This is a genomic window from Bradyrhizobium sp. CIR48, assembly GCF_014198315.1.
Classification (GTDB): Bacteria; Pseudomonadota; Alphaproteobacteria; order Rhizobiales; family Xanthobacteraceae; genus Bradyrhizobium.
Genome location: NZ_JACIHG010000002.1, coordinates 114,717 through 171,431, shown reverse-complemented (window position 1 = coordinate 171,431; position 56,715 = coordinate 114,717). Strand labels below are relative to the sequence as shown.

The 56,715-nt window shown below is 65.5% G+C and carries 50 protein-coding genes (2 of these 50 running past the window's edge); 34 read left to right on the top strand and 16 right to left on the bottom strand.

What is annotated here, in order from left to right:
* The 3 genes in view from GGD66_RS07210 to GGD66_RS07200 are tightly spaced (at most 2 nt apart) and all read left to right on the top strand, a layout consistent with a single transcriptional unit that may run on beyond the window.
* Positions 1-1,265: the 3' portion of an SDR family NAD(P)-dependent oxidoreductase gene (locus GGD66_RS07210; RefSeq protein WP_183257226.1), read on the top strand. It extends 649 nt beyond the left edge of the window; 1,265 of the gene's 1,914 nt are visible here — the last part of the coding sequence; its start codon lies off the left edge, out of view; its stop codon occupies positions 1,263-1,265.
* A 2-nt stretch (positions 1,266-1,267) separates the two neighbouring features.
* Positions 1,268-2,488 (top strand): glycosyltransferase family 4 protein, encoded by a 1,221-nt coding sequence (locus tag GGD66_RS07205; RefSeq protein WP_183257225.1) that lies wholly within the window; start codon positions 1,268-1,270, stop codon positions 2,486-2,488.
* On the top strand, positions 2,485-3,432 hold the full coding sequence (locus GGD66_RS07200) for an NAD-dependent epimerase/dehydratase family protein (RefSeq protein ID WP_183257224.1): 948 nt from the start codon (positions 2,485-2,487) through the stop codon (positions 3,430-3,432). Before GGD66_RS07205 ends, GGD66_RS07200 begins: the two co-directional genes overlap by 4 nt.
* Here GGD66_RS07200 and GGD66_RS07195 read toward each other — a convergent pair.
* Together GGD66_RS07195 and GGD66_RS07190 are read right to left on the bottom strand one after the other, a co-directional pair.
* A complete protein-coding gene (locus GGD66_RS07195) occupies positions 3,420-4,454 on the bottom strand; it encodes an MraY family glycosyltransferase (protein ID WP_409362355.1) in 1,035 nt (344 codons plus the stop codon). The two genes, GGD66_RS07200 and GGD66_RS07195, sit on opposite strands and share 13 nt — an antisense overlap.
* The gene (locus GGD66_RS07190; protein ID WP_018317383.1) at positions 4,451-5,410 is read right to left on the bottom strand and encodes a lysylphosphatidylglycerol synthase transmembrane domain-containing protein; all 960 of its coding nucleotides are present in this window, start codon (positions 5,408-5,410) and stop codon (positions 4,451-4,453) included. Before GGD66_RS07190 ends, GGD66_RS07195 begins: the two co-directional genes overlap by 4 nt.
* A gap of 221 nt (positions 5,411-5,631) precedes the next feature.
* Here GGD66_RS07190 and GGD66_RS07185 point away from each other — a divergent pair, with 221 nt between their 5' ends.
* The 6 genes from GGD66_RS07185 (at position 5,632) to GGD66_RS07160 (ending at position 12,871) form a co-directional block, all read left to right on the top strand.
* Positions 5,632-6,621 carry an NAD-dependent epimerase gene (locus GGD66_RS07185; RefSeq protein ID WP_092261096.1) on the top strand — a complete coding sequence of 330 codons (990 nt, stop codon included), beginning with the start codon at positions 5,632-5,634 and terminating at the stop codon, positions 6,619-6,621.
* Between the two features lie 7 nt (positions 6,622-6,628).
* Positions 6,629-8,041, top strand: coding sequence for a mannose-1-phosphate guanylyltransferase/mannose-6-phosphate isomerase (locus GGD66_RS07180; RefSeq protein ID WP_183230207.1), 1,413 nt, complete (start codon positions 6,629-6,631; stop codon positions 8,039-8,041).
* Positions 8,042-8,222: 181 nt separating this feature from the next.
* A complete protein-coding gene (locus tag GGD66_RS07175; RefSeq protein WP_183230205.1) occupies positions 8,223-9,227 on the top strand; it encodes a Gfo/Idh/MocA family protein in 1,005 nt (334 codons plus the stop codon).
* A gap of 12 nt (positions 9,228-9,239) precedes the next feature.
* Entirely contained in the window at positions 9,240-10,427 is a 1,188-nt protein-coding gene (locus GGD66_RS07170; protein WP_283806128.1) for a DegT/DnrJ/EryC1/StrS aminotransferase family protein, read from the top strand.
* Between the two features lie 241 nt (positions 10,428-10,668).
* The gene (gene murJ, locus GGD66_RS07165) at positions 10,669-12,195 is read left to right on the top strand and encodes a murein biosynthesis integral membrane protein MurJ (RefSeq protein ID WP_183230203.1); all 1,527 of its coding nucleotides are present in this window, start codon (positions 10,669-10,671) and stop codon (positions 12,193-12,195) included.
* A gap of 220 nt (positions 12,196-12,415) precedes the next feature.
* A complete protein-coding gene (locus tag GGD66_RS07160) occupies positions 12,416-12,871 on the top strand; it encodes a DoxX family protein (protein ID WP_092261218.1) in 456 nt (151 codons plus the stop codon).
* 202 nt (positions 12,872-13,073) lie between these two features.
* Here the strand turns inward: GGD66_RS07160 and GGD66_RS07155 are convergent, their stop codons facing one another.
* The gene (locus GGD66_RS07155) at positions 13,074-13,223 is read right to left on the bottom strand and encodes a hypothetical protein (protein ID WP_177237325.1); all 150 of its coding nucleotides are present in this window, start codon (positions 13,221-13,223) and stop codon (positions 13,074-13,076) included.
* 692 nt (positions 13,224-13,915) lie between these two features.
* On the opposite strand from GGD66_RS07155, the gene GGD66_RS07150 reads away from it, so the two are divergent.
* From GGD66_RS07150 to GGD66_RS07130, 5 genes are all read left to right on the top strand, one after another.
* Positions 13,916-14,191, top strand: a complete 276-nt coding sequence (locus GGD66_RS07150) for a DUF1127 domain-containing protein (protein ID WP_183230202.1) — start codon at positions 13,916-13,918, stop codon at positions 14,189-14,191.
* Positions 14,192-14,226: 35 nt separating this feature from the next.
* Entirely contained in the window at positions 14,227-14,751 is a 525-nt protein-coding gene (locus tag GGD66_RS07145) for a GNAT family N-acetyltransferase (RefSeq protein WP_183230200.1), read from the top strand.
* A 161-nt stretch (positions 14,752-14,912) separates the two neighbouring features.
* Positions 14,913-17,222 (top strand): xanthine dehydrogenase family protein molybdopterin-binding subunit, encoded by a 2,310-nt coding sequence (locus GGD66_RS07140; protein ID WP_183230198.1) that lies wholly within the window; start codon positions 14,913-14,915, stop codon positions 17,220-17,222.
* Positions 17,223-17,316: 94 nt separating this feature from the next.
* Entirely contained in the window at positions 17,317-17,766 is a 450-nt protein-coding gene (locus GGD66_RS07135) for a cytochrome c (RefSeq protein ID WP_092261107.1), read from the top strand.
* A gap of 307 nt (positions 17,767-18,073) precedes the next feature.
* Positions 18,074-19,357: a cystathionine gamma-synthase family protein gene (locus GGD66_RS07130; RefSeq protein ID WP_092261109.1), complete on the top strand. Its 1,284-nt coding sequence runs from the start codon at positions 18,074-18,076 to the stop codon at positions 19,355-19,357.
* A 73-nt stretch (positions 19,358-19,430) separates the two neighbouring features.
* On the opposite strand, the gene GGD66_RS07125 is transcribed toward GGD66_RS07130, so the two are convergent.
* Positions 19,431-19,847, bottom strand: coding sequence for a CHRD domain-containing protein (locus GGD66_RS07125; protein WP_018317371.1), 417 nt, complete (start codon positions 19,845-19,847; stop codon positions 19,431-19,433).
* A 155-nt stretch (positions 19,848-20,002) separates the two neighbouring features.
* On the opposite strand from GGD66_RS07125, the gene GGD66_RS07120 reads away from it, so the two are divergent.
* Positions 20,003-20,929: a c-type cytochrome gene (locus GGD66_RS07120; RefSeq protein WP_183257223.1), complete on the top strand. Its 927-nt coding sequence runs from the start codon at positions 20,003-20,005 to the stop codon at positions 20,927-20,929.
* A 1-nt stretch (position 20,930) separates the two neighbouring features.
* Here the strand turns inward: GGD66_RS07120 and GGD66_RS07115 are convergent, their stop codons facing one another.
* Together GGD66_RS07115 and GGD66_RS07110 are read right to left on the bottom strand one after the other, a co-directional pair.
* Positions 20,931-21,176, bottom strand: a complete 246-nt coding sequence (locus GGD66_RS07115) for an Lrp/AsnC family transcriptional regulator (protein ID WP_018317369.1) — start codon at positions 21,174-21,176, stop codon at positions 20,931-20,933.
* A gap of 95 nt (positions 21,177-21,271) precedes the next feature.
* A complete protein-coding gene (locus GGD66_RS07110; protein WP_246788783.1) occupies positions 21,272-23,215 on the bottom strand; it encodes a PAS domain S-box protein in 1,944 nt (647 codons plus the stop codon).
* A 353-nt stretch (positions 23,216-23,568) separates the two neighbouring features.
* On the opposite strand from GGD66_RS07110, the gene thiD reads away from it, so the two are divergent.
* From thiD to GGD66_RS07090, 4 genes are all read left to right on the top strand, one after another.
* Positions 23,569-24,369 carry a bifunctional hydroxymethylpyrimidine kinase/phosphomethylpyrimidine kinase gene (thiD, locus tag GGD66_RS07105; RefSeq protein WP_183230188.1) on the top strand — a complete coding sequence of 267 codons (801 nt, stop codon included), beginning with the start codon at positions 23,569-23,571 and terminating at the stop codon, positions 24,367-24,369.
* Between the two features lie 243 nt (positions 24,370-24,612).
* Entirely contained in the window at positions 24,613-25,425 is an 813-nt protein-coding gene (locus GGD66_RS07100; RefSeq protein WP_018317366.1) for a UDP-2,3-diacylglucosamine diphosphatase, read from the top strand.
* A 13-nt stretch (positions 25,426-25,438) separates the two neighbouring features.
* Entirely contained in the window at positions 25,439-26,482 is a 1,044-nt protein-coding gene (locus tag GGD66_RS07095) for a glycosyltransferase family 1 protein (protein ID WP_018317365.1), read from the top strand.
* A gap of 64 nt (positions 26,483-26,546) precedes the next feature.
* A complete protein-coding gene (locus tag GGD66_RS07090) occupies positions 26,547-27,530 on the top strand; it encodes a threonine/serine dehydratase (protein ID WP_183257221.1) in 984 nt (327 codons plus the stop codon).
* A gap of 284 nt (positions 27,531-27,814) precedes the next feature.
* Here the strand turns inward: GGD66_RS07090 and GGD66_RS07085 are convergent, their stop codons facing one another.
* On the bottom strand, positions 27,815-29,611 hold the full coding sequence (locus tag GGD66_RS07085; protein ID WP_183257220.1) for a caspase family protein: 1,797 nt from the start codon (positions 29,609-29,611) through the stop codon (positions 27,815-27,817).
* A gap of 165 nt (positions 29,612-29,776) precedes the next feature.
* Here GGD66_RS07085 and GGD66_RS07080 point away from each other — a divergent pair, with 165 nt between their 5' ends.
* Positions 29,777-30,220, top strand: a complete 444-nt coding sequence (locus GGD66_RS07080; protein ID WP_183257219.1) for an RbsD/FucU family protein — start codon at positions 29,777-29,779, stop codon at positions 30,218-30,220.
* On the opposite strand, the gene GGD66_RS07075 is transcribed toward GGD66_RS07080, so the two are convergent.
* Positions 30,217-30,600: a glyoxalase gene (locus tag GGD66_RS07075; RefSeq protein WP_183257218.1), complete on the bottom strand. Its 384-nt coding sequence runs from the start codon at positions 30,598-30,600 to the stop codon at positions 30,217-30,219. The two genes, GGD66_RS07080 and GGD66_RS07075, sit on opposite strands and share 4 nt — an antisense overlap.
* 118 nt (positions 30,601-30,718) lie before the next feature.
* On the opposite strand from GGD66_RS07075, the gene GGD66_RS07070 reads away from it, so the two are divergent.
* Positions 30,719-31,114, top strand: a complete 396-nt coding sequence (locus GGD66_RS07070) for a hypothetical protein (protein WP_246788782.1) — start codon at positions 30,719-30,721, stop codon at positions 31,112-31,114.
* A gap of 15 nt (positions 31,115-31,129) precedes the next feature.
* Here the strand turns inward: GGD66_RS07070 and GGD66_RS07065 are convergent, their stop codons facing one another.
* Both GGD66_RS07065 and GGD66_RS07060 read right to left on the bottom strand, forming a co-directional pair.
* On the bottom strand, positions 31,130-31,483 hold the full coding sequence (locus GGD66_RS07065) for an ADP-ribosylation/crystallin J1 (RefSeq protein ID WP_183230180.1): 354 nt from the start codon (positions 31,481-31,483) through the stop codon (positions 31,130-31,132).
* 294 nt (positions 31,484-31,777) lie between these two features.
* The gene (locus GGD66_RS07060) at positions 31,778-33,187 is read right to left on the bottom strand and encodes a hypothetical protein (protein ID WP_183257217.1); all 1,410 of its coding nucleotides are present in this window, start codon (positions 33,185-33,187) and stop codon (positions 31,778-31,780) included.
* 75 nt (positions 33,188-33,262) lie between these two features.
* On the opposite strand from GGD66_RS07060, the gene GGD66_RS07055 reads away from it, so the two are divergent.
* Positions 33,263-34,459: a major facilitator superfamily domain-containing protein 6 gene (locus tag GGD66_RS07055; RefSeq protein WP_183257216.1), complete on the top strand. Its 1,197-nt coding sequence runs from the start codon at positions 33,263-33,265 to the stop codon at positions 34,457-34,459.
* Here GGD66_RS07055 and dgcA read toward each other — a convergent pair.
* Positions 34,429-35,424, bottom strand: coding sequence for an N-acetyl-D-Glu racemase DgcA (gene dgcA / locus GGD66_RS07050; protein ID WP_183257215.1), 996 nt, complete (start codon positions 35,422-35,424; stop codon positions 34,429-34,431). The genes GGD66_RS07055 and dgcA overlap by 31 nt on opposite strands.
* 134 nt (positions 35,425-35,558) lie before the next feature.
* On the opposite strand from dgcA, the gene GGD66_RS07045 reads away from it, so the two are divergent.
* The 7 genes from GGD66_RS07045 to GGD66_RS07015 all read left to right on the top strand — a co-directional run bounded on the left by GGD66_RS07045 (position 35,559) and on the right by GGD66_RS07015 (position 44,646).
* Positions 35,559-36,692: an ABC transporter permease gene (locus GGD66_RS07045; RefSeq protein ID WP_183230176.1), complete on the top strand. Its 1,134-nt coding sequence runs from the start codon at positions 35,559-35,561 to the stop codon at positions 36,690-36,692.
* Positions 36,693-36,694: 2 nt separating this feature from the next.
* A complete protein-coding gene (locus GGD66_RS07040; RefSeq protein ID WP_179737741.1) occupies positions 36,695-37,477 on the top strand; it encodes an ABC transporter ATP-binding protein in 783 nt (260 codons plus the stop codon).
* 42 nt (positions 37,478-37,519) lie between these two features.
* Positions 37,520-38,392 carry an MlaD family protein gene (locus tag GGD66_RS07035; RefSeq protein WP_018317354.1) on the top strand — a complete coding sequence of 291 codons (873 nt, stop codon included), beginning with the start codon at positions 37,520-37,522 and terminating at the stop codon, positions 38,390-38,392.
* 252 nt (positions 38,393-38,644) lie between these two features.
* Positions 38,645-38,821 carry a DUF3311 domain-containing protein gene (locus tag GGD66_RS07030; protein WP_018317353.1) on the top strand — a complete coding sequence of 59 codons (177 nt, stop codon included), beginning with the start codon at positions 38,645-38,647 and terminating at the stop codon, positions 38,819-38,821.
* A complete protein-coding gene (mctP, locus tag GGD66_RS07025) occupies positions 38,811-40,301 on the top strand; it encodes a monocarboxylate uptake permease MctP (protein WP_018317352.1) in 1,491 nt (496 codons plus the stop codon). The genes GGD66_RS07030 and mctP overlap by 11 nt, the downstream gene beginning before the upstream one ends.
* A gap of 149 nt (positions 40,302-40,450) precedes the next feature.
* Entirely contained in the window at positions 40,451-43,996 is a 3,546-nt protein-coding gene (locus GGD66_RS07020) for a NahK/ErcS family hybrid sensor histidine kinase/response regulator (RefSeq protein WP_183257214.1), read from the top strand.
* Positions 43,993-44,646: a response regulator transcription factor gene (locus GGD66_RS07015; protein ID WP_183257605.1), complete on the top strand. Its 654-nt coding sequence runs from the start codon at positions 43,993-43,995 to the stop codon at positions 44,644-44,646. The genes GGD66_RS07020 and GGD66_RS07015 overlap by 4 nt, the downstream gene beginning before the upstream one ends.
* Positions 44,647-44,722: 76 nt before the next feature.
* On the opposite strand, the gene GGD66_RS07010 is transcribed toward GGD66_RS07015, so the two are convergent.
* Positions 44,723-50,497, bottom strand: coding sequence for a negative regulator of septation ring formation (locus tag GGD66_RS07010; protein WP_183257213.1), 5,775 nt, complete (start codon positions 50,495-50,497; stop codon positions 44,723-44,725).
* 398 nt (positions 50,498-50,895) lie between these two features.
* Here GGD66_RS07010 and GGD66_RS07005 point away from each other — a divergent pair, with 398 nt between their 5' ends.
* On the top strand, positions 50,896-51,270 hold the full coding sequence (locus GGD66_RS07005; RefSeq protein WP_183257212.1) for an Hpt domain-containing protein: 375 nt from the start codon (positions 50,896-50,898) through the stop codon (positions 51,268-51,270).
* A 164-nt stretch (positions 51,271-51,434) separates the two neighbouring features.
* Positions 51,435-51,755, top strand: coding sequence for a 2Fe-2S iron-sulfur cluster-binding protein (locus tag GGD66_RS07000; RefSeq protein WP_018317347.1), 321 nt, complete (start codon positions 51,435-51,437; stop codon positions 51,753-51,755).
* A gap of 59 nt (positions 51,756-51,814) precedes the next feature.
* Here GGD66_RS07000 and GGD66_RS06995 read toward each other — a convergent pair whose 3' ends face one another.
* The gene (locus GGD66_RS06995; protein WP_018317346.1) at positions 51,815-52,282 is read right to left on the bottom strand and encodes a thioesterase family protein; all 468 of its coding nucleotides are present in this window, start codon (positions 52,280-52,282) and stop codon (positions 51,815-51,817) included.
* Positions 52,283-52,462: 180 nt separating this feature from the next.
* Between GGD66_RS06995 and GGD66_RS06990 the strand changes: the two genes are divergently transcribed.
* The 3 genes from GGD66_RS06990 to GGD66_RS06980 all read left to right on the top strand — a co-directional run bounded on the left by GGD66_RS06990 (position 52,463) and on the right by GGD66_RS06980 (position 54,818).
* Entirely contained in the window at positions 52,463-53,491 is a 1,029-nt protein-coding gene (locus GGD66_RS06990; protein WP_183257211.1) for an NAD(P)/FAD-dependent oxidoreductase, read from the top strand.
* A 105-nt stretch (positions 53,492-53,596) separates the two neighbouring features.
* Entirely contained in the window at positions 53,597-54,190 is a 594-nt protein-coding gene (locus tag GGD66_RS06985) for a DUF2147 domain-containing protein (RefSeq protein WP_183257210.1), read from the top strand.
* Positions 54,191-54,461: 271 nt separating this feature from the next.
* Complete coding sequence (locus GGD66_RS06980) at positions 54,462-54,818, top strand: hypothetical protein (protein ID WP_091958944.1); 357 nt, start codon at positions 54,462-54,464, stop codon at positions 54,816-54,818.
* Between the two features lie 53 nt (positions 54,819-54,871).
* On the opposite strand, the gene GGD66_RS06975 is transcribed toward GGD66_RS06980, so the two are convergent.
* The 3 genes from GGD66_RS06975 to GGD66_RS06965 form a co-directional block, all read right to left on the bottom strand.
* Positions 54,872-55,141 carry a hypothetical protein gene (locus GGD66_RS06975; protein WP_246788781.1) on the bottom strand — a complete coding sequence of 90 codons (270 nt, stop codon included), beginning with the start codon at positions 55,139-55,141 and terminating at the stop codon, positions 54,872-54,874.
* A 194-nt stretch (positions 55,142-55,335) separates the two neighbouring features.
* Positions 55,336-56,700: a cell wall metabolism sensor histidine kinase WalK gene (locus GGD66_RS06970; protein ID WP_183257208.1), complete on the bottom strand. Its 1,365-nt coding sequence runs from the start codon at positions 56,698-56,700 to the stop codon at positions 55,336-55,338.
* Positions 56,697-56,715 carry the end of a response regulator transcription factor gene (locus tag GGD66_RS06965; RefSeq protein WP_183257207.1) on the bottom strand. The gene runs 662 nt beyond the window's last position, so 19 of the gene's 681 nt are visible here — the last part of the coding sequence; the start codon falls outside the window, past its right edge — the gene reads right to left on this strand; it ends in the stop codon at positions 56,697-56,699. Before GGD66_RS06965 ends, GGD66_RS06970 begins: the two co-directional genes overlap by 4 nt.

The window sequence follows — 56,715 nt, the reverse complement described above, 5'->3', positions numbered from 1 at the left end:
AGCGCAACAAGCCGATCGCGCGCCTCGTCATGACGCCCTCGGCATTCGAGCCGGAAGCGCGTCCGGAATCGATCCTGATGCGGGCGCGCAAGCTGGGTGTGATCGTCAACCGGATGCCCTCGCTCGAGAGCGGCGATACGCCGCGGCTCACGGCCGTCGCGGTCGAGGACCTCCTGCTGCGGCCGAGCGAGACGATCGACTATGCGCGCCTGGAAGCGCTGATCAACGGCAAGGCGGTGATCGTCACTGGCGGCGGCGGCTCGATCGGGTCGGAGATCTGCGAGCGTGTCGTCGCCTTCGGCGCCGCGCGGCTCCTGATCGTGGAAAACTCCGAGCCCGCGCTCTACGCCATCACCGAAGCGCTCGCCGCGCGAGGGGCGGCTGCCGAAGTCGAAGGGCGGATCGCCGACATCCGCGACCGCGAGCGCATCATGCGCCTGATGGCCGGGTTCAAGCCGGACATCGTGTTCCACGCCGCCGCGCTCAAGCACGTGCCGATCCTCGAACGCGACTGGAGCGAGGGCGTCAAGACCAACATCTTCGGCTCGATCAACGTTGCGGATGCCGCCGTTGCCGCCGGCGCCGAAGCCATGGTGATGATTTCGACCGACAAGGCGATCGAGCCGGTGTCGATGCTCGGCCTGACCAAGCGCTTTGCGGAGATGTACTGCCAGGCGCTGGATCACGACCTCGCAGCCGGGGCGCACGGCGCCAAGCCGCCGATGCGGCTGATCTCCGTCCGGTTCGGCAACGTGCTGGCTTCGAACGGCTCGGTGGTTCCGAAATTCAAGGCCCAGATCGAGGCCGGCGGCCCGGTGACGGTGACGCATCCCGACATGGTCCGCTACTTCATGACCATCCGCGAGGCCTGCGATCTCGTCATCACCGCGGCCACGCATGCGCTCGGAACGCACCGTCCTGACGTCTCCGTCTACGTGCTCAACATGGGCCAGCCGGTGAAGATCGTCGATCTCGCCGAGCGTATGATCCGCCTTTCCGGGCTGCAGCCCGGCTACGACATCGAGATCGTGTTCACGGGCATGCGGCCGGGCGAACGCCTGCACGAGATCCTGTTCGCCACCGAGGAGCCGACCCGCGAGATCGGCGTCGCCGGGATCATGGCCGCGCAGCCGAACGAGCCGCCGATGCAGACGTTGCGCAAATGGATCGCGGCGCTGGAGCAGGCGATCGCACGCGACGATCGCGCCACCATCAGGACCATCCTGAAGGATGCGGTGCCCGAATTCGGGTCGACCGCGGCCTGACCATGCAGCCTCGGGGCAAGATCGTCGTCGCGAGCCAGCATTATCCGCCGGATACGAGCACGACGGCGGCGATCATGGCCGAAATCGCCTGCCGTCTCGCCGCCGAGCGCGAGGTCGTCGTGCTCTCGGGCTGGCCGGGCGCATTGCCGGCCTTGCAGACCGGCCCGGGCAAGCCGCGCGTCGTCGCAATCAAGAACCGCATGGCGGGCAAGGCGGCGCTGGTGCGGCGCGGGGTCTCGGAGCTGCGGTTCGCGGCGCGCACGTTCTTTGCCTTGCTGCGCGAGCTTAAGGCAGGCGACGTTGTGCTCACGGTCACCGCCCCGTTCATGCTGCCTTACGCGGTGGCGGCGGCAGCCAGGTTCAAGGGCGCGCGCTCGGCGCTGATCATGCACGACCTCTTTCCCGACGTGCTGGTGATGGCGGGCCTGCTGAAACCGGGCTCGTTCGTGACGCGGACGATGCGCGCCGCCAACAGCCTGATGTTCCGCGCCCTCAATGCCGTCATCACCATCGGCCGCGACGCTGAGCGGCCGCTGCTGAGCTATGCCGGGATGACGCGGAACAAGATCCGCTTCATCCCGAACTGGGCGACGCTCGTGCCCGCGTCGCGGCCGGTCGATTCGGACAACCCGTTCCGCAAGGCAGTTTCCGCGCGCTTCATCGTCGGCCTGTCGGGCAATCTCGGTTTCACCCATGATCCGGAGATCGTGTTCGAGGCGGCGCGGCTTCTGAAGGACGAGCCCGACATTCACTTCCTGCTGTCCGGCTGGGGCATCGGCTTCGAACGGCTGAAGCAGTTGCAGGCTGCGGCGAACCTGCCCAATGTCTCCTTTGTCGGGCGGGTCGAGGATGCCGAGCTCGAGGCGTTCCTGGCGTCCGCCGATCTCTGGATCATTCCGTACCGGAAGGACGTGGCGGGGGTGTCGGTGCCGAGCCGGTTCTACAATCTGCTGGCGGTCGGCCGTCCCGTGGTGCTGGTGTCCGAGCCGGAGGCCGAGGCCGCCTTGACGGTGGTGGAGAACGGGCTCGGCTGGGTCGTGACACCGGGCCGCCCGGACCAGCTCGCCGCTGCGATCCGCGCGGCGTCCCGTTCCACCGACGATGCGATGACGGAGCGCGCGGTGAGGACGGCATTGCGATTCGACCGGACGACGGCGATGAACGCCTATGCCGGTGTGATCGACGAATTGTTGCACACCCCGAACCTTTCGGAGCAACGATGAGCGAGAAGAAACCGGTGGTGCTGGTGACGGGAGCGAGCGGCTTCGTCGGCCGTCATGTCGTGCCGGCGCTCCAGCGCGAGGGATGGTCGGTCCGCCGCGCGGTTCGCCGCGCGGAAGGTGCCGACGACGATGTCGTGATCGAAACGATCGGTCCCGAGACCGATTGGCAGGCCGCGCTGGAAGGCGTCAACGCCGTCGTTCATCTCGCCGCGCGCGTGCACCACAAGCACGAGGAGCATGCGGTCCAGCTCTACCGCAACGTCAACATCGCCGGCACGCTGCATCTGGCGCGCTGTGCGGCGACGGCCGGCGTGCGCCAGTTCGTCTTCATCAGCACCGTGCTCGTGCACGGCCGCAGCAACGAGGGCCGCGCCCCGTTCAGCGAGAGCGACATCCTGACGCCGCGCGGCCTCTACGGCATGTCCAAGGCTGCGGCCGAAGCGGGCTTGAGGACGCTGGCGCGCGACAACGACATGAAGATCTCGGTGATCCGGCCGCCGCTGGTCTATGGCGCCGGCGCCAAGGGCAATTTTGCGCTGCTGACGCGCGCGGTCCAGCTCGGGCTGCCGCTGCCCGTTGCCGCGATCCGCAATCACCGCGCCTTCCTTGCCGTGCAGAACCTGTCCTCGTTTATCCTGCGCCGGCTCGGCCATCCCGATCCCACCAGCAATTTCGAGATCTTCCTCGTCGCCGACAGGGAGCAGGTCTCGACGCCCGAATTCATCACCCGTCTGGCCGAAGCGTCCGGCAAGAACCTGCGGCTGTTCGGTGTGCCGCCGGGCCTGCTCAGCACGCTGCTCAATGTCATGGGCCGGCAGGATACGCATGACAGCCTGATCGGCTCGCTCGAGCTCAACATCTCGAAGGCGCTCGCGACCGGTTGGCAGCCGCAGGTCTCCCTCGACGAGGGGTTGCGGCTGGCGCTGTCGGCTCAGGATGCCTGAGGGCGGGAAAAGCGCCGCAGCACGAAGGCGACCGCGAACGCGCCTGCGATCACGGAGACGATCGTGACCGTCGTCGAGCCGGCGCGAACGCTGACGATGGCAAGCAATGCCAGCACGAGATTGAGTGCGAACACCTCGCCGATCACCTGCTTGACCGTGAAGCCATTGTCGGTGGCGCGCTGATAGAAGTGCGTGCGGTGTGCCGACCAGAATGGTTCGCGCCGCGCGATGCGCCGAAACAGCGTGATGGTGGAATCCGCAAGATAATAGGCCGGCAGCAGCAGCGCCGCGGCGGGCTGTCCGTGCCAGGCGAGCTCCAGCAGGCACCAGCCGAGCAAGAGGCCGATCGGCAGGCTGCCGACATCGCCCAGGAAGACCTTTGCGGCGGGACGGTTGAACGGCGCAAAGCCGAGCATGGCTCCGCACAGCGCGGTGGCGAGCAGCGCCGCGGACGGCGAGAGGTCGCCATACCATCCGAGCAATCCCAGCGCGGCCGTGACAGGCACCACCTCCGCCACGGTCATCAGGTCGAGCCCGTCCATGAAATTGACGAGGTTCACGAACCAGATGCCGGCGAGCAGGATGAGGCCGCGCTCGAGCGCGAGCGGCAGCGCCGGCACGATGCGCGCGGTCTCCGGTGTCGTGAAGACGACGGCGGCCACGGCTCCCGCCTGCAGCACGAGGCGGAGCAGCACGGGCAGGGGCCTGATGTCGTCGACGAGCCCGACCATCGCGATCACGACGGCGGAGCCGATCAGAGGCAAGGGAATCGCGCCGTAGGTCCAGGCGGCCCAGGAGGCAGCCACCAGCAGCGTGGCCGCGACAACCGCGATGCCCGCACCCTGCGGGGTTGGTATCTTGTGCGACGAGCGTGCGTTCGGACGCGCCAGTGCATAACGCTGCAGCAGCGGCATGCTCTGCCAGGTGACGCAGGCCGAGATCAGTGCAGCCAGCACGGCCGGCGCAAGCGCGAACAGCACCAGCCCGGCCGCAAGGTCCGGACCCGCGACGAGGGTCGTCACTCCGGTACTCCGATCGGCTTCGACCCCTGCGCCGCTTTCTCCGCGCTGAGGATCCAGACCAGGCCGCCGAACGCACCGACGATGAAGGACACGGCGCCGAACAGCAGCGAGACGTTGACGCCCTCGTTGGCGGCAAGTCCGGCGAAGCCGAACGCCAGGCCCATCGTGGCTTCACGCACGCCCCAGCCGGCAATCGAGATCGGCATCATCGTGATCAGCATCACGGGCGGGACCAGCAGAAACACGTCGCTGAAGCGAACCGGGGCCGCAATCGACTGCACGACGCACCAGGCGATGACGACGGCGAGCACGTGAACGAGCACCGACAGGATTGCGATGATCGGTCCGCGGCTGCGGCTGAAGATCACGCGGTTCGCGATCACGGCACAGGCGTGAATGTGATGCGTGGCCCACCAGGTCTTCAGCCAGCGCCATTTCAGAGCGCCGAAAACCAGGAAGCCGAGGCCGCCGGCGAGCGCCAGGAAATCGATGAGCAGCAGCGCCGAGCGCCCGTGCGGATCGGTGATGAGGGTGTAGCTCCAGGGCAGGCTCGCGACGATGAGAATCGCGAGCGCGATCAAGCCGATCGCGCGGTCGACGAAGATCGAATAGGTTGCCGCACGCCAGCCGGCGCCGGCGCGCGCCACCAGCCAGAGCCGGACCGCGTCGCCGCCGATCGCCGATGGCAGGGTCTGGTTGAAGAAGGAGCCGATCACGTTGTAGCGCATGGCGCGGCCGAGCTCGAGCGGCGCGCCGCAGACGGCGCTGATCTCGCGCCAGCGCAGCACGCCGACGAAGATCTGCAGGAAGGTGACCGCGATCGCGGCGCCGATCCAGAACAGGCTGGTCACGGTGAAGCGCGAAAACAATTCGGACAGATCGACCTTGCGCAGCGCCAGATAGAGCAGCGCCGCGGAAATCACGATTTTGGCCGTCGACAGCAGGATTCGGCGCATCTCGCCCGCATGAACAGGGTTTGCGAAGATTTGAGGCAACCCGACGCGAGCGCCGAATTCGGCCGCTTTGGTATGGTTTTGGCGCCGATCTTGCAATAGCCCTCGTGAGGCTCTCGTGAGCCCTCGTTGGGGGGCATTATGGAGCGCATACAGCGGGCCTATTGCGATCACCTTGAGGTGACGGCTAAACAGGATCGGGCTAGGGATCCCCAGGGAACAGGATGACGGATCAGGCGATTTTGGTCACCGGGGCCGCAGGCTTCATCGGCTTTCACGTCGCCCGGCACCTCTTGGGCGAAGGCCGCACCGTCGTCGGGCTCGACAACCTCAACAGCTATTACGATCCGGCACTGAAGCGGGCGCGCCTGGCACTGTTGCAGAGCGAGCCCCGCTTCTCCTTCGTCGAGGCCGATCTTGCCGACCGCGAGACGATGGCGGCGCTGTTTGCGCAACATCGTTTTACGGAGGTCGTGCATATGGCGGCGCAGGCCGGCGTGCGCTACTCGATCGAGCAGCCGCACGCTTATGCCGATTCCAATCTGTTGGGCTTTCTCAACGTGCTCGAAGGCTGCCGCAACAGCGGCTGTCGTCATCTCGTTTACGCCTCGTCATCCTCCGTTTATGGCGCCAACACAAAATTGCCATTTGCGGTTGCGGACCGGACCGACCATCCCGTGAGCTTCTACGCTGCGACCAAGAAGGCGAACGAGGTGATGGCGCAGTCCTACAGCCATCTCTATCGCTTGCCGGTCACGGGCCTGCGCTTCTTTACCATTTACGGGCCATGGGGACGGCCCGACATGGCCATGTTTCTGTTCGTAAACGCCATCATGGCGGGCAAGCCGATCCGGCTGTTTAACCATGGCCGAATGCGTCGCGACTTCACCTATGTTGATGATGTCACACGTGTAGTATCCAAGCTGCTCGATCTTGTGCCTGCGGACGATCCGGCTGCCGCAAATGCGCCGTTTAAGCTCTACAATGTCGGCAATCACCATCCGGAGGAACTGATGCACGTCGTCGGTCTTCTGGAGCGGGAGCTGGGCCGGACGGCGATCAAAGAATTGCTGCCGATGCAGCCGGGAGATGTGCTGGAAACGTTCGCGGATGTCGAGGATCTGATGCGCGACACCGGCTTTGCACCGTCAACGCCGATCGAGCATGGGGTCCATAATTTTGTCACCTGGTATCGGGACTACTTCAAGGTTTGAGATGACGATGGACAAACGCATTATCCCCCTGATCATGTGCGGCGGTGCCGGCACGCGGCTGTGGCCGGCTTCGCGCGAGGTGCGGCCAAAACAGTTCCTGCCGCTGTTCGGCACGCGCTCGACTTTCCAGGACACGCTGCTGCGCGTCTCCGATCCTTCCCTGTTCGACCGGCCGATCGTCATCACCAATGCGTCCTATCGCTTCATGGTGCTGGAGCAGCTCGCCGAGATCGGCATCGAGGCCGACGTGATCCTCGAGCCGATGCGGCGCGATTCAGGACCTGCGATCGCGGCCGGCGCCGTGTTCGCGCAGAACCGCGCCAGTGAAGCCATCGTGCTCGCGCTCGCCGCCGACCACGTCGTGCAGGACAATGCCGCTTTCGTTGCCGCATGCCGCGAGGGCCGTAACGCCGCGAGCACCGGCCGTATCGTCACCTTCGGCGTCAAGCCGGAGCGGCCCGCGACCGAATACGGCTATATCAACCCGGGCGAGGTGATCTCCGGCGAGGTGCATGCGGTCGCGCGCTTCGTCGAGAAGCCGGACGCGGTGAAGGCCTCCGACTACGTCAATTCGGGCTATCTCTGGAACAGCGGCAACTTCATGTTCCCGGCCAGCGTGCTGCTCGATGAGTATCGCAGGGTCGATGCAGGAAGCGTCGAAACCGTCACCAACGCGGTCAACAATGCCGGGCGCGATCTCGGCTTCGTCACGCTGGAGCCCGAGGCGTTCGGCGCGGCCAAGGCGATCTCGATCGACTATGCCGTGATGGAGAAGACCTCGCGCGCCGCGGTCGTGCCGGTGTCGTGCGGCTGGTCCGATGTCGGCTCCTGGCACGCGGTGTGGGAGCTCTCCGACAAGGATGCGCAGGGCAATGCCTCGCACGGCGCCGCGGTGTTCGAAGACTCCCGCAACTGCAACGTCACCACCGACCAGGCGCTGGTCGCGCTCGAGGGCGTCGACGATCTCGTCGTGGTCGCGACCGCGGATGCGGTGCTGGTCTCGCGCCAGAAGGATGCCAATGGCCTGAAGCGTCTCGTCACCAAGTTGAAGGCGGTCGCGCCGAAGGTCACCGAGGAGCATCTCAAGGTGCATCGGCCCTGGGGCAGCTATCAGTCCGTCGACAATGGTGAGCGCCACCAGGTCAAGCGCATCGTGGTGAAGCCGGGCGGGCGGCTGTCGCTGCAGAAGCACCATCATCGCGCAGAGCACTGGATCGTGGTCCGCGGCGCCGCCCGCGTCACCGTCAACGAGGCCGTGAAGACCGTGCACGAGAACGAGTCGATCTACATCCCGATGGGCGCCGTGCATCGGATGGAGAACCCCGGTAAAATCATGCTGGAACTGATCGAGGTCCAGACTGGAAGCTATCTCGGGGAAGACGACATCATCCGGATTGAAGACGACTATCAAAGGTCGTAACCAGCAAACTCCGAATCACGTGACCCGGGCCAAAGACGCGATATTTTTCGGCTTAAGGCCCGGGGAACGTGTAACTTTTTGAATCAAATCGTGTCCGGGCCGCCAAGGCGGCATTCGCCACAAATGTGGCGTCCGTGCTAGAAGCGCGCCGGGGATTTGCGTTGAATCGGGGTTTACTCAGATGAGTTCCAAAGGGTCTGCACCGGCAAAGGCCGGCTTGCGCGTCGGCGTCATTGGCGCTGGCGTGATGGGGAGCAACCACGCGCGCGTGCTTGCGGGTCTTCCCGGCGTCAGCCTCGTCGGCGTCGTCGATCCTTCGCCGGCACATCGCACACGCGCGACGGAACTTGCCAGTTGCGCAAGCTTCGAGACGCTCGACCAGCTCTTCGCCGAAGGCGTCGACGCCGTCACCATCGCAGCTCCCACCCATCTGCATCACGAGGTCGCGCTCGCCTGCATCGCCAGGAACATTCATGTTCTGGTCGAGAAGCCGATCGCATCCACGGTGGAGGAGGGCCGCGAGATCGTCGCTGCCGCGCAAAAGGCCGGCGTCACGCTGATGGTCGGCCATGTCGAGCGCTTCAATCCGGCGGTCGCCGCCGTCAAGCAGGCGATCGCGGGCGAAGACATTCTTTCCATCGCGATCACGCGCGTCGGCCCGTTCCCGCCGCGCATGTCCAATGTCGGTGTCGTCATCGACCTCGCCGTGCACGACATCGACCTGATCCGCTGGTTCACCGAATCCGACATCGTCGAGGTGCAGCCGCAATTGTCGAGCGCGGTCGCCGAGCGCGAGGACATCGCGCTGCTGCAGTTCCGCACCGAGAGCGGCGTGCTCGCCCACATCAACACCAACTGGCTGACGCCGTTCAAGGCGCGCAGCGTCACGGTCGCGACGCGCGGCAAATACGTGATGGGCGATCTGCTCACGCGCCAGGTCACCGAGTGCTTCGGCTTCAAGCCGGACGGCAGCTACTCGATGCGGCATCTGCCGGTCGGACATGACGAGCCGCTCCGTGCCGAGCTGATCGCGTTCCTCAAGGCGGTGCGCAACGGCGAGACGCCGGCGGTCACCGGCGACGAAGGCGTCGCCAGCCTCGAGATCGCGACGCAGTGCCTGGAGACGCCGTCGCGGCCCGCGGCCAAATCGCCCGCCCTCAAGGGCCCGCGCCGCGTCGCCGGCTGAACCCCTTCATCCATGTCGACCATTCAAGAAGGCGCCAAGAGCCAGGTCATGAACCAGCATCTGCGTTCCGAACCCATTCCCTTCATCGACGTCGCCTCGCAGCGCCGCCGGCTCGGCGCTTCGCTGGATGCCGCGGTCAAGCGCGTTCTCGACCACTGCCAGTTCGTCAATGGCCCTGAAGTCGCCGAGCTCGAGAAGCAGCTCGCGACTTATAGCGGTGCCAAGCACGTGATCGGCTGCGCCAGCGGCACCGACGCACTTCTCATGGTGCTGATGGCAAAGAACGTCGGTCCCGGCGATGCCGTGCTGTGTCCGTCCTTCACCTTCATCGCGACCGCGTCGCCGGCGGCCCGGATGGGCGCGACCCCTGTCTACGTCGATGTCGACGAGACGACCTTCAACATGAGCCCGGAGTCGCTCAAGCGCGGCATCGCAACCGCCCGCAAGGCCGGCCTGAAGCCGGTTGCGGTCATTCCGGTCGATCTGTTCGGCCAGCCCGCCGACCACGATGCCATCGCCGAGATCGCCAGGGCCGAAGGCCTGTTCGTGATCGACGACGCCGCGCAAGGGTTCGGTGCGAGCTACAGGGGCCGCAAGCTCGGCACCTTCGGGCTCGCCACCACGACCAGCTTCTTCCCCGCAAAGCCGCTCGGCTGCTTCGGCGACGGCGGCGCGATCTTCACCGATGACGACGATCTCGCGGCCACCTTGCGCAGCATCCGCGTGCACGGGCAGGGCGTCGACAAATACGACAACGTCCGCCTCGGCCTGACCGGCCGGCTCGACACCATGCAGGCCGCGATCCTGATCGAGAAGCTGAAGATCTTCGACGACGAGATCGCCGCCCGCAACAAGGTCGCCGAGCGCTACGCGCGGGGCCTGAGCAACGTCGTCACCGTGCCGCGCCTGGCACCCGGCAACACCTCGGTCTGGGCGCAGTACACGATCCGTCTCCCTGAGGGCACCGACCGCGACGGCTTCGCTGCCGCGCTGAAAGCCCAGGGCGTGCCGACCGCGATCTATTACGGCAAGTCGATGCATCAGCAGACCGCCTACAAGCAATATCCGGTCGCCGAGGGCGGCCTGCCCGGTTGCGAGAGCCTGTCGCAGGACGTCATCAGCCTGCCGATGCACGCCTATCTGACCGAAGCCGATCAGGAGCGAATCATCGCCGCCGTCCGCGGCGCGATTGCGGGCTGATCGCTTACCCTCTCCCCCTGTGGGAGAGGGTGGCTCGCCGCATAGCGGCGAGACGGGTGAGGGGTCTCTCTCCACACGGTATGCGCTGAGAGATACCCCTCACCCGATTGAGTTTGCATCTACCAGCGTCGCTGCCCTCGAGGGCACGGCAATGCGCATCGCAGGCCGAGCGCCCGTCTTTTTTGATCACGTCAAACTTCAAAGCCTTATCGTTAGGCTGATTAGTCTCTAAAACAGACGCATGCTCGGACGCATCTTCACGGTCGGTGGTTACACGCTGCTCTCGCGGCTGACGGGGTTTGCCCGCGACATCATGCTCGCGGCGATCCTCGGCGCCGGCCCCGTGGCCGACGCCTTTTTCGTCGCCCTCCGGCTGCCCAATCATTTTCGCGCGATCTTCGCCGAGGGCGCCTTCAACGCCGCCTGGGTGCCGGCCTATGCGCATGTCCATGGCGAAAAGGGCGCGGCGGCGGCGCGCCTGTTCGCCGACCGCATCTTCACGCTGCTGCTGGCCTCGCAGGTGGCGCTGTTGATCGTCGCCTGGCTGTTCATGCCGCAGGCCATGAGTATCCTCGCGCCGGGCTTCGGTGAGGATGCCGAGCAGCGCAAGCTCGCGATCGAGCTGACCCGGATCACCTTTCCCTATCTCCTGCTGATCACGCTGGTGACCCTCTATGGCGGCATGCTCAACGTGATGCAGCGCTTTGCCAGCGCCGCGGCCGCCTCGATCTTCCTGAACGTTTCGATGATGATGACGCTGGCGGTCGCCGTCTGGTTTCCGAGCGCGGGCCACGCCGCGGCCTGGGGCGTCCTGATCTCCGGTTTCCTGCAATATTTCCTGCTCGCCGGCGATCTCGCCCGCCATGGCGGTCTGCCGCGGTTTGCGCCGCTCAAGCTCGACGAAGACGTCCGCGGCTTCTTCAAGGCACTCGGCCCCGCGACGCTGGGCTCGATGGGCACGCAGGTGGCGCTGTTCGCCGACACCATCATCGCGACCTTCCTGCCGGCCGGCGCGCTGTCGGCGCTCTATTACGCCGACCGGCTCAACCAACTCCCCATTGGCGTGATCGGCATCGCCATCGGCACCGTGCTGCTGCCGGAGATGTCGCGGCGGATCACCGCCAACGACCATGACGGTGCGATGAAGGCGCAACGCCGCGCTTTCGATTTCACGCTGCTGTTCTCGATCCCGTTCGTGGCCGCGTTCCTCACCGTGCCCGACGAGATCATGCGCGCGCTATTCGCGCGCGGCGCGTTCTCCAAGGCCGACGCGGTCGCCGCCGGCGGCACGCTCGCAGCCTACGCCATCGGCCTGATCCCGTTCGTGCTGATCCGCAGCGCGGTTGCGACCTTCTATGCGCGCAAGGATACGGCGACGCCGGTGCGGGCGTCGCTGACCGGCATCGCCGTCAACGTCGCGCTGAAGTTTGCCTTGATGGGGACGCTCGCGCAGATCGGACTTGCGCTCGCGACCGCCATCGGCGTCTGGACCAATCTGCTGCTGGTGCTGTTCTTCGCCGTGCGGCGCGGCTTTCTCGTGCTCGACCGCGCCTGGCTGATGTCGCTGGCCAAATTCCTGCTGACAGGGATCATTCTCGCCGCCGCCTTCTGGCTGATCGCGCACTTCAGCGCTTCAGCTCTCGCCTCGATGCGCTTCCACGACGAGTTGACACTGGTCCTACTGGCCGTCGGTGGCACGATCGTCTACGCGCTTGCGATCCTCATCCTGTTCGGCCGCAGCTGGCTGGTCTCGCTGGTGCGCGGCTAGGCGTGTGCCGAAAGCCAACACGCCTAGCCCGCCGTCACCGCGCCGAAGAATCGCTTTGAACGCGGCCAACGCCGTGAGCGGATGGACCGTTTGTTGGGCCTCGGATGCACCAGGGGTCTACAGTGCGTCATGCCTCGCGGGGCGGCCTTCATGCGGTTCGCCAATCGTGATACGATATTCAGGTACCGTCCTCAGGTAGCAACGCGATGAGGCAGTGACCATGTCATTTCGCTCTCCCTGGTCCACATCTCGGATCGACCAGTTCGCCACCAGCAATGCCGACCTGCTGATCCTGATCGGCCGCATCCTGCTTGCATGGGTGTTTGTTGGAAGCGTGTATGGAGCACTTTCCAACTTCAGTGGCTCAGTGGGCTATTTTCGGTCGCTCAACCTTCCAGTGCCGCAGCTGTTCACGACGACCACCGTCATCCTGGAAATACTGATATCGGTTGGTTTGATACTCGGCATTGGTACGCGCTACTGCGCAATTTTGATCTTTCTGTTTGTATTGTCGGCGACTGCAATCGCACATCGTTACTGGGAATATCCCGCCGGTCCGCAACAGATCGGGCAGTACAATAATTTCCTGAAGAACATCTCGATATCAGGAGGCGCTCTGTTGATCCTGGTCACCGGAGGAGGCCGGTTCTCCCTCGATCGGAGGCTGGCAGGCTAAGCAGCGTTGTTCGTTTCAGCCGTTTCCTCAGCCTGATAGCCAATAACTTGCTTCGAGTGAGCATCGTCGGCCCCAGTAGGGTTGCGAGAGGTTGCAGCCGCACGATGTGCCGCTTGGTCCGTTCGTCTTGACGCCATCAACGCGAGGCGCAGCTGTGCCAGCTCGGCAGCTGCCAAGCCGTGCCTTTGCGGCCGTTACTACGTCACTTCGCCTTGTGCCTGAAAGCAACTTCGAGCAGATGGCTGACGAGATTTGAGAGCGGCTTCAGGCGCTCGCTTATTATCCTGAAGGAAAGCATCAGCCACGTCGCGAGCGCGGCACACCACAACAGGATTTCCAATGTTTCGGGCATGAGGACACCCATCAAAGCAATTACTGGAAATCCAAGCAGTGTTGCCGATCTGAACCCACCCGACAAGTCCTCTTAAAAGTGGCAAGATGCTGAAACACTCGGAAGAACCGTTAGCTCGCCATGACATCGCCTAAGCACGGCGTCTGAGTGTACGCCGGAAAGCTGGACCATTCTGCTGCTGGTGCTCTTCTTTGCCGCGCGGCGCGGCTTTCTCGTGCTTGACCGTGCCTAGCTGATGTCGCTCGCCAAATTACTGCTGACCGGGATCATCCTCGCCGCATCGTTCTGGCTAATTGCGGTTCAGCTTTCGCCTCGATGCATTTCCATGACGAGTTGACACTCGTCCTGCTCGCCGTTGGCGGCACGATTGTCCATGCTCTCGCGATCTCATCCTGTTGGCCGCAGCTGGCTTGTCTCGCTCGAGCGCGGCTAGGCAAGCAGGTGCTCGCCCCCAGGGTGCAACGGACATCGGCACATCTCTTGATTTTGCGCGATCGGCGTGCTATACGCGCTGCATGATTAAATGCTCGCGCACCGTCAACCGCAACCACATGACCCGCTTCGGCTGGGCCGTGGAAGGAGTCGTGCGCTAGCAATTCGACGACGACATCTTTTCCACCAGGCCCCGCCGGCATCGGACGGGGCCTTTTGTTTGGCCACGCTCCCTGCCGGCTCAACAGCAGGAGCATCCGATGCCACCACAACAGACCAACATCACAGCCGCGACGGAGGTCGACGCCGCAAGGCGTGGCCTCGACCTCTCCATCGTCCAGAGCCTGCTCAGGCGATACTGGCGGGCGTTTCAGGATTGGCGGCCGCGCGCAGGGGTCGCCTTGCAGGATCTCAGCGACAGGGAGCTGATCGATATCGGTCTGACGCGCGGCGATATCGATTGCATCGCGCCTGAACGCGCCATCGAGAGATTAAGAGACAGCACGAGGACTCTGTGGGGCCGTGGCGGGATGTGACGGATTCTTCACTGCGACAAGGAGAGGAGGCGATCATGATATCGCATGCTGCCGGTGCTCAGGCGGACGTGGAAATCCGACGATTGAATGTCGATGATCTCGATCTTTTTCGCGACATTCGCGCGCAGGCACTTCAGATGCACCCTCAAACGTTTGGTTCTGCTGAAGAGGATGCGGGCGGGGAGCCGATGATGGCGGCTTATCGCCGTTGGCTGGATGGAATGATCCTCGGCGCATTTCGATGCGGGAGCTTGATGGGCGTCGCGGGCTTCTACGTATCGTCAGATCGGCGATCGCAGCACAGGGGCAACATCTTCACGGTTTACGTGAGGGAGGAGAGCCGAGGTAAAGGGGTCGGAGATCGGCTCATCAAGGAGCTTCTTGCCCATGCCGAGACACGCGTCGAGCAGGTGCATCTCGCCGTCCTGCTCGAATCGACCGCTGCAATCAACACCTACAAGCGTAACGGCTTTGAAATCTACGGTACCGATCCCGCTGCCGTCCGCATAGGAGAGGCCACCTACGACAAGTACTTTATGGTCAGGAAATTCAGCCGTTAACGCCGTTTCCCACGGCTGTCCGACCTGGCCGCGCCAGAACTGTCGGGGGTGGCTTCGAATCATCGGCCCCAATGGGAAACGGCCCGCCTAAAGCCGTTTGCCTTGCCGGTTTTTCCACGGCAATATGCCCGGCAAAACAACCATGAGAACGGGAAGATAAAATGGCGGCTCCCATCAAGTTCGGCGTTGGCCAAAGCGTGCTGCGCAAGGAGGATGACGCGCTCATCCGCGGCAAGGGCCGCTATACCGACGATTACGCGCCGCAGGCTGCGCTCCGCTGCCTGATGCTGCGCTCGCCGCACGCGCATGCCAAATACACCATCGATGTGAGCCGCGCCCGCGGCTTGCCCGGGGTAGCGCTGATCCTGACCGCCGATGACGTCAAGGATCTCGGCAATCTGCCCTGCCTGTTCAACCTCGAGACCGATCCGTTCACCGGCCCGCCATACCCGATCCTGGCCAAGGACGAGGTGCGCCACGTCGGCGATGCCGTCGCCTTCGTCGTCGCCGAGACCATCGACCAGGCGCGCGATGCGATCGAGGCGATCGAGGTCAAATGGAGCCAGCTCCCGGCTGTGACCGGCGTCGTCAATGCCGTGAAGAAAGGCGCGCCGCAGGTCTGGCCGGACAAGGCCGGCAACGTGCTGTTCGACGTCTCGATCGGCGACAAGGCGGCGACGGAAGCTGCTTTCGCCAAGGCGCATGCGGTCGCCGAGATTGCCATCGTCAATCCGCGCGTGGTTGCCAGCTTCCTGGAAACGCGCGCAGCGGTCTGCGAATATGACGCCAAGCGCGACCATCTGACACTGACGATCGGCAGCCAGGGCAGCCATCGCCTGCGCGACATCCTCTGTCAGAACGTGCTCAACATCCCCACCGACAAGATGCGGGTGATCTGCCCCGATGTCGGCGGCGGCTTCGGCACGAAGCTGTTTCCGTATCGGGAATACGCCCTGATGGCGGTCGCCGCGCGAAAACTGAAGAAGGCGGTGAAGTGGGCGGCAGATCGCTCCGAGCATTTCCTGGGCGATGCGCAGGGCCGCGACAACGTCACCACTGCGAAGATGGCGCTGGCCGAGGACGGCAAGTTCCTCGCCATGGACTGCGACCTGATGGGCGACATGGGCGCGTATCTGTCGACTTTCGGCCCCTACATCCCGCATGGCGGCGCGGGCATGCTGCCGGGCCTCTACGACATCCAGGCCTTCCACTGCCGGGTGCGCACCATCTTCACGCACAGCGTGCCGGTCGATGCCTATCGCGGCGCCGGGCGGCCGGAGGCGGCCTACGTCATCGAACGTCTCGTCGACGCCTGCGCGCGAAAGCTCGACATGACGCCCGATGCCATCCGTCGCAAGAATTTCATTCCGCCGAAGGCGCTGCCTTACAAGACCGCGACGGGCAAGGTCTATGATTCCGGCGATTTCGCCGCGCATCTCAAGCGCGCGATGGAGATCGCCGAGTGGAAGGAATTTGGCAAGCGCGCCAAGGCGGCCAAGAAGAACGGGCTGATCCGCGGCATCGGTCTTGCGAGCTACGTCGAGATCTGCGGCGTGATGGGTGAGGAGACGGCCAACGTCCGTCTCGATCCCAGTGGCGACGTCACCGTGCTGATCGGCACGCAATCGAGCGGGCAGGGCCACCAGACCGCCTATGCGCAGATCGTCGCAGAGCAGTTCGGCCTGCCGCCGGAGCGCGTGCATATCCGTCAGGGCGACACCGACGAGATCGCGACCGGCCTCGGCACCGGCGGCTCGGCCTCGATTCCCACCGGCGGCGTCTGCGTGGAGCGTGCTGCGGGCGATCTCGGCAAGAAGCTGAAGGAGCTCGCCGCGCAAGCGCTGGAAGCAAGTGCGGGCGACCTCGAGATCACCGATGGCGTGATCCGGATCGCCGGCACTGACCGCTCGATCTCCTTCGCCGACCTTGCCAAGCGGCCCGGCGCCGATCCGTCGAAGCTGAACGGCAGCGCGACCTTCGCCAGTGCCGACGGCACTTACCCGAACGGGACGCATCTGGCGGAGGTCGAGATCGATCCGGCCACCGGCATCATCAGAATCGTCAACTACGTGATCGTCGACGATTTCGGCAAGACGCTCAACCCGCTGCTGCTGGCCGGCCAGGTGCATGGCGGCGCCATGCAGGGCATCGGCCAGGCGCTGATGGAGCAGGTGGTTTATGGGCCCAATGACGGCCAGCTCATCACCGCGACCTTCATGGACTATGCACTGCCGCGCGCGGCGGACGGGCCGGCTTTCGTGTTCGAGACCGCCAACGTGCCCTGCAAGACCAATCCGCTGGGCGTGAAGGGGGCGGGCGAAGCCGGCGCAATCGGCTCCTGTCCGGCCGTCGTCAACGCCATCGTCGACGCCCTCTGGCGCGAGTACAAGATCGACCACATCGACATGCCCGCGACCCCCGAGCGGGTGTGGATCGCCATCAGCGAGCACCATCGCCGCCACAGCCTCTAGGCGGGATTCTTCCGCGGCGGGAATAAACGCCCGCTGCGGGGTTCTATCCATGGATGGGCCCATCCTCACCTCTGCGAGCCGGAGACGTTAGCCAATGAAAAGAACGATGATTGTCGCGGGCACCCTTTTGCTGGGGGCCGGCGCCGTGATGGCGCAACAGGAGATTGCCGTCCAGCAGGACAATCTGATGCGCTCGATCGCCAAGAACCAGTATGGCGTCATCCAGAAGATGACGAAGGGCGAAATCCCCTTCGACCGGAAGGCTGCCGATCAGGCCATTGCCAGCATCGAGGCCGACGTCGCCAAGATCGCCAAGACCTTCGAGGTCAATCCCAAGCAGGACGTGGTGAACGCGACGTACGGTGCCTCGCAAAAGGTCTGGCAGAACAAGGCCGATTTCGACTCCAAGATTCCTCCGGTGCAGAAGGCGATCACCGACGCCAAAGGCAAGATCACCGACGTCGCGAGCTTGAAGGCGGCCTATACCGCGATCAATGATCGCTGCAACGATTGCCACGAGACCTATCGGGTGAAGTTGAAATAGCGGGTTACAGAGTCCCTTGCCCGGATGAGCGAAGCGATATCCGGGGGGGGGCCAGCCGAGTTGATAGTCTGTCCCGGATGTCGCTTCGCTCGTCCGGGCTACATACTGCATTGGAATTATGAAGGGCGGTTGCGATAGCGACCGCCCTTTTTCTGTGCGCAAGGTCTGACGGATCGCTGCCGGAGCAGCTATCTTCGAGCCAACGGCCGTGGCGTTGATGCGACGAGGCGCACCTCTTTCCCGACTGCCTCATTACATCAGGAGTTCCAACGCGCGGCGAAGACCCCAATCAACAGCGAGACAGGCCATGGCAAAACCGTTTCCGTCGAAGACCCACATCGGCAATCACATGCTGCACCCTGAAACGCTGATGCTGACCTATGGCTATGATCCGCAACTGTCGGAAGGCGCCATCAAGCCGCCGGTATTCCTGACCTCTACCTTCGTGTTTAGGACGGCCGATGACGGGCAGGACTTTTTCGATTTCGTCGCCGGTCGGCGCGAGCCGCCGGAAGGCATGGGTGCGGGTCTGGTCTATTCGCGCTTCAACCATCCCAACAGCGAGATCGTCGAGGACAGGCTCTCGATCTACGAGCGCACCGAGAGCTGCGCGCTGTTCTCGTCCGGCATGGCGGCCATCGCCACCACGATCCTGGCTTTCGTTCGCCCGGGCGACGTCATCCTGCACTCGCAGCCGCTCTATGGCGGGACGGAAACGCTGCTGACGAACACGCTGGCCCGCCTGTCGATCGGCGCCGTCGGCTTTGCCGACGGGATCGACGAAGCCGCCGTCAAGCAGGCCTCGGAGGAGGCCATGGCCAAGGGCCGCGTTTCGATGATCCTGATCGAGACCCCGGCCAACCCGACCAACGGCCTGGTCGATGTCGCCATGATCCGCCGCATCGCCGACGCTATCGGCAAGGCCCAGGGACACACGCCGATCATCGCCTGCGACAACACGCTGCTCGGACCGGTGTTTCAGCGGCCGATCGAGCACGGCGCCGACATTTCCCTCTACTCGCTCACGAAGTATGTCGGTGGTCATTCCGATCTGATCGCGGGCGCCGCGCTCGGCTCGAAGGCGCTGATGAAAGGCATCAAGGCGCTCCGGGGCGCCATCGGCACCCAGCTCGATCCGCATTCCTGCTGGATGATCAACCGCTCGCTCGAGACGCTGAGCCTGCGCATGGAAAAAGCCGATGCGAATGCGCGCCTCGTGGCGGATTATCTGCGTGATCACCCCAAGGTGGCCAAGGTCCACTATCTCGGTCATCACGAGGAGGCCTCGCCGGCCGGGCGTGTGTTCGCGCGGCAATGCCTGGGGGCGGGATCGACCTTCTCGTTCGACATCGTCGGCGGCAAGGATGCTGCGGTGAAATTCCTCAACGCGCTGCAGATCCTCAAGCTGGCGGTCAGCCTCGGCGGCACGGAATCGCTCGCCAGCCTGCCCGCGACCATGACCCATTCCGGCGTTCCCGCCGACATCCGCCGGAAAATCGGCGTGCTCGATTCCACGATCCGGCTGTCGATCGGCATCGAGAATCCCTCCGACCTGATTGCCGACCTCACGCAGGCGCTGAACGCGGCTTAAGGCGCGGCCGGAATCGAAAAGGCCGGACGCCCCTCCCGCGCCCGGCCTTCACGCAACGAAGCAGCGTCGCGGCTTACTTCGTCACCTGGCCGCGGATCTCGCCGCCCGGGTTCGCCGCGGTGTGGATGTTAATGTAGAGCTTGCCGCCGAGCAGATCGGCGGCCTGCGCGTCGGTGAGCGTCGCTTCGCCCTTGACGGGGCTCGCGGCCGCATTCGGGATCGCAACGGCCACGCCTGCGTTCTTGCCGGCCTCGGCCGGGCCGTGGAAATGCGCGGCGGTGGCGGGCCCGGAGAGCCCGGAATAGGTGACGGTCCACGACAGCTTCTTGCTGGCGGCATCATAGTCCAGATCGGCGGTTCCGGTGCCGCTGGTGGTCGTTGCCGGCACCTCGGACTTGCCGTCGAGCGTTGCTTTCAGCTTTTCGGCGCTGGCCGGGCCGGCAAAAGCAACGGCACCGAGCGCTAAGGCGGCAATGACGGTCTTGTTCATGACATTCTCCCTGCTGAGCCCGTTCGGGCTGCCAAACTTTCAACAGCCGGCGTTTCAGTTTATTCCCGTTTCCGGCCGGGGCTGGCTAAATTCTTCGTGGTTGGAGTTGCGACGGCATCAGTCTTAGGTTCGCGACGACGAGTGAATGGATCCGCATGTTGCAACGAACAATTCTCGTGGGGCTGCTCGCCGCGGTCACTGCTGCCGTGGTCTATTGGTGGCTCAGCGCGCCAGTGGTGGCGGCCGCGGGCAATGCGCCGGCCCACGTGGCAAACCTTGCCAACGGCGAGGCCATGTTCAACGCCGGGGGCTGCGCGTCCTGCCATGCCACTCCGGACCAGCCCGACCGTGTCAAGCTCGGTGGCGGCCTCGCGATCAAGTCGCCGTTCGGAACGTTCTACGCGCCGAACATCTCTCCCGATCCGAACGACGGCATCGGCAAATGGACCGACGCCGACTTCGTCAACGCGGTGATGCACGGGGTTTCGCCAGGCGGGCAGCATTATTTTCCTGCCTTTCCCTATACGTCCTATCAGCACGCAAGGCGCGAGGACGTGCTCGATCTCTTCGCCTATCTGAAGACGCTGCCGTCTGTTGCCGGCAAGGTGCGCGACCACGATGTCGGCTTTCCGTTCAACATCCGCCGCAACGTCGGCATCTGGAAATTCCTGTTTCTGAACGACAGGCCGCTCGTCGTCGACGGCACCAAGTCGCCGCAATTCAATCGCGGCGCCTATCTCGTCAACAGTTTTGGCCATTGCGCCGAATGCCACAGCCCGCGCAACGCGCTTGGCGGCATCATCTCGGGCGAGCGCTTTGCCGGCGGGCCCAATCCGGAAGGCGAGGGGTGGGTCCCCAACATCACCCAGAAGCGCCTCGGCGAGTGGAGCGCCAAGGATATCGCCGATTTGCTTAAGACCGGCGACTTGCCCGACGGCGACAGCGTCGGCGGCGCGATGAGGCGGGTGATCAAGAACACCTCGCAATTGTCAGACGCGGATATTGCGGCGATGGCGGACTATCTCAAATCGCTGCCGCCGGTCGACGGTCCGCCGCGGCCCAAGCGCAAGGAAGCTGGCTAGCTCAGCTGGCGCCGAACGCCTTGAAGGTGATGATGGTGAGGGTGTCCTGGATGCCCGGCAGCACCTGCACCTTCTCGTTGACGAAATGTCCGATATCGGTGTCCTTGTCGACGTAGAATTTCACCAGGAGGTCATATTGGCCGGCCGTGGAGTAGATCTCGGACGCGATCTCGGCTTCGGCAAGCGCATTGGCGACCGTATAGGACTGGCCGAGCTTGCATTTGATCTGGACGAAAAAAGGAACCATCGCGGGCACTCCGAAAGCGTATCTGGCGGCTAATAGGCCAAACCCGGCCCGATTTAGCAAGCGGACTTGCCGGCCGCCAGATGCCGGTCCCTCGTTTAGGAGGTCACCACGGCCGCGGCGAATGCATCTCTGAGCCGCTGCGCGAGCTCGACCTTGCGATAGGGCTTGGTCAGCACGATCGCCTGCGCATGCGCGTGGCCCTGCTCGACCAGGGTCTCCAGCGCGTAGCCCGAGGTAAACAGGACCGGCAGACCGGGACGAATCCGCCGCGCCTGGTCGGCGAGCTCCCAGCCGCTCATGCCGCCGGGCATCACGATGTCGGTGAACAGCATGTCGATACCGGGCTCGGTACGCAGCTGCTGCAAGGCCTCCTTGCCGTTGACCGCGGCAACGACGCGATATCCGAGAGCTTCCACCCTGCGAATGGCGGAGGAGCGAACGAACGGATCGTCCTCGGCGATCAGGATCGTCTCGTATCCTCGGGGCGCCGCGTCCTCGCCATCGGAAAGCTCGGCGTGCGATGGTCCGATGTCCGCGCGCGGCAAATAGATCCGGACCGTCGTCCCAAGGCCCGGCTCGCTGTAGATGGTGACATGGCCATTGGATTGCTTGGCGAAGCCATAGACCATGCTGAGGCCGAGGCCCGAGCCCTTGCCGACCTCCTTGGTGGTGAAGAACGGCTCGAACACGCGCCGGGTGACGTCCGGCGTCATGCCTTCGCCGTCGTCGGTGATCGAGATCAACACATAGCTGCCGGATGCGACTTCGGGGTGAAGGGCGCGATAGTCATCGTCGAGTGTCGTCAACTCCGTGCTCAGGGTCAGATGACCACCGGCCGGCATGGCATCCTGCGCATTGAGCGCAAGGTTGAGCACGGCGGATTCGAGCTGGGCCCGATCCGCGAAGGCCATGATCGTGCCGGGCCTGGAAGCCGTCCTGATCTCGATGTCCTCGCGCAAGGTGCGCTTGAGCAGCTTGAACATGGACTCGAGCAGGCCCCGGCAATCGATCGTCTGGGGCTGCAGCAACTGGCGGCGACTGAACGCGAGCAGGCGCTGCGTCAGCTCGGCGCCCCGCTCGCCCGACTGGCAGATGTCCTCGGAAAAGCGGCGCAGGTCGGGCCTCGCCTTGAGCTGCTCGCTCAGATGCTCGGCGTTGCCGATGATGACGGTGAGCAGGTTGTTGAAGTCGTGGGCGATGCCGCCGGAGAGCTGACCGACCGTCTCCATCTTCTGCGCCTGCTGGAGCTGCTGCTCGGTCAGCTTGCGCGCGGTCAGGTCGTGGACGATGCCGACGAAGATCAATTCGCCGTCCTGCCGGGTCCGGCCGACCGACACGTCCATCGGAAACGTCGAACCGTCCTTGCGCAGGCCGATGGCCTCGCCGGCGGTCGCGAAATGCCTTGCGTGGCTGTCGGGCGCGGTGCCCGCCTCGGGCATCAGCATCCTGACGTTCCGGCCCATGACCTCGTCGGCAGAGTAGCCGAACAAGCGCTCGCAGGCCGGATTGAACAGCAGAATATGGTCCTGCGCGTCGAGCAGGATGACCCCGTCGACCGCGGTCTCGACGATCGCGGTGAGGCGCGCCACGCTCTCGCGCATCGCGCGCTGGGCGTCGCTGACCTGCTTGAGCAGCAGCGTCGCGTCCCGGCTCTTGATCTCCTCCTCCTCGAGCGCGGCCTGGACCTGCCGCAGCTCGAACGGCGAGGGGATCGTCAGGATCTTCGGCAGCAGCGGCCAGAGCGCGCCCGCCGTGACCACGGATGCCACCGCGGTCGCCGCCTTGACCATGCCCTCGATGCCATAGACCGGGACCCAGAGCGTGTAGATCGACAGCACATGGGTGAGGCCGCACGCCATGATGAAGATCGCGAAGGCCCAATAGACCCAGCCGAACTTGAGGTCGCGCCGCTTGGTGACCAGGATCGCAAGGGCAAACGGAATCGAAAAATAGGCGGCGGCGATGCAGGCGTCGGACACGACGTGAAGCCAGATCAGCTCAGGCTCCCACAACAGGCAGATGCCGTGCGGCGACAGCATGGACGAGTCGAGGAGACGTTCAAAAAAGGCCCACATCATTCCCACCCCAAGATTCCGTTCCAGGCGGCTTGCGGGCCGGGAGCCCGCAACATGGGTGTCGCTGGACAGTTCCACTCTCACCTCGCGCTCTTCGGCGAAGCAGGTGAGGTTCGAGACTATACCAAGGGTCCGGCGCGGTTGCATTTTCAAGTCCGCACGATTGCGGGGCGAGCCGGCCCGCTGTTTGCCTGATTCGCAGGGAATGCACGGCGTCGCGAATCACTATCGGCCGCGGCTCGGCGCGCTTGCCGGTGTTCCACGGCCGCGCTAGGACAGGTCATGGCGGTGTCCTTATCCAGCAAAGGTGCCCGGCGATGACGACCCCGGTCGCACTCACCATCGCCGGCTCCGATTCGAGCGGCGGCGCCGGCATCCAGGCCGACCTGAAGACGTTTGCCGCGCTCGGCGTCTACGGCGCGTCCGTCATTACGGCCTTGACCGCGCAGAACACGCGCGGCGTCACCGGCATTCATGCGGTGCCGGCCGAGTTCGTCACCGCGCAGATCGATGCGGTGTTTTCCGATCTCGACATTGGCGCGGTGAAGATCGGCATGGTGGCCCAGGTCGCCAGTATCGATGCGATCGCGGCCGCGCTGTCGCGCTGGGCGCCGGGGCACGTCGTGCTCGATCCCGTGATGGTGGCGACCTCCGGCGACCGCCTGCTGGCATCCGAGGCCGTCGACGCGCTCCGCACAAAACTGATACCGCTGGCGTCGGTGATCACGCCCAATCTGCCGGAGGCCGCGGCTCTGCTCGACGAGCCGATCGCGGCAAGCGAGGCCGAGATCGAAACCCAGGGGCATCGCCTGCTGGCGCTCGGCTGCGGTGCGGTCCTGATCAAGGGCGGACACGGCGAGGGCGCCGAGAGCACCGACTATCTCGTCACGTCCGAAAGCACGATCGCGCTTGCGGCGCCGCGCGTTGCCACACGCAACACCCATGGCACCGGCTGCTCGCTGTCCTCGGCGGTCGCGGCGGGGCTCGCCAAGGGCGAAGGTCTGGAGCTTGCCGTGCGCAACTCCAAGACCTGGATCAGCGCGGCCATCGCAGCCGCTGACCGCTTCAGCGTCGGTCATGGCCACGGCCCGGTCCATCATTTCCACAAGTTCTACTGAGGCGGGCGGCCAGCGGGAGCGCAGGCGTTCGTCTGTTCAGCGCTGCTCGTGTGGGTAGTTCACCCTCCCCTGGAGGGGGAGGGTAGGATTGCTGCGGCGCCCCCTGCGGCGCCATGTCGCCTGATTGTCGCATGCGACTGATATTCGCGGAGAGGGCGAGGCAAGGCGTGATTCGTATCTGAAGGTGCCTCAAAAGTTCAATCGGTCATCCCCCTGTCACGGGACATTGTTACAGGCTGGCGCATGGGAAGTTACGATGTGAGTGACGAGAGCCCGGAGCGGCGCTTTCGCACGTTGTTCATCTCCGACGTTCATCTCGGAGCCCGCGGTTCTCAAGCCGATCTTCTGCTCGACTTCCTGCGCTACCATGATGCCGACACGATCTATCTGGTCGGCGACATCGTCGACGGCTGGGCGCTGAAATCGAGCTGGAACTGGCCGCAATCCCACAATGACCTCGTGCAGAAGCTGCTGCGCAAGGCGCGCAAGGGCGCCAAGGTCGTCTACATCCCCGGCAATCACGACGAGTTCCTGCGCAACTATTACGGCACGCATTTCGGCGGCATCGACGTCGTCGAGAACACCGTCCACACCGGCGTGGACGGCAAGCGTTATCTCGTCATCCACGGCGACATCTTCGATCTCGTGGTGCAGAACGCGCGCTGGCTCGCCCATCTCGGCGACAAGGCCTACGACTTCGCGATCCAGATGAATCGCTTCGTCAACTTCTTCCGCCGCCTGTTTGGCGTGCCCTATTGGTCGCTGTCGCAATGGGCCAAGCAGAAGGTCAAGAACGCCGTCAACTATATCGGCGCGTTCGAGCAGGCGCTCGCCGCCGAGGCGCGGCGCCACGACGCCGATGGCGTGATCTGCGGCCACATCCACTACGCCGTGATCCGCGACGAGGGCGGCATCCGCTACATGAATTGCGGCGACTGGGTCGAGAGCTGCACGGCCCTGGTCGAGCACGACGACGGCCATTTCGAGATCATCACCTGGGCGGATCATTTGCAGAAGCCGGCACAAGTCCCGCAGGTCGCAGCCAGAGCTGCATAACAGAGGCCGCCTGATGCGCATCCTGGTCGCGACCGACGCCTGGCACCCGCAAGTCAACGGTGTGGTTCGGACGCTGACCAAGCTCGCCGACGCCGGCAAAAGCCTCGGCGTCGAATTCACATTCCTGACGCCGCAATCGTTCCGCACCTTTGCGATGCCGAGCTATCGCGACGTGCGTCTGGCGATGCCGCGTCCGGCGCGCATTGCTAAGCTGATCGCGGAGGCGCGCCCCGACAGCATCCACATCGCGACCGAAGGGCCGATCGGCCTGATGGTCCGCCGCTACTGCCGCCAGCGCAGACTGCCGTTCACGACCAGCTTCCACACCCGCTTTCCCGAATATGTCCGCGCCCGCGTGCCGGTGCCGGGCTCGCTGATCTGGCGGGCGCTGCGCCGCTTCCACAGCGCCAGCCGCGCCGTGATGGCTGCAACGCCTGCGCTCGCCCGCGAGCTGACCGAGCGCGGCTTCGACAATGTCGTGCTGTGGCCGCGCGGCGTCGACACCCAGCTGTTCCACCCCCGCGCCATCGATCTCTGCCTGCCGGCGCCGGTGTTCCTGTCGGTCGGCCGCGTCGCCGTGGAGAAGAATCTCGAGGGCTTCCTCGACCTCGATCTGCCCGGCACCAAGGTCATCGTCGGCGACGGCCCCGCGCGCGCCTCGCTCGAAGAGGCCTATCCCGATGCGATCTTCCTCGGCGAGAAGCACGGCGAGGAACTGGCGGATATCTATGCGGCCGCCGACGTCTTCGTGTTTCCGAGCAAGACCGACACGTTCGGCCTGGTGCTGCTCGAAGCGCTCGCAAGCGGCCTGCCGGTGGCCGCTTTCCCGGTGAAGGGCCCCCGCGACGTCATCGGTGATGCCCCGGTCGGCGCGCTCGATCACGACTTGCGCAGCGCCTGCTTCGCGGCATTGGATATCTCTCGGCAGGACTGCGTCGCGTTCGCGGCCAATTACACCTGGGAAGCCTCGGCGAGGGCCTTTGTGGCCAGCATTGAGGCGGTAGGCGCGGTGCTGCCTGGCCGGAACGGCGCGGAACAGCCGCGCTTCGTGGCCTGACGAGGACAAATCCTCGCGCGGAGGTGTCTTGCCCGGGCCTCATCGGCCGCGATAACATTCGGCCATGACCGAACAGCTCCTCCCGATCGGCCCCGCCGATATCGACGCCGCAGCGCGCGTGATCGCGCCCTACGCCATCCGCACTCCGCTGTTGTCCTTTCCCGTGCTCAACGAGCGCGTCGGCGCGAAGGTGTTCTTGAAACCGGAGATGCTCCAGCGCACCGGCTCGTTCAAGTTCCGCGGCGCCTTCAACAAGGTGTTCTCGATCCCGCAGGACAAGCGCGCCGGCGGCGTCGTGGCGTTCTCCTCCGGCAACCACGCCCAGGGCGTGGCGGCCGCGGCAAAAATCCTCGACATGCAGGCGACCATCGTGATGCCCGCGGATGCGCCGTTGTCCAAGCGCGAGCGCACCAAATCCTATGGCGCCGAGGTCGTGCTCTATGATCGCGACAAGGACGACCGCGAGGCGATCTCGCGCGGCATCGCCGAAAAGCGCGGCGCGACGCTGGTGAGGCCCTATGACGATCCCTTCGTGATCGCGGGGCAGGGCACCGCCGGCCGCGAGATCGCGGAAGACTTGGCTGGCCTCGGCCTTAGCCCCGACATCGTGGTGGCACCGGCCTCCGGCGGCGGCCTGATCGCGGGCGTCGCGACCGCAGTGAAGGCGCGCTATCCGCAGGCCCAAATCGTGGTGGCCGAGCCCGAGGCGTTCGACGATCACGGCATTTCGCTGAGCGCCGGCCATCGCGAGCCGCATCCGCCAGCGGGCCGAACCATCTGCGACGCGTTGATGGCCCTGATCCCCGGCGAGATGACGTTCGCGATCAACAGCAAGCTGCTCGCGCGCGGCGTCACCGCGTCGGACAAGGAAGTCGGCGCCGCCGTCGCCTTCGCCTATCGCGAGCTGAAGCTCGTGGTGGAGCCGGGCGGTGCCGTCGGCCTCGCCGCGCTGCTGGCGGGCCGGCTCGATGTTGCCGGCAAGAACGTCGTGATCGTGCTCTCCGGCGGCAATGTCGACGCCGACCTGTTCGCCGAGCTGGTGGCCTAGCCGTCATTCCGGGCCTGCGCCTTTCGGCGCATCCCGGAATGACCACGTCTAAGGGTTTATGAAGAAGGGGCAGAGCGTTGCCGCTCTGCCCCTTTTTTGTGTTTGTCGATCTTGTGGATCGAACTAACCGCTTGCTCGGTACAACCTCTCCTGCTTGCGGGGGAGGTCGGCGCGAAGCGCCGGGCGGGGGCTCTTTCCTCTTGGGGATTGTCCCGTTGTGGAGAGATCCTCTCCCTAACCCTCCCCCGCAAGCGGGGGAGGGAGCGCACCTTCTCCTTGCCCAATCAGTGCATGAAGCCGCCGCGACGGTTGCCGCCGCCCATGCTCGGCGCCTGGTTCATCGACTGCCGGAAGTTGTTGTTGCTGTTGACCATGCGGCTCGGCATCGTGTTGAGCTGCGGGCGGTTGTTCTGGACGTTGTTCTGCACCTGCACCTTGTTCACCGGATTGTTGTTGGGCTTCACGATGCCGGTGTTGCCGTTGTTGACGCGGATCGGGTTGTTCTGTGTCTGAACGGGCTTCACGTCGACAGTCGAGCCGCCCTTGCCGACATTCACCGGCATGCTCACGATCTTGCCCGGCTTGCCATTGGCGTTGCCAGCGTCCGGCTTGTTGTTGGTCGCCGGCAGGGTGACGATCTTGCCGATGCCGCCATTGCTGGTGGTCGTGTTGGTCGGCGCAGGCAGGGTGACGATCTTGCCCGGGGTCTGTGACGGCGTGCCGTTCGGCTGGTTGTTGCCCGAGGGCAGGTTGCCGATCTGGCCACCATTTCCGAGCTTGCCGATGACATTGCCGTCGACCTGCTTCTGCACGACCGGCAGATTACCGTTGATCTGGCCGCCATTACCCTGCTGCAGCGGCATGTACTTCGGCTGGCCGAGATTGCCGATCTTGAAGGTCGGAGCAATGTTCTGCGGAGCCAGGAACTTGGTCGCCTGCATCAAGGGGATCTGCTTCGGCTGTATCTGCAGCTTCAGGGCCATTTGCGCATAGGGGCTGGTGCCGTAGCTGTCATAGAAGGTCTTGTAGGCAACCGGCGAATTCACGAGCACCGCCTTGTGCCAGGCCTGCGAGAGCAGGATGTTGTTGAGCAGCCAGCGGACGTGGTCGCACAGCGGGTCGTGCGGGTACATCCGGATGAACTCCTGATAATATTCCGGCCGGCCCTCCGACACGACATAGTCATAGGCCTGACGAGTCGAGCGGCTCGGCAGGTTGGAGGCCATCTGCACCACCGGTGCCCTGACCGGCGCGCGGTTGGCGGCAACCGCGGTGTCGCCGAAGAAGGTGAAGTCCGAGGTCAGCGAGGAGCTCTCCCACGGGATCTGCGCACCGCTGGTGGACTGGTTCACCTGCAGGCGAACGCGCTTGAACAGCTGCTCGATCGGCACGTTGGGTTCGCGTGCGACGTTCAGGAACGCCTGCGTGTAGGGGCTGTGACCGCCGGTGCCGTCGAGCGCTTCAGCGCCCGGTGCGGTCGAGTAACCGACGATCGAGCCGTTCGGCGCATCGACGATGGCAAGGCCGCGGCCGGCGTCATTGACATCAGGGAACGGGTTGTTGCGGCAGGCATCGAGGATGACGATACGCATGCGGCTCGGGATCGTCTCCAGCGTCGACATCACGTCGACCAGCCGCACCGAATTATTGACGAGCTCGGTCTGGCTCGACACCTTGGCGTCGACGGGAACGAGATAGTTCTCGCCGGCGAGCTGCACGCCGTGACCGGCGTAATAGACCATCGCCACTGTGTTCGGACCGCGCGCGGACACCTTGGCGGAGAAGTCCTGCACCACGCGGAGCATGTCGTTCTGGGTCAGGTCGGTCGCGGCAACCACCTCGAAGCCGGCCGAGTTCAAGAACTTCGCCATCGACTCGGCGTCATTGTCGGGATTGGCGAGCTGCGGCGCGTTCTTGTAGTTCGAATTGCCGATCACCAGCGCCACCCGCTGCTCCGGGCCCTGCAGCGCGGTGGGGGCCGGCTCGACCGGGGCAACTTGCGCGGAAACAGGGCCGCAAGCGAAGCCGAACAGGCTCCCCACGAGGCTTGCTGTCATCAGGAAAGGCTTTAGGCGGAACATGGCGTGCTCCTTTGGCACTGATCTCGATGCGAGATTGGTTGCGAGGGAGCCTCGCCGCGTTCGAGCTTGAGGTCCGTGATCCCCCTCACCATGGTGGCCTTGCGTGATCTGAATCACGCTCGGAACCTGCTATGGTTAGCGATCGATAATGGGAACTGCCGTCACATGCTGAAATCGATCGATCCGATCCTCACGCCCGACCTGCTCTGGCTGCTGGCCTCCATGGGCCACGGCGACGATCTCGTCGTCGTCGACGCCAACCACCCGGCCACGCACATCGCCCGCTCGACATCGTCGCAGCGCCTGATCCAGCTGCCGGGCATGACGATGGAGACGGCCGTTCGCGCCATCATGACGCTCTACCCGCTCGACGATTTCGATCCCGACCCGGTGCGGGTGATGGCGCCGGTCGACGATCCCGACCGCGTGCCCGACGTGCAGGGTGCCGTGCTGGCTGAGATCGAGCGCGCGGTCGGACGCGCCGTTATTCCCGGCAAGTTCTCGCGGGCGGATTTTTATCGCGCGGCCGCGGCGGGGTTTGGTGTCGTGCAGGTCGGCGACAGCAGGGGGTACGGCTGCTTCCTGATCAGGAAGGGCGTGATCAGCTAGCCGGATTGGCGCATCAGCGCCGAGGGCCAGCCAATCCGGACGAGAAGGCCATCGGGGCCGTTGATGCCGACTTCATACATGCCCCATTCGCGGTGGCGCAGCACGCCGCCGGGCCGGATGATGAGATCGTCCACGCGCGCGGCAATGGCCTCGACCTCGGGCGTGCGAATGAAAATGCCAAAGGGATTGTGCTCCGGCACGCGCCACGGGCCATCGCCGGCTTGCGTGAGATGCACCTCGCATCCCCAGCCGCTCATGATGACATAGCCGGCATCGCCGCCGATGCGCGCAAAGCCGAGCCGTTCCCAGAATGGAATTGCGGCGGGAAGATCGTCGCTGGGAACGATCGCAAAGGCGCCGACGCGCGGGCTCTCAGGCATTCGGTCACTCCGGCACATGCAAGCGGTCCGCGCCGCGTTCACGCTACGCGTTGCGAGCTGAGCTTATCGAGAGTGGCCGCTCGGCAGAAGCGGCGAAACGTCCCGCACTCGAATTTGAATGGCGCGGCGGGAACTGACTGTCTATGGTTTCTCCATGTCCCGCTTTATGTGTCTGTCTGTTGCCATCATCCTCTCGCTGCTGCCGACTGTGGCGCCCGCTGAGCCCCTTCAAAAGCGTCCCAAGCCCGTCTGGAAGGGCTACGGCTTCCTGCCGGGCTATCGTCAGCCGCTGAGCAATAGCATTCCGCTCTACAAGCAGAAGGACGCGATGCGTCGGCTCGCGCGCAACGACCGCCGCCACTGGTACATCGATCCGGTTCCGCAATATTATCGCTGGGACGGCGAGTGGCACTATTTCGGCCGCCCCGGTTTCAACGGCGGCCGCTACAACGGCGGCAGTTTTGGCCCGTGCTGGACGCGCACGCCGATCGGGGCGGTGTGGAATTGCGGATGATAGGGCGCGCGACGGCTAGGGAAAGCTGCGGACGACCTCGATCGGTCCGACGATCGCTGCATTGAAGGCATCGAGGTTTTCGGCCGGAATCCAGTATTCCAGATGCGACCGTCCGCCAGCTTCCTGCACGTCATACTTCGCGATGAAGTCGCGCTTGACCGCAAAGCGCGTCACGAAGCCGGAGCCGCTCGCCGGGACATTCCAGTCGCGCGCGATCTTGATGGCGTAGTCTTCCGTCAGCACCGGATAGAAGATCGGCTGGTCCGGCAGGCGCGGCGGAAACGCGCGCATGCCGGATTGCTGGATCAGTTCCAGTTCTTTCGGGCCGACGGGGCGCCAGAGGGTGAGGGTGTCTTCGGCCACGGACATCTGTTGAGAGGACTAGGTTCAAGCTCGTACATACACCTACGGCCAGACGGGGCAACAGCACTTGGCAGCCCGGCCACGAGATTGAGCCGCGAGCACCCGTCCATCACCGTCACCCTGAGGCGCTCGCCTCTTCGGCGAGCCTCGAAGGGCGACGCCCGGCTGCATCGGGGCCGCGCATCCTTCGAGGCTCCCCGCACGATGCTGAGCATCGTGCGTCTCGCGCCTCAGGATGACGGAGTTGGCAGTCTCGCTGTCGCTTCGTTGCTCGCAATGACGCGGAGAGAGCGCTCCCCTTTACGAGAAGAACGCGATCTTCTCGGCCTGGGTCATGCGGCGGATCGGCGCGAGCGGGTCGTTGGCGGGCGCGCGGGGTTTTTGCAGGATGCCGCTGGCGAGGATGGTGGCGCCGAGCGAGGGCTCGGGGAGCGGCGTGGGCATCGGAAGCGTTGCGGCCGGTGCTGCGGCGAGCGATGCGGTGGCTGCCATCGCCGGGGCCTGCTGCTCCATCACTTCGGCGGCGGCCTCCGCGATGGCTTCGGTGAGGCGCGCGAGCGAGTCCATTGCGATCGGCGCGTCGGCGGCGGGCTCTTCCACCATGGGAGCGACGACAGGCTGAGGCGCGATCGGTTCCGGAAGCTCCGCAGCAATGGGCCCTGCAGCCTCCGCCACCATCGGCTCCGGAACGGCCGCTTCCATCTCGACCGGCGCGATGATCTCGTCGAACTCCGGATCGGGCGCGGCCATCTCCAGCGCGATGGCCTCGAGCACGGCGTCGTCCTCGGCTTGCGCGGCCGCGTCGAGCGCGAACGCGTCAGCGGCTTCCGCGAAGGCGGCGGTGTCCGTGGCCGGCTCTTCCAACGGGACGGCTTCGGGCGCGACGTCTTCTGGCGCGACTTGGTCGAGCGCTGTGCTCTCGACGGCGATCTGGCTCTCGGCCGCAATCTCCGGCGCGACGGCCGCGTCCAGTGCCTGTTCCGCCTCGGCGAACGCTTCGCCGGCGACGGTCGCTTCGGGCTCGGCAGCCGCTGCGAGATCCTGAGGCGGCTCCGTAAAAGCCACGGATGCTTCGCTCGCCATCGCCGCGGGCGCGGCGGGCGGAGCGTCGGCGGCGGATGATGGCGCCTGCTGCATCGGAGCCGACGTGGACGGCGCCGCCTGCGGCGATGCGCCGCCGTCGGTCTGCTCCACCCGATCCCTCAAGAGATCGAATGCGGCTTTGAGCTCGACGCGGGGGTCGATGGTCGAAATCTGTCCGCAGGCGGCCTCGATCGAGGCGAGCTGCGAATCAATGAGGTCGCAGATTCGTCCGTCGGCGCCGATCTCGCGCCAGCGCCAGGAGATCTCCTTGATGATGCGCACGCCGCGCGGGATCGCGGCGAGGCTCGTCTCGATCGCGGCGGGGTCGACGGCGGCGATGGCGATCGTCTCGGCCTCGCGGATCGCGCGGCGAATCTCGACCAGCGCTTCGGGCAGGCGGTCTTCGACGACGGGTTGTCGCTGCGCCGCAAGGGTTTCTTCGATTTTCGCGACCGCGTCGAGCACCATGCGCGTGTCGGCATTGCGGTTGCGCTTGGCGTATTCGCCGAGGAACCAGCGGCCGCGCGCCGTCTCCATGAAGGCTTCGCGGATCGCGTCGTAATCCTGCTCGTTCGGCTCGGCCGCGCGGGCAGACATGGGCGAAAGGGCGAATGCTTCGTTGGCCATTGCGATCTCGTCGCGCAAATCACCGCGCGTTACAGTAACGATCACCACGATATCGTCCGAATCGCAATTGGTTTGATGGCACCCGAATCACAAATCCCCACGCCAGCATCCGCGAAACGGCGATTCGCCGTCAGCCTCGCCCTGTTCTATTCGGCCGTCTTCGCGGTCTCGGGCACGCATCTGCCGTTCTTCCCGGTATGGCTGAAGGCGATCGGCGTCGACGCGGCCTGGATCGGGCTCATCAACGCGCTGCCGGCGATCACGCGCTTCACCACGCTGCCGCAAGTGACCGCCTTCGCCGAAAAGCGACATGCCATTCGCGCCGGCATGATGGTGTCGGTGCTGGCGACCGCGATTGGCTTCACCGCGGTCGGCTTGCAGCAGCAGCCGCTGGCGCTGTTCCTGATCTACGCGCTGACCTGCATGATGTGGACGCCGACGATGCCGCTGACCGATGCCTACGCGTTGCGCGGCGTCGCCCGTTACGGGCTCGACTACGGACCCTTGCGGCTGTGGGGCTCGGCGGCCTTCGCCGCCGGCTCGCTCGCCTGCGGCTATCTCGTCGACCACATCGCCGCGCGCGACCTGATCTGGGTCATCGTCGCATGGGCCGTCGTTGCGGTCGCAGCCGGCCTGCTGCTTCAGCCGCTCGACGATGTCAGGCGCAAGACGACCGAGAGACATGCCGGCAAGGCGCTGCTGCGCGATGCCGGCTTCTGGGCCGTCATCGTCTCGGCTGCGCTGATTCAGGGCAGCCACGTCGCCTACTACACCTTCTCCGCCATCAACTGGCAGCTCCATGGGATCAGTGGGCTGACGATCGCGGGCCTGTGGACGCTGGGCGTGATCGCGGAGATCGTGGTATTCGCGCTGTCGCCGCGCTTCTCGCTGCATCCGTCCACCATGATCGCGATTGGAGGGCTCAGCGCCGTGCTGCGCTGGATCGTCACCGCGAGCGAGCCGCCGCTCGCGCTGCTCGCGATCGTCCAGCTCGGCCACGGTCTCAGCTTCGGCATGACCATCGTCGGCACGATGAATCTGCTGGTGCAGCGCGTGCCCTCGCATCAGATCGCGCGAGGGCAGGGCTATTACGCCGCGTGCAACGGGCTTCTGGGCGCTGCGACCTCGATCGCGTCAGGCGCGATCTACGCCCGTATCGGCGATGGTCTGTATTATGTGATGGCCGCGATGGCGGCGGCCGGCGCGCTTCTGATCTGGTCGGCGCGGCACCGGCTCAAGCCTCAGCCCCAGAGCGAGGCATCCGGCGGATAGACCAGGCTGTCGTCGTAACGCAGGCCGTGATCGCGGTCGCGCGCCAGCAGCAAGGGGCCATCGAGATCGACGAAGCGCGCCTGCGGCGTCACCAGCATCGCGGGGGCCATCGACAGCGAGGTTGCGACCATGCAGCCGATCATGATTTCGAAGCCGAGCGCCTGCGCGGCGTCCGCCATCGCAAGGGCCTCGGTGAGGCCGCCGGTCTTGTCGAGCTTGATGTTCACGGCGTCGTAGCGGTCGCGCAAGGGGGCAAGCGAGGAGCGGTCATGCACGCTCTCGTCGGCGCAAACCGCGAGCGGGCGCTTGATCCGCGCCAGTGCCTCGTCTTTGCCCGCGGGCAGTGGCTGCTCAACCAGGGTGACGCCGGCGGCATCGCAGGCGGCGAGATTGTGCGCCAGATTGGCCTCGGTCCAGGCCTCGTTGGCATCAACGATCAGCTCGGATTCGGGAGCGGCCTTGCGTACCGCTGCGATCCGCTCCGGATCGCCGTCGCCGCCGAGCTTGATCTTGAGCAGCGGCCGGTGCGCCGCCTTGGCGGTGGCGGCCGCCATGGCCACGGGGGTCCCTAACGAGATCGTGTACGCCGTAGTGCGCTCGCCCGGCACCGGGCGGTCGAGTAGGTTCCAGGCCCGCTGGCCCGCCGCCTTGGCCTCCAGGTCGATCAGGGCGCAGTCCAGGGCATTGCGAGCCGCACCGGGCGCCATGGCGGCCTGGAGGGCTTGCCGCGTCAGCCCGTCCGCCAAGGCCTGCTGCATGGCCTGGATCGCCGCCAGCGTCGCCTCGGGCGTCTCGCCATAGCGGGGATAGGGCACGCACTCGCCGCGGCCGGTCAGCCCGTCCCGGCCGACCTCCGCCACGACCGTTACGGCCTCGGTCTTGGCCCCCCGGCTGATGGTAAAGCTGCCCGCGATCGGGAAGCGCTCGATTCGCGCCGCCAGGGAAGCAAATTTCATGGAAGTCATTTTGAACTCTGGCGAAATCTGAACCTGCTAGTTACCTCTAGCAACTAACATTAACCACTTGGGGATACCTTCTCTGGGTAAGGGCGCGTGCGCAACTATCTGATTTTCTCCGCCCCGGCACGGGAGCGGACATCTTGAGCAGCGATCCGAAGCTGGAGCGGATTGCCAAGGGCAACGCGCTGGCACTCTGCGCCACCGGGACATGGACCGCGAGCTTCGCGCCGGTCCTGGAGCGCATGGTGGCCGACGCCGAGAAGCTCGCCGGCGGCCCGCAAAGCATCTTCATCGACGTCTCCGAGGTCGCCAAGCTCGACACGTTCGGCGCCTGGCTGATCGAGCGGCTGCGCCGCAGCCTGACGAAAGGGACCGTCGAGGCGCAGATCGCGGGTCTCTCCGCCAATTATTCCAGCCTCGTGGACGAGGTGCGGCGGGTCAGGGCGACGGCCGTGGTCGACGGCGGCACGGTGACCATCACGGGCATGCTGGAGCAGATCGGCCGGACCGTGGCCGGCATCGGCGGCACGGTCGCAGGCCTCGTCGACATGCTCGGCGCCGTGCTCACGGCATGGTTTCGCGTCCTGATCCATCCGCGCTCGTTCCGCCTGACCTCGACCGTGCATCACATGGAGCAGGTCTGCTGGCGCGCGGTGCCGATCATCGTGCTGATCACCTTCCTGATCGGATGCATCATCGCCCAACAAGGCATCTTCCATTTCCGAAGGTTCGGCGCCGACATCTTCGTGGTCGACATGCTGGGCGTGCTGGTGCTGCGCGAGATCGGCGTGCTCCTGGTCGCGATCATGGTCGCGGGCCGCTCGGGCAGCGCCTACACCGCCGAGCTCGGCTCGATGAAGATGCGCGAGGAGATCGACGCGCTGCGCACCATGGGGTTCGACCCGATCGAGGTGCTGGTGCTGCCGCGCATGATGGCGCTGGTGCTGGCGCTGCCGATCCTGGCTTTCCTCGGCGCGATGGCCGCGCTCTATGGCGGCGGTCTCGTTGCCTGGCTCTATGGTGGGGTCGAGCCCGAAGCCTTCCTGCTGCGCTTGCGCGACGCTATCTCGATCGACCATTTCATCGTCGGCATCGTCAAGGCGCCGGTCATGGCCGCCGTGATCGGCATCGTCGCCTGCGTCGAGGGCCTTGCCGTGCAGGGCAGCGCGGAATCGCTGGGCCAGCACACCACGGCCTCGGTGGTGAAGGGCATCTTCTTCGTCATCGTCATGGACGGCGTGTTCGCCATCTTCTTCGCCTCGATCGGGATGTGACGATGGCAAAAGAAGCTCAAAGCGAGATCCAAAATCCGATCATCCGCGTGCGCGACATCACCGTGCAGTTCGGCTCAACACGCGTGCTCGACGGCCTTAACCTCGACGTCAAGCGCGGCGAGATCTTGGGCTTCGTCGGTCCTTCCGGTGCCGGCAAGTCGGTGCTGACGCGCACCATCATCGGTCTCGTGCCGAAGGTTGCGGGCTCCATCGAGGTGTTCGGCGTCGATCTGGACTCCTCGAGCACCTCGCAGCGCCGGAACGTGGAGCGGCGCTGGGGCGTCTTGTTTCAGCAGGGCGCGCTGTTCTCCTCGCTGACCGTGCGGCAGAACATCCAGTTTCCGATGCGCGAATATCTTCGGGTCTCGCAGCGGCTGATGGACGAGATCACCATGGCCAAGCTGACCATGGTCGGCCTCAAGCCCGAGGTCGCCGAGCGCTTCCCGTCCGAGCTCTCCGGCGGCATGATCAAGCGCGTGGCGCTGGCGCGCGCGCTGTCGCTCGATCCGGATCTCGTCTTCCTCGACGAGCCGACCTCGGGCCTCGATCCGATCGGCGCCGGCGATTTCGACGAGCTGGTCAGGACGCTCCAGCGCACTTTGGGGCTGACCGTTTTCATGGTAACCCACGACCTCGACAGCCTTTACACAGCGTGTGACCGCATCGCCGTTTTAGGGAACGGTAAGATCATAGCGGCAGGGTCGATCGCCGACATGCAGGCCTCGCAGCATCCCTGGCTGAGGCAATATTTCCATGGCAAGCGCGCCCGCGCGGTCATGGGTTGAGTGGCTGGGTTGAATAGCTGTGATGAGTAGCCGGAGCACCTGATGGAAACGCGGGCAAACTACGTCTTGATCGGGTCGTTCACGCTGGCGGTGATCGCCGCGGCGATCGGCTTCGTGCTCTGGTTCCAGTCGCTTCACACCACCAAGCAGCGCAGTCCCCTGCGCGTTGTGTTCGAGGGCCCGGCGGCGGGCCTGCGCAACGGCGGGAGTGTCAATTTCAACGGTATCAGGGTGGGCGAGGTGGTCTCGGTGAAGCTCGACAACCCGCGGCGGGTTGTCGCACTCGCCATGATCGAGAACAACGCCCCGATCCGCAAGGACACGCTGGTCGGCCTCGAATTCCAGGGTCTCACCGGCGTCGCCGCCATCTCGCTCAAGGGCGGCGACGAGGCCGCGGCCCCGCCGCCGCTCGACCAGGACGGCATCCCGACGCTGACGGCCGACCCCAACAAGCTCCAGGACGTCACCGAGGCGATCCGCGGCACGCTGCAGAACATCAACAAGATCGTCGCCGACAATCAGGAATCGGTGAAGAACTCGCTGAAGAATCTGGAGACCTTCACCAACTCGCTCGCGCGCAATTCCGAGAAGATCGACGGCGTGATGGCCAAGGTGGACGGCGTCATGCTCAAGGCCGACAACCTCATGCTCGGACTCAACACGCTCGCCGGCGGCAAGGACGGCGGCGAGCTGTTCCAGGCGGTGAAGTCGATCCGCGAGCTCGCCGACGATTTCGACAAGCGCTCCGGCGCGTTGATGAGCGACGGCCGTCGTACCCTCGGTGACATCAGCCGCGCCGTGAACAATTTCGACCGCAACCCCACCCGCGTGCTGTTCGGCGCCAGCAACTCATCGCAGCCCGCCCCGCCGCCCGAGCCGCCGAGGCCGGCCCCCACCGCGAGCGGCAGGCGCTAGGCGAGCGCAAGTTCGCGCACTTCGTCATCGTAGGTCTCGTGTCCCGGACGCGCTGCAACCTGCGCTTCGTTCCTCGCAATGACGGCTTGCGGAGACCATCGCGGCCTTCTTCACCCCGCGCGATACGAAAGTATGGGGGTCCAGCCGAGCCAAGGTAGGGGGAGGGGTAGGCCGGTATTGTCCGCTATATCGCGCTCAAGGCGTGCCCACGACAAGGCGCGTCGACTTCACTCACAGGGGAGGAGAGAGCGCGTGGTACGCCTGCTGCTGTTGTTGCCGTTCATCGGCCTGATGATCGTGCCGTTCTACAATATCAGGGAGCCGCATCTGTTTGGCTTCCCGTTCTTCTACTGGTATCAGCTCGCCTGGGTGCCGCTGACCTCGCTGCTCACCTACATCGTCTACAGGAGCGTGCGCCGTGCTGACTAATGTCGATAGCGCGGCGTTCGCCGTATTCCTCGCACTATTCATTCTCGTCACCGGCATGGGCTTCGTCGCCTCGCGCTGGCGCAAGCCGGAGACGCTCGCCCATCTCGACGAGTGGGGCCTTGGCGGCCGCAAGTTCGGGACCTGGATCACCTGGTTCCTGGTCGGCGGCGACTTCTACACCGCCTACACCGTGATCGCCGTTCCTGCGCTGGTCTACGCGGTCGGCGCCTACGGCTTCTTCGCGCTGCCTTACACCATCATCGTCTATCCGTTCGTGTTCGCGGTGATGCCGGTGCTGTGGAAGGTCGCCAAGGAGCGCGGCTACGTCACCGCGGGCGACGTGGTGCGCGGCGCCTACGGATCGCGCGGGCTCGAGCTTGCGGTCGCGGCCACCGGCGTGCTGGCGACGATGCCTTACATCGCGCTCCAGCTGATCGGCATGGAGGTGGCGATCAAGGCGCTCGGCCTGCACGGCGAGGTGCCACTCGTTCTCGCCTTCCTGGTGCTGGCGCTCTACACTTATTCGTCGGGCCTGCGCGCGCCGGCGCTGATCGCCTTCGTCAAGGACATCATGATCTACATCGTGGTGATCGCCGCGATTGCGATCGTGCCCTCGAAGCTTGGCGGCTACGGAGCGATCTTCACCGCGGCGGATGCGGCATTCGCAGCGAAAGGCGCAGGCGGCATCCTGCTGTCCCCGGCGCAGATCGTGCCCTATGCCTCGCTGGCGCTGGGCTCGGCGCTCGCCGCCTTCATGTATCCGCACACGCTGACCGGCATCTTCGCGTCCTCGGGCGGCAACACCATCCGCAAGAATGCGATGATGCTGCCGGCCTACACGCTGCTGCTCGGCCTGCTTGCGCTGCTCGGTTACATGGGCCATGCGGCGGGCCTCAAGCTCGCCAGCAACAACGACGTCGTGCCCGAGCTGTTCAAGACGCTGTTCCCGAGCTGGTTTGCGGGCTTTGCCTTCGCCGCGATTGCGATCGGAGCGCTGGTGCCGGCCGCCGTCATGAGCATCGGCGCCGCCAATCTGTTCACCCGCAACTTCTGGAAGGTGTGGGTCGATCCGAAGGTGACGCCGGCAGGTGAGGCGAAGGTCGCCAAGATCACCTCCATGCTGGTGAAGGTCGGCGCGCTGCTTGCCATCCTCCTGATGCCGACGCAGTTCGCGCTCGACCTGCAACTGCTCGGGGGCCTCTGGATCCTGCAGACGCTGCCGGCGCTGGTGTTCGGTCTCTATCTGAACTGGTTCTCGAGCCCGGCACTGCTGGCTGGCTGGGCCGTCGGCCTGGCAGGCGGATCGTGGCTCGCCTGGTCGGACGGATTGAAGCCGCTGCACAGCATCGACTTCGGCGCCGGGAAGGTCGCGATCTACACCGGTCTGTTGGCGCTCGCGCTCAACATCGTGGTGGCCGTCGTGGTCAACCTGGCGCTCAAGCGCATGCCGCAGCAACGGCTGTCCCGCGAGGCGGCCTGAGCGATTGCGGGCGGCGGCCGGGGAAATCCCTTCGGCCGCCGCTTGTCTGCGGACTGAAACGGCCTTCCATGCGATTGAAAACGCTCTAGTATCCGCCCGCGCCCGGCCGCTCGTCGCGAGCGCATCAGACTGTTTCGGGTGAGGATGTCTTGCAGGCGTGGTTCGTTCTTGCGGTCGCTGCCGGCTATGTGACCACGCTGTTCCTGGTGGCCTGGTGGGGCGACCGGCGAAGCGCCGGCGGGCCGCTGGTGTCGCCAAACTCCTGGGCGGCCGCGATCAGCTATTGCCTGACGCTTGCGGTCTACAACACCTCGTGGAGCTTCTACGGCTCGGTCGGACGGGCCGCCACCAGCGGGCTGGACTTCGCCACGATCTATATCGGTCCGACCCTGGTGCTGCTGTTCGGCCAGCGGCTCCTGTCCAAGGTGATTGCGATCGCCAAGGCACAGAACGTCACCTCGATCGCGGACTTCATCGCCGCGCGCTACGGCAAGAGCCAGGTGCTTGCGGCCTTCGTGACGCTCGCATCGCTGCTCGGCGTGCTTCCCTATATCGCGCTCCAGCTCAAGGCCGTCGGCAAGAGTTTTGATTATCTGATCCTCCAGCCCGAGCGGGCCGGCGGCGAGGCGCTGCGGTTCTGGCAAGACTCGGCGTTTGGCGTCGCTGCATCGATGGCGCTGTTCGCGATCGTGTTCGGTGTCCGGCACGTCCATGCCAGCGAGCATCATCGCGGCCTGATGCTCGCGATCGCCTTCGAGAGCGTCGTCAAGCTGCTCGCATTCCTGATCGTCGCGCTGTTCGTGCTGTTCGGACCCTCCGGCGGGCCGGCCGCTCTGCTGTCGCAGTTTCAATCGGATCCGCAATTGGGCGGCATCCTGAGCTTCGATCCGGCGCAGCCGGTGTGGCCTGCAACGATCATCATCTCGGCGATTGCTTTCCTCTGCCTGCCGCAGGCCTTCCATGTCGCCGTCGTCGAGAATGAGAGCCCAGGCCATACGCGCACCGCGGCCTGGCTCTATCCGGCTTATCTTGCGCTGTTCAGCCTCTTGATCCTGCCGATCGCTGCGGCCGGGCTCACCCGCTTCGGCGGGATGATGGACCCCGACACCTACGTCATCTCGCTGCCGATCGCAGCCGATGCAGGCACCATCAGCCTGATCGCGTTTCTGGGCGGGCTGTCGGCCGCCACCGGCATGGTGATCATGACATCCGTTGCGCTCAGCACCATGCTCTGCAACGACGTCATCATGCCGCTGCTGCTGCGCTCGCGCGTCTTCGGCCTGCACGCACAGAGCCGGCCGATGACGTCGGTGCTGGTGACGGTGCGCCGGCTCTCGATCCTCAGCATCCTGCTGCTCGCCTATCTGATGCACCGCCTCGTCAACCAGTCCTATCCGCTCACCGTGATCGGCCTGTTGTCGTTCGTCGCGGTCGCACAATTCGGTCCGGCGTTCGTCGGCGGGCTGTTCTGGCCGCGGGCCAACAAGGCCGGCGCCTCGCTCGGGATCGCGGTCGGCTTCTTCGTCTGGGCCTACACGCTGCTGCTGCCCTCGGCCGCGCCGCTCTGGCCGGGAATCGAGGAGATCGTTCGCCAAGGTCCCTGGCAACTCGCCTGGCTCAAGCCGAATGCGCTGCTGGGCCTCGAAGGGATCGATCCGATCTCGCACGCCACGCTGTGGAGCCTTGGCGCCAATCTCGTCTGCTTCCTGATGGTCTCGGCGCTGGGCCGGCAATCGACAGTCGAGCGTAATCAGGCGGCCGCGTTCGCCGACGGCGTCGTCCGCGAATCCATCCCCAAGCTGTCGTCGCGTGTGGTGGTGCGGCTCGATGATCTCCGCGCGCTGGCGCTGCGTTTCGTCGGCGCCGAGCGCGGCGCGGCGGCCTTCGACGCTTATCTGGCGGCCCGCATCGCAGGGACGGGGCCGCGTCTCGATCCGTCGGGACTGGTCGATCTCGACTCGATTCGGTTCACCGAGAATTTGCTGGCCGGCGCGATCGGCGCGGCATCGGCGCGCGTCGTGATCGCGGCGTCGCTGGAAGGCCACTCGCTGTCGCGGCGGGAGGCGATGGCGATGCTCGACGAGGCCTCGGAAGCGCTGCGCTTCAACCGCAGCCTGTTGCAGTCTACGCTCGAAAGCGTACCGCAGGGCATCTGCGCCTTCGACGCCGATTTCAACATCACAGCCTGGAACGGCCGGTTCATCGCGCTGCTCGATCTGCCGCCGGACTTCGTGCGCGTGGGGCTTCCGCTGGCGGATCTCATCGCCTTCAATGTCGAGCGCGGCGAATATGCCGCATCCGAATTCGCCGCGCTTCTGGTCAACCGTGACGTCGCCACGCAGCGCTGGCCTTATCTCTACGAGCGCAAGCGGCCGGACGGCACGGTGCTGGAGATCGTCTACGACCGCGTCGCCGAGGGTGGCTACGTCTCGACCTATACCGACGTCACCGAGCGTCACCGTGCCGCCGAGGCCTTGCGACGCGCCAATGAGGGGCTCGAGCTGCGCGTCCGCGAGCGCACCGAGGCGCTCGAGCAGGCGAAGGCCGAAGCCGAGCAGGCCAATCTCGGCAAGACGCGCTTTTTGGCTGCGGCCAGCCACGATTTGCTGCAGCCGCTGAATGCGGCCCGTCTGTTTCTGTCCGCGCTCGACGAGAGCCTGAGCGCTCCGTCGCGCGCTGGCGACGCCGACAAGGAGCGGACCCTGGCGAGCAGCGCGGTTACGGCGCTACGATCGACCGAGCACGTGCTCGACCGGCTGCTCGACATCTCCTCCTATGATGCCGGCGCCGTGCGCGCCGAGATATCCGACTTTCCGATCGCCGATCTCTTCGTGCAGTTGAACGTCGAATTCTCGGCGATGGCGCGCGAGCGCGGGATTGCCTTCCGCGTCGTCGATTGCGGCCTTGCGGTGCGCAGCGATCCGCATCTGCTGCGCCGGATCCTGCAGAACCTGCTGTCGAATGCGCTTCGCTACACGCCCAAGGGACGCATCCTGCTCGGCTGCCGGCGGCGCGGAGAGGTGCTGCGCATCGAGGTCTGGGACACCGGCGTCGGAATCGCGGCGGCAGACCAGAAGCGCATCTTCGAGGAGTTCCAGCGCCTCGCGCCGGGGGCGGAGAAGGGATTGGGCCTCGGGCTCGCCATCGTCGAGCGCGTGTCGCGGCTGCTGGACCACGCCGTCGATGTCCGGTCGCGCCCGGGACAAGGTTCGTGCTTTGCCGTCACGGTGCCGCTGGCGCACGGACCGGGCCGGCCGCTTCAGAGCAACCCTTCGATGGCCCCGCCGGCACCGGCGGAACGCGCTCTGACCATCCTGTGCCTGGACAATGACGCGACGATCCTCGACGGCCTCTCCGCGCTGCTCGGCGGCTGGGGGCATCACGTGCTGGTCGCAGCCGACGCCACCGCGGCGATGGACGCGGCCGCGACCGTCCTGCCAGACGTCGTGCTGCTCGATTACCATCTCGACGGCGGCTGCAACGGCTTGGACTTTCTCGACGATCTCAGGCAGAAGGCGGGACGCGATGTCCGCGCGCTGGTCGTCACCGGCGATCGCAGCGAGGCGGTGCGCCGGGCGGCGAGGGCGCGCGGCTGCGAGATCCTGTCGAAGCCGGTCAAGCCGGCGGCCCTGCGGCGCTTTCTCGGCGGCGAAGCCCTGAGCCGGCAGTTCGGCACGAAACCGGAGACACCCTGACGATGCGCATCCTGATCGGCGACGACCACCCGCTGGTGCAGGCCGCGCTCCGTAGCGCGTTGTCGACCGTGCTGCCCGATCTCGACATCGTCGCCTGCCAGTCGCTGGACGAGGCGCTCAGCGTGCTGGCGGTCCGGTCCGACGAGATCGACCTGATCCTCTGGGATCTGACGATGCCGGGCATTCAGGGCTTTGCCGCGCTGTTCATCCTGTCGGCGCAGTTCCCGACGGTGCCGGTCGCGATCATCTCGGCCCGGCAGGACGCCGCCACCATCCGCCGCGCCATCGCCTATGGCGCATCCGGTTACATCCCGAAATCGCTCAGCCTGCCCGAGATGGCGGATGCGATCACGAAGATCCTCGCCGGCGAGATCTGGATGCCGCCCAATGTCGGCGGCCGCGGCTCGATCCAGAGCGCCGACATCGAGCTCGCCGCGCGCATGGCCACCCTCTCGGCGCAACAGCTGCGCATTCTCGCGATGATCGTGGAAGGCAAGCTCAACAAGCAGATCGCGGGCGAGCTCGATATCGCCGAGCAGACGGTGAAGGGCCACGTCTCGACGATCTTGCGCAAGCTGGGCGTCGGCTCGCGCACGCAGGCGGCCGTCCTCGCGGAACGGCTGTCGTTCGGCCAGCCCGGCAGCAATTGAGCTTCAGAACATCCAAACAAAAACGGAGGCCGTGAGGCCTCCGTTTTCATTCGCTGTTCGTGTCGCTGCGAGCCGCTTACCCCAGCCGTCCCGCCGCATGTGCCAGCAGCGTGTACACCAGGCCCGTCTCCGAGGTCAGATGGCTGCGCAGCTCCTGCGGGCCGCGGCCGTCGCGGGCGACTTCGTCGAGCAGGCGCTCGAACTCGGCGACATAACGGTCGACCGTGCCCTTGAAGTTGCGGTCGGCGCGGTACTTGCGGGCGACCTCGTCGAAGGCCTTCTGGCCGGCGGGCGTGTAGAGGCGCTTGGTGAAGGCCTTGTTCTCGCCGCGCTGGTAGCGGTCCCACATCTCGGCAGCGAGGTTGCGGTCCATCAGCCGGCCGATGTCGAGCGACAGCGATTCCAGCGGATTGCTGCTCGCCTGCGGCGCCTGCGGCTGCGGCGCGGGTGCGGCGCGGCCACGCGGAGCCTCACGGCCGGTCGGGGCGCCCTGATTGGCGTCCGTGCGGTTGAGGAGGTCCGACAGCCAGCCGTCACGGCCCTGGTCGTTACCGGCGGGCGCGACCGGCGGTGCGTCGGTGCGGCGCGCGGCCGGCATGCCGAGGTCCGGCGGCGGCAGTGTGGAAGCGCTGCCGGTGTCGCGCATGCGGGTCTCGGCGCTACGTCCGCCCGCAGCCGCCATGATCGGCTCCTCCTGGCGCTGGAAGGCGACGGACGCGCGGCCCGTCGTGGTGACGTCGAGGCCGCGGCCATGCTGGGCCACGATGCGATTGAGCTCGGCGAGGGCCTCGATCTGGTCGACGATCACCTTGCGCATCTGCGCAGTGCTCTCGGCGGCCTCCTGCGGCATCTCGAGCACGCCGCGGCGCAGCTCGTTGCGGGTGGCTTCGAGCTCGTTATGCATCTCGAAGGCCATCTGCTTCATGCTGGAGACGAGGTTGGTGAACTTCTCGGTCGACTGCTTGAACATCGTATCCGCCTCGTCCGTGGTCTGGCGGTAGATGTCGTGCATCGCCTCGATGGTCTGGCGGTGCTCTTCTTCGGAGGCCGCACGCACCGCCTCGAACTGGCGGGTGATCGCGGCCGAGCCTGCGCCGGCGGTCTCGGCGACGACGCGGGCGATGTCGCGGGCGCGCTCTTCGGCGGCCGCCAGCGATTCATCGAGCAGGCCGGTGAAGCGCGACAGGCGCTGGTCGAGATCGGCGGTGCGCAGATCGATCGTGGTGACGAGCGATTCCAGCGCCTGCTTGCGCTCGGCGAGCGAAGCGGTGGTGTTCTTGTTGCTCTGCTCGACGACCTGCGCGGCATCGACCAAGGCCTTGCCGTGCGCGTCGAACTGGGTCGACAGCTCGCCGAGATCCTGGAGCGCCTTCGTGGTCTTGCTGTTGAAGACGTTGAGCTGCTCTTCCAGGTTCTGGGTCGCCGCGCCGTTGCGCGAGGTGACGTCGTTCATCGCCGAGACGAAGTCAGCGACGCGCGTCACCAGCGCCCGCTCGAGCGAGTTGAGGTTGTCGTGCGCACCGGTCAGCACCTCCTGAAGCAGGATGTTGCCTTCGCGCAGGCGCTCGAACAGCGCCACGGTGTCGGTACGCAGGATCTTGCTGGTCTCCTGCATCTCGGTGACGGCCGCGATCGAGACCTGGCGCGACTGGTCGATCGCCGCGCGCGAGGCCTGCTCGAGGTCCTTGAGCGACTTGCCGACCGCGCCGGTGGCGATCTCGCTCGCCGCGTTGATGGTGCGGGCGACTTCCGAGCCGTTGCCCATCATGGTCTGCGAGAAGGCCTGGCCGCGCGTCTCGATCGACTTCAGCGCGTCCGAGGTGACGCGGTCGATGTCGAGCGTGAGCTGGCTGGTCTTGGAGCCGATCGCGTCGACCAGGGCGCCTCGCTTGGCGTCGATCATGTTCGACAGACGGTCGGCCTGCTGCTGCACGTAGGTGACGATCTCGTCGGTTTTGCCGGTCATGGCCTGGCCGAAGCTCGAGCTGGCGGCGAGCACCGAACGCTCGACGTCGGACGAGCTCGACTTGACCCGCGAGCTCGCCTCGTTGGAGGCCGATATCAGCGCGTTCTGGGCGTTGAGCGCGCTGGTCTGGATGTCGTTGGTCGCGTTCGCGGTGGCCGCGCTCAGCGTCCGCTCGATCTCGGTCGAGATCGTGCGGATCTGGCTCGCGGCGTCCGCCGAGGTCGACGTCAGCGAGGTCTGGGCCTCACGCGCGCTGTTGAGGATGGTCGAGGCGGTGTCGGCGCCGACCGCGGTCAGCGTGCGCTCGATGTCCGTGGTCAGCGACTTGATCTGGCTGGCTGCGTCGGTCGAGGCGGAGATCAGCGAGCCCTGGGCCTCGCGCACGCCGCTGGTGAGCGCCTCGATGGTGGCGCCGCCGGCGGTCGCCAGCGCGCGCTGCATCTCGGCCGCGAGCGAACGGACCTGGCTGGTCTGCTCGGCCGAGACGGAGAGCAGGGTGCTCTGGGCGTCGCGGGCGCTGGTGGTGATCGTCTCGGCGGTCGACTGGCCGACCTGCGAGAGCGAACGATGCACTTCGGCCGCGAGCGACTTGACCTGGCTCGCCGCATCCGAGGAGGCCGTAACCAGCGTGCTCTGGGCTTCGCGGGCGCCGCTCATGATGGTCTCGGCGGTCGAGGTGCCGGCCATCGTCAGGGAGCGCTGCACGTCCGAGGACAGCGCCTTGATCTGGTTGGCGGTCTCGGCCGAGGCCGCGATCAGCGCGCTCTGCGCATCGCGGGCGCCGGCGGTGATCGATTCCGCCGTGGTGGAGCCGGCCAGCGACAGCGAACGCTGCACGTCGGCGGTGAGCGTCTTGACGTGGTTGGCCGCGTCCGAGGACGCCGTGACGAGGGTGGTCTGCACCTCGCGGGCGCCGGCCAGGATCGAGGCTGCGGTGGCGGAGCCTGCCGCCGACAGCGTACGCTCGACGTCGGCCGCGAGCCCCTTGATCTGGTTGGAGGCTTCGCCCGAGGCTGCGACCAGCGTCGACTGCGCCTCGCGGGCGCTGCTGAGGATCGAGTTCGCCGAACCGGTGCCGACCGCGGTCAGCGCGCGCTCGACCTCGGCAGAGGTCATCTTGAGCTGGGCGTTGACGTCGGAGGAGACCGTCATCAGCGACTGCTGGGCGGTGCGCGCACCGGTCTGGATCGTCTCGCTGGTGTTGACGACGAGGTTGGTGAGCGAGCGCTCGGCGTCCTCGACATGCGAGCGGATCGCGGTCGAGATCATCTCGGCGCGGGACATCATGTCCTCGCTGGCCTGGCGGCCGCTGCTTTCGATGCGGCCTGCGACGGCCTCGACGCGCGAGCCGAGCAGGTCCTCGAACTGTGCCACGCGCACGTCGATGTCGCTGGCGACCGAGCCGACCCGGGTCTCGATGACCTGGTGGATTTCCTGGAAGCGCGCCGTGACCGTGTCGGTCAGGTGCGTGCTGCGGCCGTCGATGATCTCGGTGACGCCGGTGATGCGGCGGTCGACCGCCTCGATCGCCTGCGCGGTGCCGTCCGTGAGGGTCGAGGTCAGCAGGGTCAGGCGCGTGTCGATCGACTGCACGGCCTGCGAGGCGCCGTTCGTGACCGCGGTGGTCAGGTAGGTGAGGCGGGAGTCGATCGACTCGAGCGCCTGCGTCGCATTGCCGGTCAGCGTCGTCGTGAGGTGCGTCAGGCGGGTATCGATCGACTGGATGGTCTGCGAAGCGCCATCGGTCAGCGTGGTGGTGAGGTTGTTGAGGCGCGCATCGATGGTCTCGATGGCCTGCGAGGCGCCGCCGGTCAGCGAGCTCGTGAGATGGTTGAGGCGCGCATCGATGGTTTCGATGGCCTGCGAAGCACCGCCGGTCAGCGACGTCGTGAGGTGGGTGAGGCGGGAGTCGATCGACTGGATCGCCTGCGCGGCGCCGTCGGTCAGCGAGGTCGCGAGCGTGTTGATGCGCCCGTCGATGGTCTCGGTCATGGATTGCGCGCGGGTGTCGAACGACTGTTCGAGTGCGGCGACGCGGCCGACGAGCTGCTCGTCGAAGGTCTTGATGTGACCATCGATCGTACCGTCGAGGCTGGCGATCTTGCTGTTCAGCGAGGCGTCGAGGTGGTTGACGCGTTCGCCGACCGTGGTCTCGAACTGCACCAAGCGCTGGTCGAGCACGGCCGTGATCTCGCCGCCATTGGCGGTGAAGCGGGTGTCGAAATTCTCGACATAGGTCTTCAGCGACTCGTGGATGTCCTGCGTGCGCTGGCCCATGCGCTCGACGATCTCGCCGCCGAAGGTCTTCACGGTGCGGTCGAACTCGGAGATGTGGCGCGTGATCAGCGCACCCAGCGTCCCGCTGTCGCGGGCGAATTTCTCGACCAGCTCGGTGCCCTGGTTCCTGACCAGCTCGTCGAACGCGCTCATCTGCAGCGACAGCGAGTCGTGCGCGGTCTCGGTCTGGCTGACGACCTTGGCGACGAGGGTGTTGACGGTGGCGTCGAGCGCCTCGCTCGCCTTGTCGCCGCTCGTCAGGATCTGGCCGGCGAGGCGGTTGCCGGCGTCGTCGATCTTGGCGGAGAGGTCGTTGGAGCGCAGCTCGAGCTCGAGCAGCAGCGAATCCGAGGAATTCTTCAGGCTGTCATGCACCTGCTCGGTGCGCTCGGAGATGCCGTCGACGATCGCGGCGGAGCGTTGCTCGAACTCGCCGGTGATGCGGTCGATGCGCTCGTTGAGCATCTCGTGGACGCGGTCGGCGAGGTCGACGAACTCGTCGTGGACGTGGCCGGTCTTGAAGTTGAGGCTGGTGGTCAGCCGCTCGCTGGCATCGAGCACGGCGCGCGTGGTCTCGTTGCTGGCTTCCTCGAGGCGGTCGAGCAGGTCGCCGCCGCGCTCGCCGAGCGCCAGGATCATGTTGTCGCCGGCATTGCTCAGCGCGCTGGTGATGTGGGCGCCGCGCTCTTCCAGCGCGCCGGTGATGGACTTGGCGACCTCGTCGACGCGCGAGGCGATGGCATCAGAGATCAGCGCGATGTCGTGGCGCAAATCGATCTGCACGCCGGAGATGGCGCTGCGGACCTGCTCGGCCTGGCCGACCAGATTGTCGCGCTGATGCGCGATGTCCTGCAGCAGGGCGCGGATGCGCACTTCGTTGTCGGAGTAGGCGCGTTCGAGCGCGGCAACCTCGTTGGCGACCAGCGTCTCGAGCTCGCCGGCGCGCGCGATGGCGCGCTCGATGCCGTCGCCCATCGCCGCGACCTCGCGGCGGATGGCCTGGCCGACGGTGACCATGGAATCGGAGGCCGAGCCCTCGGGCTCGGAGAAGCGGATCGCGACCTGCGCCATCGCCTGCGCGATCATGCGCATTTCCTGGCCGCGCCAGACCAGGCTCGCAAGGAAGTAGAACAGCATGATCGGCGCGAAGAACATCGCGACCAGGCCGGCGATGACGAGCACGCCGCCGCTCTGGCCCATGGCGGCCTGGATCGAGGGCAGGAAGCCGAAGGTCAGCGCGGCGCAGGCGGCGAGCCAGACGCCGGCGAAGATGGTGGCGAAGGTATAGACGTTGCGGGCAGGGCGGCCCTTCTGCAGGGCCTGGAGCAGCTGGCCGATGGTCTCGCGGTCGTCATTGGCGGCGCGGCGCGAAGAGCGCGGCTCCTCGACCGGATCGAACACGGTCGAGCGTTCGTTGGCGGCAGGGCGCGGCTCGAAGTTCGGCTCGTCGAAGATCGGGGGCGGCGGCGCCACCGAAGGCGCGGTTTCGTTGCGCATCGCGGCGTTGCGGCTGGTGTCCGCAGCCGTGTCGCTGATGTTCAGGGCTTCCTGGATCGCAGAAAGCGCAACTTCTGTGGGGTCTTTGACCTTTTTCGGAGTGTTCGCCATGTTCAGTCCGAGCCCTCGTTACTTGTACGCGTCCCCCCGCGAGCCCTGCGCGCTGCGCAAGCCCACAGACCGGATCATGCCGCTTGCGCGGATCTCCGAGCCGTCCCCACCCGGACGGCTTGTCCGCCAATTTCCGCAACATCCTATTGGCAGAGCGTGGCGAATGAAATGCCCGCGATTAAGACAATCTTAATCATCGTTAACAGGATCGCGCCGTAAGACCTTAGCAATAAATGCAATTCTCCACTGGACTCGGCCGATTGCGGCAACTTTTCGTCAATAAACCGGCGGAACTGCGTCTCTGACCCCATACATTTCGTTAACCATTTCCATGCTTGGGTGAGGTCAATCTCACCGCCGGACCGACGGAACCGTCGCGCGATGCCGGGGCCTGCGCCATGACGCCTGAACTGCAACGGATGGACTGGATGCCCTCGCCCCCGCTTGCACCCATCGATAGCCCGCTCGACCTCGACCATCTCTTCCGGATGACGCTCGGCGACGCCGAGCTGGAACAGGAAGTGCTGGCCATGTTCGCCGAGCAGGCGGTCCGCCTGATCGCGGCGATGGCGGCGCTGCCGGCCGAGGCGGGCGCACTGGCCCACAAGCTCAAGGGCTCGGCCCGCGGGATCGGCGCTTTTGCGGTGGCGAATGCGGCCGCAAGCCTGGAGATCGCGGTCCAGACCGGCCATGACCAGCGCCACGCTTTCGCTGCGCTGAAAGAGGCAGTGACCGAGGCCCGCGCCGCCATCGAGGCGATGCTGAAGCCTTGAGGTTACGCGACCGAGCCGGACTCTAGTCTCTTGTTTTGACGCGTTTTCTTCCCGCAAAGCGGGATTCACTTCGGCTGAAAACCCTATGGCGCCGGGCTGATCGACCCGTTATAGGACAGCCCGGACCCTCCTTCATTCCCAGCACCGCGGCAGCACGAGCACACATGGCCAAGATTCACTTTGTCGACCACAAGGGCGAAACCCGCACGGTGGAAATCGAGAACGGCGCAACCGTGATGGAAGCCGCGATCCGCAACAGCATTCCCGGTGTCGAGGCCGAATGCGGCGGCGCCTGCGCCTGCGCGACCTGCCATGTCTATGTCGACGAAGCCTGGCGTGAGAAGGTCGGCAGCCCGACGCCGATGGAAGAGGACATGCTCGACTTCGGTTTCGACGTGCGCCCGAATTCGCGCCTGTCCTGCCAGATCAAGGTCTCCGACGATCTCGACGGTCTCGTCGTGACGACGCCGGAACGCCAGGCCTGATCCTGCCAGGCCTGATCCTGACAAGCCTGATCCTACAGGCCTGCCCCTTCTGAACTGAACTATATGTTCGGCGTCGCGACCTCGATGCCGCGCTTGTGCCAGGGTCTGAGCTTCTCGACGATCTCCGCGCTGAGCGGCGCTGGCCGCCGCGTCGCCTCGTCGAGCATGACGCCGACCGACATCGCCGAGGCGATGCACTTTCCCTGCGAGAACACGACCTGCTCGAAGGTCACGGACGTCCGTCCGAGCTTCACCACGCCGAGGCCGAGCTCGATCGTGTTCGGCCAGTGCAGCTCGGCGCGGAAATGGATGTCGAGGCGCACCATGATCCAGGCGAGCCCTGGCGGCGTCAGTCCGTACTCCGGCAGCTTCATCAGCGTGACGCGGCCGGTCTCGAAATAGGTGGCGTAGACAGCGTTGTTGACGTGCTGGTTGGGATCGAGATCGCCGAAGCGGACGTTGTCGCTGAGGCGGTAGGGATAGTCCTCCAGGCGCGGCGTCGTATCGAGGCGGCTTGGTGCGTTCACCGATTGATCTCCGTCATGTCTTGCTCGTTACAGCTCAGTTATCCTGCCCCGGCAAGTGGGCGTGGCCGCGGGGTGCTCCCGCTTTTATGCCTTCCCTGATCCATCCCCGTTGGCTAGACAGGCAGGGTCACCTCTGCCCGCCGGGCGCGTCCAACCGATAACGACCGATAAAGAGACGACATGAGCGATGTGATCAAAACCGATGTGCTGATTATTGGCGCCGGCCCCTGCGGTCTGTTCGCCGCTTTCGAGCTTGGCCTTCTCGACATGAAGGCGCATTTCGTCGACATCCTCGACAAGGTCGGCGGCCAGTGCGCCGAGCTCTATCCGGAAAAGCCGATCTACGACATTCCCGGCATTCCCCATGTTTCGGGGCAGGGCCTCACCGACGCGCTGATGGAGCAGATCAAGCCGTTCCATCCGACCTTCCATCTCGGCGAGATGGTCGAGACGGTGGAGAAGATCGGCGATCCCTTGTTTCGCTGCACCACGGATGCGGGCAAGGTGTTCGAATGCAAGGTGCTGGTGATCGCGGCCGGCGGCGGCTCGTTCCAGCCCAAGCGCCCGCCGGTGCCGGGCATCGAGGCCTATGAAGGCACTTCAGTCCATTACGCCGTGCGCAAGATGGAGACCTTCCGCGACAAGAACGTGCTGGTCGTCGGCGGCGGCGATTCCGCGCTCGACTGGACGCTCAATCTGCATCCGATTGCGAAGCGCATCACGCTGTTGCACCGGCGTGACGAGTTTCGCGCCGCGCCCCACAGCGTCGAGCAGATGCGCGCGCTGGTCGCCGGCGGCAAGATGGATCTCCGGCTCGGCCAGGTCACGGCTCTCTCCGGCGCTGAGGGCATGCTCACCGGCGCCACCATCAAGGGCAACGACAACAGCGTCACGGACATTGCCTGCGACACCATGCTGCCGTTCTTCGGGCTGACCATGAAGCTCGGCCCGGTCGCGAACTGGGGCATCGCGCTGGAGAACAATCTGGTGCCGGTCGAGACCTCCGCGTTCGAGACCAATGTTCCCGGCATCTTCGCGATCGGCGACATCAACACCTATCCCGGCAAGATCAAGCTGATCCTTTGCGGCTTCCACGAGGGCGCGCTGATGTCGCAAAAAGCCCATCGCTACGTGTATCCGGAGAAGCGGCTCGTGTTCCAGTACACGACTTCGTCCTCCAGCCTGCAAAAGAAGCTCGGTGTCAACTGACGGCGGCGGGGTGGGAGGGGATGCCCCATGTTTCTGGCGCTGGAACCGTTCGCGAAATCGCCGTAGTCTGCGGCCATTCCGGTCGTGGAATAACAAGGTGATCTAATGCGGAATTTTTCCAGCTCTCGGCTGCTCCCCTTCCTCGCGCTCGCATTGTCGCTCGCGACGGTGACGCCGTCTGCGGCACAAATTGCCGAGCCCACGGCGGCGGGCCTCTGGCAGAAGGTCGAGGACGGCAAGACGGTCGGATGGTTTCTCTTCATCGACCACAACGGCATCTTCGAAGGCGTGATCGCAAAGACCTTCCCGCGGCCCGGCGACGATCCGAACGAGATCTGCAGCAAGTGCACCGACGATCGCAAGAACGCCCCGGTGCTCGGCATCTCCTTCGTCCGCAACATGAAGCGCGACGGATTGAAGTACGAAGGCGGCAACGTGCTCAATCCGCGCGACGGCCAGATCTGGAAGGCCAACATGAAGGTCAGTCCTGACGGCCAGACCCTGACCCTGCGCGGCTATCTCGGCATCGCGCTGCTCGGCAAGGACGAGGCCTGGACGCGCCTGCCTGACACCAACCTCGCCCAGGTCGATCCCGCCATCGTCGCAAAATATCTGCCCGCGCAGGCTGCGGCCACCAAGCCTCCGGCACCGACGAAGAAGGGCGGCGGCACGATGATGGCGCCGGCGCCCAAGCAGTAGGCTCGAGTTCTGTGCTGCCTGATCGACGGTAGCTTCCGCTCACGGTCATTCCCTGCATGAGCAGACGGTCTTCGCGGCGACGTTCGCCGAAAGGCGAATGCGTGCCGCGCCTGCTCCAGTAGTTCCCCGGAATGCGCGCTGGCGCCGGATTTGCATATCTGTCCGCAAAGCTGCTGGGGAGCGAGTCGCCGTCTCCATGCCTGCCGTGCGCGGTGCTGCGGGCAGACGGCGGCGTTTGCCTCGCGGCGATCACTTCGACCGCGGAGACGACATGAGACCTGCAAGACAGTGTGCCGCCGTGCTGCTGGGGCTGACAGTTCTGCTGACCAATTCGGCGCTGGCGCGCGACGACGGGCGCTACGCCAACTCGCCGCTCAAACCCTGGTTCGAAAGCCTGCACAGCGAATACGGCCAGTGCTGCACCGATGCCGACGGCTATGTCGTCGCCGATGTCGACTGGGAGTCCAACCAGGGACGCTACCGAGTCCTTATCGACAACGAGTGGGTCGTGGTGCCCGAGGGGGCTGTCATCACCGTGCCGAACAAGATCGGCCGCACCATGGTGTGGAAGCACTATATCGACGGCCATCCGCGCGTGCGCTGCTTCATGCCGGGCAGCATGACCTGAAAACGCTGACGGCGCCCGCATCGGATGCAGGCGCCGCAAGCGATGCGAAAGGCTCAGCGCGCTTCGCTTTCCGAACCGGCGCTCGCGAGCCGCTTGACGCGCGGCGACAGCACCGAAACCTGCGCGGGCGAGGCAGGCATGCCGGCGATGATCATCGAGGGTGCGGCCGACTGCTCCTCGACGCCGGCGCCGCCGAGCACCTGCACCTGCGTCGCCGAGATCGGCAACGACTTCACCTCGTAAGTGGGAAGCTCACTGGCGAAAGCACTGGTCGAGCTCGCAATCACGGCGCTGGCGACGGCAATCATTGTGAGAACACGCATTGGAAAATCTCCATTGAAGATGTCAATCGGAGGTTTGGTCGTCTCGATGCCGGAACAGGTTCGCTTGTGCGAGAACATTCCCGTGGCCGTCGGCGAACATATTGATTGCTTGATGCGCAACGACGAAACGAGGAAGACGTTTTCGGCGCCAATGTTTCCGCACGGTTTCGCGGATCGACCGGCGCAGCTCGCAGTCAGCCTGCTTGCAGATCCACCTGTGGAGACCTGGTCGGCGCTGCGGCTATGGGAAAGCGCAGGCTCATGCTCGTGCCGCGGCCAGGCGTGGAGGAGATGACCAGCTCGCCGCCGTGGGCGGCCATGATCTCGCGGACGATCGACAGGCCGAGGCCCGCGCCATCGCCGGCAGTGTTGCCGGTCTGAAACGGCTCTGTCAGCCCGTGCTCCACGCCGTCCGGCAGGCCTGCGCCGTCGTCGTCAATCGAGATGCCGTCGCGGCCGAGCGTGGCGACGATGCGTCGCGCGCCATGGGCGTGGATGAGTGCGTTGCCGACGAGATTGGCGAGCGCGCTGCGAATCGCGGCGTCGACACCCTGCACCAGGAGCGGACCTTTCTCGGCCTGTTCCAGCGCGAGCTCGATGCCGGCGTCCAGCGCCGAGGGGCCGAAATCGGCGAGCACGTCCAGCGTGATCTGGGCGAGATCGATCGGCCGTTTCTCGATCGTGTGATTTTGCAGCCGGGCCAGGTCGAGCATGGCGGACACCAGCGACGTCAGGCGGCGGATATCGCGGACCAATTCGGCCTTCAGGGCCGGCTCGGGTACGTCTTCGACCTTCGCGCGCAGCAGCGTCAGTGGCGTGCGGAGCTGATGGGCGGCATTGCCGAGGAAGCGGCGTTGCATCCTGATATAGGCATCGATCTCGCCGAAGGCGCGGTTCAGCGCCTCGACCAGCGGCTTCAGCTCGCGCGGGACCTCGGACAACGAGATCAGGCCCTGCGGGGCGGAGGGATCGATCGCGAGGGCGCGACGCGCGACCCGCTCGATGCCGCGTGAGACGAAACGCGCAGCAAGCGCCGACCCGATCGCGACGGTGGCCGCAAAGGCCAGCGCTACCACGAGGATCGAAGAGAAGCTGCGGGCGAGGAAGCTTCTTGCGAGCCGGCCGAAGCGGACCTGAGGCTCGCCGACCATCGTCGTGAGCCGCAAGGCGCCTCGTTGCGCAACGGCGAGACAGAACGTGCTGTTCTGGTCGGGTGTGCTGAAGACGGACAAGCCGACAGGCCCGCGATAGGGAAAGGCGAAGGGTAGCTGTGGCCGGTGCTCGCTGCCGTACTCGCTGACAAGATCGCCCACGGAGACGACGTACCAGAGGTTTGGACTGTCCGCCTTCAGCTCTTCGAGCGCGGGAGTGGGGCGCACCGTCAGGTTCTGCCCATCGATAACAGTGGCGCGATCGAGAACGGCGGCCACGACCCGGCACGCCCTGAACTCGCGTTCCTCCACCGGATACCTCGAGACGAAGATCGCGACCATGATCAGGAAGATCGTCGTCGCGGCGATGCCGAGCGAAAACGCAAACGTCTGGGCGATCGACCTCATCGCGGCGTTGCCAGC

What these genes read in the sequence shown, in the direction of transcription:
- GGD66_RS07205 (WP_183257225.1), top strand. Translation starts at nt 1,268, where the DNA reads ATGCAGCCTCGGGGCAAGATCGTCGTCGCGAGCCAGCATTATCCGCCG.
- GGD66_RS07200 (WP_183257224.1), top strand. Translation starts at nt 2,485, where the DNA reads ATGAGCGAGAAGAAACCGGTGGTGCTGGTGACGGGAGCGAGCGGCTTC.
- GGD66_RS07190 (WP_018317383.1), bottom strand. Translation starts at nt 5,410, where the DNA reads ATGCGCCGAATCCTGCTGTCGACGGCCAAAATCGTGATTTCCGCGGCG.
- GGD66_RS07185 (WP_092261096.1), top strand. Translation starts at nt 5,632, where the DNA reads ATGACGGATCAGGCGATTTTGGTCACCGGGGCCGCAGGCTTCATCGGC.
- GGD66_RS07180 (WP_183230207.1), top strand. Translation starts at nt 6,629, where the DNA reads ATGGACAAACGCATTATCCCCCTGATCATGTGCGGCGGTGCCGGCACG.
- GGD66_RS07175 (WP_183230205.1), top strand. Translation starts at nt 8,223, where the DNA reads ATGAGTTCCAAAGGGTCTGCACCGGCAAAGGCCGGCTTGCGCGTCGGC.
- GGD66_RS07170 (WP_283806128.1), top strand. Translation starts at nt 9,240, where the DNA reads ATGTCGACCATTCAAGAAGGCGCCAAGAGCCAGGTCATGAACCAGCAT.
- murJ (WP_183230203.1), top strand. Translation starts at nt 10,669, where the DNA reads ATGCTCGGACGCATCTTCACGGTCGGTGGTTACACGCTGCTCTCGCGG.
- GGD66_RS07160 (WP_092261218.1), top strand. Translation starts at nt 12,416, where the DNA reads ATGTCATTTCGCTCTCCCTGGTCCACATCTCGGATCGACCAGTTCGCC.
- GGD66_RS07155 (WP_177237325.1), bottom strand. Translation starts at nt 13,223, where the DNA reads ATGCCCGAAACATTGGAAATCCTGTTGTGGTGTGCCGCGCTCGCGACG.
- GGD66_RS07150 (WP_183230202.1), top strand. Translation starts at nt 13,916, where the DNA reads ATGCCACCACAACAGACCAACATCACAGCCGCGACGGAGGTCGACGCC.
- GGD66_RS07145 (WP_183230200.1), top strand. Translation starts at nt 14,227, where the DNA reads ATGATATCGCATGCTGCCGGTGCTCAGGCGGACGTGGAAATCCGACGA.
- GGD66_RS07140 (WP_183230198.1), top strand. Translation starts at nt 14,913, where the DNA reads ATGGCGGCTCCCATCAAGTTCGGCGTTGGCCAAAGCGTGCTGCGCAAG.
- GGD66_RS07135 (WP_092261107.1), top strand. Translation starts at nt 17,317, where the DNA reads ATGAAAAGAACGATGATTGTCGCGGGCACCCTTTTGCTGGGGGCCGGC.
- GGD66_RS07130 (WP_092261109.1), top strand. Translation starts at nt 18,074, where the DNA reads ATGGCAAAACCGTTTCCGTCGAAGACCCACATCGGCAATCACATGCTG.
- GGD66_RS07125 (WP_018317371.1), bottom strand. Translation starts at nt 19,847, where the DNA reads ATGAACAAGACCGTCATTGCCGCCTTAGCGCTCGGTGCCGTTGCTTTT.
- GGD66_RS07120 (WP_183257223.1), top strand. Translation starts at nt 20,003, where the DNA reads ATGTTGCAACGAACAATTCTCGTGGGGCTGCTCGCCGCGGTCACTGCT.
- GGD66_RS07115 (WP_018317369.1), bottom strand. Translation starts at nt 21,176, where the DNA reads ATGGTTCCTTTTTTCGTCCAGATCAAATGCAAGCTCGGCCAGTCCTAT.
- GGD66_RS07110 (WP_246788783.1), bottom strand. Translation starts at nt 23,215, where the DNA reads ATGCTGTCGCCGCACGGCATCTGCCTGTTGTGGGAGCCTGAGCTGATC.
- thiD (WP_183230188.1), top strand. Translation starts at nt 23,569, where the DNA reads ATGACGACCCCGGTCGCACTCACCATCGCCGGCTCCGATTCGAGCGGC.
- GGD66_RS07100 (WP_018317366.1), top strand. Translation starts at nt 24,613, where the DNA reads ATGGGAAGTTACGATGTGAGTGACGAGAGCCCGGAGCGGCGCTTTCGC.
- GGD66_RS07095 (WP_018317365.1), top strand. Translation starts at nt 25,439, where the DNA reads ATGCGCATCCTGGTCGCGACCGACGCCTGGCACCCGCAAGTCAACGGT.
- GGD66_RS07090 (WP_183257221.1), top strand. Translation starts at nt 26,547, where the DNA reads ATGACCGAACAGCTCCTCCCGATCGGCCCCGCCGATATCGACGCCGCA.
- GGD66_RS07085 (WP_183257220.1), bottom strand. Translation starts at nt 29,611, where the DNA reads ATGTTCCGCCTAAAGCCTTTCCTGATGACAGCAAGCCTCGTGGGGAGC.
- GGD66_RS07080 (WP_183257219.1), top strand. Translation starts at nt 29,777, where the DNA reads ATGCTGAAATCGATCGATCCGATCCTCACGCCCGACCTGCTCTGGCTG.
- GGD66_RS07075 (WP_183257218.1), bottom strand. Translation starts at nt 30,600, where the DNA reads ATGCCTGAGAGCCCGCGCGTCGGCGCCTTTGCGATCGTTCCCAGCGAC.
- GGD66_RS07070 (WP_246788782.1), top strand. Translation starts at nt 30,719, where the DNA reads ATGGCGCGGCGGGAACTGACTGTCTATGGTTTCTCCATGTCCCGCTTT.
- GGD66_RS07065 (WP_183230180.1), bottom strand. Translation starts at nt 31,483, where the DNA reads ATGTCCGTGGCCGAAGACACCCTCACCCTCTGGCGCCCCGTCGGCCCG.
- GGD66_RS07060 (WP_183257217.1), bottom strand. Translation starts at nt 33,187, where the DNA reads ATGGCCAACGAAGCATTCGCCCTTTCGCCCATGTCTGCCCGCGCGGCC.
- GGD66_RS07055 (WP_183257216.1), top strand. Translation starts at nt 33,263, where the DNA reads ATGGCACCCGAATCACAAATCCCCACGCCAGCATCCGCGAAACGGCGA.
- dgcA (WP_183257215.1), bottom strand. Translation starts at nt 35,424, where the DNA reads ATGACTTCCATGAAATTTGCTTCCCTGGCGGCGCGAATCGAGCGCTTC.
- GGD66_RS07040 (WP_179737741.1), top strand. Translation starts at nt 36,695, where the DNA reads ATGGCAAAAGAAGCTCAAAGCGAGATCCAAAATCCGATCATCCGCGTG.
- GGD66_RS07035 (WP_018317354.1), top strand. Translation starts at nt 37,520, where the DNA reads ATGGAAACGCGGGCAAACTACGTCTTGATCGGGTCGTTCACGCTGGCG.
- GGD66_RS07010 (WP_183257213.1), bottom strand. Translation starts at nt 50,497, where the DNA reads ATGGCGAACACTCCGAAAAAGGTCAAAGACCCCACAGAAGTTGCGCTT.
- GGD66_RS07005 (WP_183257212.1), top strand. Translation starts at nt 50,896, where the DNA reads ATGACGCCTGAACTGCAACGGATGGACTGGATGCCCTCGCCCCCGCTT.
- GGD66_RS07000 (WP_018317347.1), top strand. Translation starts at nt 51,435, where the DNA reads ATGGCCAAGATTCACTTTGTCGACCACAAGGGCGAAACCCGCACGGTG.
- GGD66_RS06990 (WP_183257211.1), top strand. Translation starts at nt 52,463, where the DNA reads ATGAGCGATGTGATCAAAACCGATGTGCTGATTATTGGCGCCGGCCCC.
- GGD66_RS06985 (WP_183257210.1), top strand. Translation starts at nt 53,597, where the DNA reads ATGCGGAATTTTTCCAGCTCTCGGCTGCTCCCCTTCCTCGCGCTCGCA.
- GGD66_RS06980 (WP_091958944.1), top strand. Translation starts at nt 54,462, where the DNA reads ATGAGACCTGCAAGACAGTGTGCCGCCGTGCTGCTGGGGCTGACAGTT.
- GGD66_RS06975 (WP_246788781.1), bottom strand. Translation starts at nt 55,141, where the DNA reads ATGCGTGTTCTCACAATGATTGCCGTCGCCAGCGCCGTGATTGCGAGC.
- GGD66_RS06970 (WP_183257208.1), bottom strand. Translation starts at nt 56,700, where the DNA reads ATGAGGTCGATCGCCCAGACGTTTGCGTTTTCGCTCGGCATCGCCGCG.